Here is a 57,671-nt window from a genome sequence, read left to right on the forward strand (position 1 = left end):
GGCGAAACACCTGAAGTCAGACGCAGTCTGAAGTCAGTACAGAATCGGTGGAGCGGTAGTTCAGTTGGTTAGAATACCTGCCTGTCACGCAGGGGGTCGCGGGTTCGAGCCCCGTCCGTTCCGCCACCCTTTTAGGGGCGTAGTTCAATTGGTAGAGCACCGGTCTCCAAAACCGGGTGTTGGGAGTTCGAGTCTCTCCGCCCCTGCCAAATAAAAACAATCCTTTGCTTCGGCAAAGGATTTTTTTTGTCTAAAATTCCTGTCTTTTATCCTCTTTATCTTCCTGAAAGTATAAAAAAGGACCAGCAAGCCGGTCCAGTTTGATGTTTATTTCACCGTATTACGCTCTGATATTCACCGGAAACTTAATTAATTGCCGGATATGTGCCTGCTGATCGCCGTTTTGTAACCACACCGCATACAGGGGTCTGGAGGCGACGGCAGTGTCAGGGATCACTAAAAGATCGCTGTATTCTTTACCCCAGACGTCAGGTAAAAAAGCACAGGCTCCGGTGGTATGCAGCAGCTGACGGGTTAAATGTGCTGAGGTTGTCGTCAGCACGGGAACGTCATCTGCCCCCGCCAGATAGCTTTCATGCTGGTGAAAATCAGCGCCCCACTCCAGCTTAATGTAGTCATATTTCTCCTTTTTCTCCGATTTTCGCGATCGGAATAGCGTCAGGGAAATATGACCAATTTGCTGACTGGTCAGCTCGTCCATTTTGGGGGCTTCCGTGGTAATCAGCAGGTCAAGCTGACGCTCATGCAGCTGCTTTACCAGCGAATGACGCTGTGCAATACGTGCTTCAAGATGCAGGCTCTCACGGTTCTCATACAGCGTCTGTAGCCACGGAGTCAGGTACGCCTCCCAAAGGGATGCACTGGCCCCAATCGACAGCTCATGATGCTGCTGAGTGTGTGCCACCTCTTTCTTCGCCATCAGCCACGTGCTCATCAGGCTCTCTGCATAGGGTAGCAGGCGCTCCCCGGCAGACGTCAGCCTGATGTTATTACGGTGGCGGGTAAACAGATTCACACCTAACTGCGTTTCAAGCTGTCTGATGCGAAAACTAACAGCAGATTGCGTGAGATAGAGTGCTTCCGCGGCACGTCCAAAGTGGCGGGTTCTGCTCACTTCAAGAAAGGTTTTCAGTAATTCCGTATCCACATCCATCTCCTAAAAAACATTTGTCGTTATGATTTAAATGTTTTGTTTTACACTCTGTCAAGCCTATCTAATACTCCGCGCCATAAATAGCACGGCCATAAAAGAGTTAGGAGCGTGTAAAATGGCGGAAAGCTTCGCAACAACGAATCGTTTTTTTGATAACAAACATTACCCTCGCGGGTTCTCCCGTCACGGTGATTTCACCATCAAAGAAGCCCAACTTCTTGAGCGTTATGGTTACGCTTTCAACGAGCTGGATCTGGCAAAGCGTGAGCCTGGCACGGAAGAAGAGCGTTTGTTCATTGAGGTGTGCCGCGGCGTGCGTGAACCGCAAACCGAGGCAGAAAAAGTCTGGTCAAAATACATGACCCGGATTAAACGTCCTAAGCGTTTTCATACCCTTTCCGGCGGCAAGCCGCAGATGGAAGGTGTTGAAGACTATACGGACAGTGAAGATTAAGAAAAAGGGGCTTCGGCCCCTTTCTCATTTGCACTAATCCAGGCTGTTATGCAGATGAATCAGCAGGCGGTCAATCCCACGGTAACTTACCGCTTCAGTCAAATGTTCCCGACCCACTGATGTTTCCCCCGCCAGATCGGCAATGGTACGCGCAACTTTGAGTATGCGTTGCCATGCACGCACTGACAGACCCAGTTTCAGCAGTACCTGTTCCAGCCATTCAGCATCCCCTGACGTTAGTGTACAGCATGCCTGGATTTCATGGTTGTTCATTCCGGCATTCACTTTCCCACAGCGCGCGAGCTGGCGCTCACGCGCGGCCAGTACGCGGGCACGTACCTGTTCACTTGACTCGCCGGTGCGCAACTGACCGCTTAGCATACCGGGAGGCAGCAACGGCACCTCAAGAGAAAGATCAAAGCGGTCGAGGAACGGGCCTGATAAACGGCTGAGATAGCGCAGTGTCTGCTGAGGCGAACTGCGGTTATGCGGCCCCTGGTAATGTCCTGTTGGACTGGGATTCATGGCGGCTATCAACTGGAAGCGCGCCGGATAGGTTATTTTCGCACGCGCACGGGAAATGCTGATTTCACCTGATTCAAGCGGTTCCCGCAGTGAGTCCAGCGCGCGGCGTTCAAATTCCGGCAGCTCATCAAGAAACAGTATCCCATTGTGCGCCAGCGAAATTTCTCCGGGCTTAGGTATCGAGCCGCCACCGACCAGTGCATATAGCGATGCGCTGTGATGAGGGGAACGAAACGGCCTCTGACGCCACTGACGGTGCAGATCGCCGCTACCCACCAGACTGGCTACGCTGGCGCTTTCCAGGGCCTCACGATCGCTTAGGGGAGGCATCAGACCACACAACCGCGATGCCAGCATCGTTTTCCCCGTTCCCGGCGGGCCGATCAGTAACAGGTTGTGCCCACCGGCTGCTGTAACCTCCAGCGCACGTTTAGCCTGCAGCTGGCCAATAATCTCGTTTAAATCTCCTGAAGCAGGGGGAATAGCCTGTTGCTGACACCGCCCTGTCGCCAGCTCTGCGGAACCGTGTAAGAAAGCACATACCTCCAGAAGCGTGGTGGCGACTAAACTTTCTCCGTGCAGCACAAGGCCGACGTCATTTTGATTATCGACAGAGAGAATCAGCTGCCGTCCGGCATCCAGCGCGGCGATGGCAGCAGGAATTGCGCCCTGGACGCTGCGTAGCGCGCCGGTCAGGGCCAACTCACCGAGGAATTCATACACCGGGAGTTTTCCCGCCGGGATCTGCTCTGAAGCGGCGAGAATGGCTACCGCGATAGGTAAGTCATACCTGCCGCCTTCTTTAGGCAGGTCAGCCGGGGCGAGGTTGACGGTAATACGCTTCGCGGGAAAAGTGAAACCACTATTGATAATGGCGCTGCGTACACGGTCGCGCGCCTCTTTAACGGTGGTCTCCGGAAGCCCGACCAGCGATAACGCAGGCAGGCCATTACTGATATGAACCTCAACGGACACCAGAGGTGCCTGCACGCCAAGTGCGGCGCGGGTGAAGGCGACAGATAGCGACATAAGACACTCCTTGTGACCACTACTCTGCGCTGGCGGTTTGAGGATAGCGAGTCAGCATCGGGAGATTTGCGTACTGCGCTGACAAGTTTTTCACCCGCTCAACAGTCAGCGACACCCTGTTGCGATCCGCCTCACTAAATTATGCTACATGGAAATAAATACTCACGGACCGTGATTGATGAAAAACATTCAATTTTTCCTTATTCACTGAATAACAATAATTTTTCCCAATATCGTGTACGCGCTCATAAAATAAAATGATGAAAAAAGTTGAATATAAACGGCTAACTGTGATAACTCTGTAGGCATTACTTCGAACAAGCGAATTATAAAGAATCCAGATGAAAGCCCTTCTACGAGTCATTAGCCTAATCGTCATTAACGTCGTCGTGATTATTATCACGCCGTGCGGGGCTACGCTCGGAGAAAGAAAGGCTTAAAAATCAAGCCTGATTTCGAAAGAACCCCCGCACCGAAAGGTCCGGGGGTTTTTTTTTGGCAAGGCATCAACGACAGAGGAACAGAATATGAACAGTAGCATAAAATGCTGTTGTTCCCAGCGAGAGGCGGGGGAATAACTATGAATGGTGCTCAGTGGGTGGTTCAAGCTTTGCGTGCACAGGGAGTTGAAACAGTTTTCGGCTACCCGGGTGGTGCAATCATGCCGGTCTATGACGCGCTCTACGACGGCGGTGTCGAACATCTACTGTGCCGCCACGAGCAGGGTGCCGCAATGGCCGCTATCGGCTTCGCCCGCGCCACCGGAAAAGTCGGTGTCTGTATTGCCACTTCCGGGCCGGGTGCCACTAACCTGATCACCGGGCTGGCCGATGCCATGCTCGACTCTGTCCCCATTGTTGCCATCACCGGCCAGGTCTCTTCAGCGGTGATGGGTACCGATGCCTTCCAGGAGATCGACGTCCTTGGTTTATCCCTGGCCTGCACCAAACATAGTTTCCTCGTTGAGTCCCTCGAAGAGTTACCGGTGGTGATGGCGGAAGCCTTCGCTATCGCCAAATCTGGTCGCCCCGGCCCGGTGCTGGTTGATATCCCTAAGGATATCCAGCTTGCCTGCGGCGATCTGGTGGCTCATCTGCTGCCGGTTGAACAGGAAGTGGCTCATCCACACGCTGAACTGCAACAGGCGCGCAGTCTGTTGGCACAGGCGAAGAAACCCATTCTCTACGTTGGCGGTGGTGTAGGCATGGCGGATGCCGTCCATGCGCTGCGGGCCTTTGCTAAGGAGACCGGGATCCCGACGGTTGCCACCCTGAAAGGGCTGGGAACGCCGGATGCCGAAGACGCCTGTTACCTCGGTATGCTGGGTATGCACGGCACAAAAGCCGCCAACCTGGCCGTACAGCAGTGTGACCTGCTGATTGCCGTGGGTGCCCGTTTTGACGATCGCGTTACCGGGAAGCTGGACACCTTCGCTCCCCATGCCAGCGTTATCCATCTTGATATCGACCCGGCCGAACTGCACAAACTGCGCCGTGCGCATGTGGGCCTGCAGGGCGAGCTTAACAAACTGCTGCCCGACCTGTACCAGCCGGTAGAGATTCAGGCCTGGCGTGAAGAAGTGAAAGCGCTGAAAGCCGCGGGCAGCTGGCGCTATGACCACCCCGGCGACGCCATCTTTGCCCCACTGTTCCTGAAACAGCTGTCAGACCGTAAACCGCAAAGTGCCGTGGTCACCACCGATGTTGGCCAGCACCAGATGTGGGCAGCCCAGCATATGAGCTTTAATCGTCCGGAAAACTTTATCACCTCCAGCGGGCTGGGCACGATGGGCTTCGGCCTGCCAGCCGCAGTGGGGGCACAGGTGGCCCGCCCGGATGACACGGTGATCTGCGTATCCGGCGATGGCTCGTTCATGATGAACGTGCAGGAGCTTGGCACCATCAAGCGTAAACAGCTGCCGGTCAAAATCGTTCTGCTGGATAACCAGCGTCTCGGCATGGTGCGCCAGTGGCAGCAGCTGTTCTTCGCCGAGCGTTACAGCGAAACCAATCTGTCCGATAACCCTGATTTCCTGATGCTGGCCCGTGCGTTTGATATCCCAGGCCAGCGCATTACCCGTAAAGACCAGGTCGACGCCGCATTAGACGCTTTGCTGCACAGTGAAGGGCCATACATGCTCCACGTCGCCATTGACGAGCTTGAGAACGTATGGCCTCTGGTGCCACCGGGTGCCAGCAACGAAAATATGATGGAGAAGACCTCATGAAACAGCATCAATTGTCTATCGAAGCACGCTTTCGCCCGGAAATACTGGAACGCATTTTACGCGTCGTGCGCCATCGTGGCTTCCAGGTGTGCGCGATGAACATGGCGTCCCTGGTGAACAGCGACAATATTAATATTGAGATGACCGTTGCCAGCCAGCGCTCCGTCGATTTACTGTCAACGCAGTTGAGTAAATTGATGGACGTGGCATGCGTTCAGATCCAACAACAAACAACACAACAAATCCGCGCATAAGCGCGCAAGGAAACAAGAATGACGAAGAAAGCAGACTTTATCTGGTTCAATGGCGAGATGGTTAAATGGGAAGACGCTAAGGTCAGCGTGATGTCCCATGCACTGCACTACGGTACTTCAGTCTTTGAAGGCGTACGCTGCTATGACTCGCATAAAGGACCAGTAGTCTTCCGCCATCGTGAACATATGCAGCGCCTGCGCGATTCTGCAAAAATCTACCGTTTCCCGGTCAGCCTGAGTGTTGATGAGTTGATGGAAGCCTGCCGCGCCACCCTGCGCAAAAACAACCTGAAAAGTGCCTATATCCGTCCATTAGTGTTCGTGGGTGATGTGGGCCTGGGTGTGAACCCGCCGGACGGCTACGAAACTGACGTGATCATTGCGGCCTTCCCGTGGGGCGCTTACCTCGGTGCTGAAGCGCTGGAGCAGGGGATTGATGCAATGGTCTCTTCATGGAATCGTGTTGCGCCAAACACCCTGCCAACCGCGGCGAAAGCGGGCGGTAACTACCTTTCTTCTCTGCTGGTCGGTAGCGAAGCGCGCCGCCACGGCTACCAGGAAGGTATCGCTCTGGATACCCAGGGTTACATCTCTGAAGGTGCCGGTGAGAACCTGTTTGAAGTGAAAGACGGCATTCTGTTCACACCGCCGTTCACCTCTTCCGCTCTGCCGGGGATTACCCGTGACGCCATCATCAAACTGGCGCAGGATATGGGGATTGAAGTGCGTGAGCAGGTGCTCTCGCGTGAGTCACTGTATCTGGCTGATGAAGTCTTCATGTCCGGTACTGCTGCTGAGATCACCCCGGTGCGTAGCGTTGACGGTATTCAGGTCGGTGCGGGCAAACGTGGCCCGGTTACCGAGCGCATTCAGTCTGCCTTCTTCGGCCTGTTCACCGGCGAGACGGAAGACAAATGGGGCTGGTTAGATCCGGTCAACCCATAACAAAATGACTTTTCGCGGGCGTCAGTTGACGCCCGCGCACTATCTGATTTCTGGAGTATAGAGTATGCCTAAGTACCGTTCCGCTACCACCACCCACGGGCGCAATATGGCCGGTGCCCGTGCCCTGTGGCGCGCCACAGGAATGACCGATGATGATTTCGGTAAGCCGATTATCGCCGTGGTTAACTCCTTTACCCAATTCGTGCCGGGCCACGTTCACCTGCGTGACCTGGGAAAGCTGGTTGCAGAAGAGATTGAAGCCTCAGGCGGCGTGGCAAAAGAGTTCAACACCATCGCTGTTGATGATGGCATCGCCATGGGCCACGGCGGGATGCTCTATTCTTTGCCGTCGCGTGAGCTGATCGCGGACTCCGTAGAGTACATGGTCAACGCACACTGTGCCGATGCGATGGTCTGTATCTCTAACTGTGACAAAATCACCCCAGGGATGCTGATGGCTGCGCTGCGCCTGAACATTCCGGTGATCTTCGTTTCCGGCGGCCCGATGGAAGCCGGTAAAACCAAGCTGTCCGACAAAATCATCAAGCTCGACCTGGTGGATGCGATGATCCAGGGGGCTAACCCCAACGTCAGCGATGCTGAGAGCGACCAGATTGAACGTTCAGCCTGCCCGACCTGTGGTTCCTGTTCCGGGATGTTCACCGCCAACTCGATGAACTGTCTGACCGAAGCTCTGGGTCTGTCGCAGCCGGGCAACGGCTCGCTGCTGGCCACCCACGCTGACCGTAAAGAGCTGTTCCTCAATGCGGGTCGTCGCATCGTTACCCTGACCAAGCGTTACTACGAGCAGGATGATGAAACGGCACTGCCGCGCAGCATCGCCAGTAAAGCCGCGTTTGAAAATGCCATTACGCTGGATATCGCGATGGGCGGCTCCACTAACACTGTTCTGCACCTGCTGGCTGCCGCTCAGGAAGGTGAAATCGATTTCGATATCTCCGACATTGATCGCCTGTCGCGCCTGGTTCCCCACCTGTGCAAAGTGGCGCCAAGCACGCAGAAATACCACATGGAAGACGTTCACCGTGCCGGTGGCGTGCTCGGGATCCTCGGCGAGCTGGATCGCGCCGGGCTGCTGGACAACAGCGTGCGCAACATCCTTGGCCTGAGTCTGCGTGAAACGCTGGACCAGTACGACATCATGCTGACCAAAGATGAAGCGGTGAAGAAGATGTTCCGCGCTGGCCCGGCAGGTATCCGTACCACTCAGGCGTTCTCACAGGATACCCGCTGGGACACGCTGGATGATGACCGTCAGGAAGGCTGCATTCGTTCACGCGAATTCGCCTTCAGTCAGGACGGCGGTCTGGCAGTGCTGTACGGCAACATTGCTGAAAACGGCTGTATCGTTAAAACGGCAGGCGTCGATGAAGGCAGCCTGGTGTTCAGCGGCCCGGCGAAAGTCTATGAAAGCCAGGACGATGCGGTCACCGCGATCCTCGGCGGCAAAGTGGTTGCCGGTGACGTGGTTGTCATCCGCTACGAAGGGCCTAAAGGCGGTCCCGGCATGCAGGAAATGCTTTATCCGACCACTTATCTGAAATCAATGGGCCTCGGCAAGGCCTGTGCGCTGATCACTGACGGGCGTTTCTCTGGTGGCACATCCGGGCTGTCAATCGGCCATGCTTCGCCGGAAGCGGCCAGCGGCGGCACCATCGCGCTGGTGAAAGATGGCGATATCATCAACATCGATATCCCGAAGCGTGGCATCCAGCTTGACGTGCCGGAAAATGAACTGGCTGCACGTCGCCTGGAAGAGGATGCACGCGGCGATCAGGCGTATACGCCGCACGGGCGTGAGCGTCAGGTGTCCTTTGCCCTGCGCGCTTATGCCACCCTGGCAACCAGCGCCGATAAAGGCGCCGTCCGTGATAAGAGTAAGCTGGGAGGCTAACAACTATGGCTGAGTCTCAACCGCTATCCGACCAACCAAGTGGTGCAGAGTATCTGCGCGCGGTGCTGCGCGCACCGGTATACGAGGCCGCACAGGTTACCCCGTTGCAGAAGATGGAGAAGATCTCTGCGCGTCTCGGCAATACTATTCTGGTGAAGCGCGAAGATCGCCAGCCGGTACACAGCTTTAAGCTGCGTGGAGCGTACGCGATGATTGCCGGGCTGAATACCGAACAGCGCGCGCGCGGCGTCGTCACCGCTTCGGCGGGGAACCATGCGCAGGGCGTGGCGCTGTCGGCCAGCAAGTTAGGGATTAAATCCCTGATTGTGATGCCGGTGGCAACGGCCGATATCAAGGTTGATGCGGTACGGGCGTTTGGTGGTGAGGCTTTGCTGTTTGGCGCTAACTTTGACGAAGCGAAAGCGAAAGCGCTCGAGCTGTCCGAGCAGCAGGGCTATACCTTCGTGCCGCCGTTCGACCACCCGATGGTGATCGCCGGGCAGGGTACGCTGGCGATGGAGCTGTTGCAGCAGGATGCGCATCTTGACCGCGTGTTCGTACCGGTGGGCGGCGGTGGGCTGGCGGCGGGGGTCGCGGTGCTGATCAAGCAGCTGATGCCGCAAATCAAAGTGATTGCGGTGGAAGCAGAAGACTCAGCCTGCCTGAAAGCGGCGCTGGATGCCGGCCATCCGGTCGATCTGGCGCGCGTCGGCGGGTTTGCTGAAGGCGTGGCGGTGAAGCGGATCGGTAGTGAAACTTTCCGCCTGTGCCAGGAGTACCTTGACGATATCGTCACTGTTGACAGTGATGCGATCTGTGCCGCGATGAAGGACCTGTTCGATGACGTGCGGGCGGTGGCGGAACCCTCCGGGGCACTGGCGCTGGCCGGGATGAAGAAGTATATCCAGCAGCACCAGATCCAGGGGGAGCGTCTGGCGCACGTGTTGTCGGGGGCTAACGTCAACTTCCACGGCCTGCGCTATGTCTCTGAGCGCTGCGAACTGGGTGAACAGCGTGAAGCGCTGCTGGCCGTCACGATCCCTGAGCAGCCGGGCAGCTTCCTGCGTTTCTGCCAGCTACTGGGCGGGCGTTCGGTCACCGAGTTTAATTACCGTTACGCCAACGCGGATGAAGCCTGCATTTTCGTCGGCGTACGCCTGACGCGCGGAATTGAAGAGCGCCACGAGATCCTGCAACTGCTGTCAGAAGGCGGTTATAAGGTGGTGGATCTTTCCGATGACGAAATGGCCAAGCTGCATGTGCGTTATATGGTCGGCGGGCGGCCGTCAAAACCGCTGCGTGAGCGCCTGTTCAGCTTTGAATTCCCGGAGGCTCCCGGCGCGCTGCTGCGTTTCCTGCAGACGCTGGGGACCCACTGGAATATCTCGCTGTTCCACTATCGCAGCCATGGTACAGACTACGGCCGCGTTCTCGCCGCGTTTGAACTGAGCGACAGTGAGCCGCAGTTCGAAGAGCATCTGACGGCGCTGGGTTATGATTTCCATGATGAAACCAAAAACCCGGCTTTTCGTTTCTTCCTCGCGGGTTAGAGTAACTTCCAGAACGCATCTATCAGCGGCTCAGTGAGCCGCTTTTTTTGTACGCAGACACCGAGTTCGAACGGTGCCACCATCTCAACATCTTCCAGTTCCAGAATACGGTTGCGGATTGGCTCCGGGCTGTTCTCCAGCACCACATCCGGCAGCAGGGCGATGCCACAGCCCAGCGCGACCATGGAGACAATCGCCTCGTGGCCGGAAACCGTGGCATAAATCTGCGGGTTAGCAATGTGACGATGACGGAACCAGAGGTCAATACGCCGCCGCGATGGCCCCTGAGCAGGCAGAATAAACGGGATCTGTGCCCAGTCCGGCTGCGGCTCTGTCGCCTGAGTCCGTACCGGGCAGGGCAATGCCGGGGCAATCAGTACCAGCGGAATCAACCCCAGCGGGGTGAAACCAATGGTGCCAGGCAGTGTTTCCGGCCGCCCGGCAATGGCAATATCGACCTCATTAGTCTGAACTTTTTCCACCGCGTCGGCGGCGTCACCGGTGGTTAATTTGATTTCGACCAGCGGATGTTCGGCGCGAAAGCGGTCGAGAATGGGCGGCAGGTGGCTGTAGGCAGCGGTCACCGAGCAGAACAGTTTCAGTTCTCCGCTGAGAGACGGGCCATTTTGCCCGATGGCGTGGCGCATCTGCTGGTACTGCAACAGCGTCTGCTGGGCGAACTGCCGCAGGCGTTCTCCGGCATCGGTCAGCGTGACGGTGCGGTTATCACGCAGAAACAGCGTCTGGCCGAGATCTTCTTCAAGCCGCTGGATCTGCCGCGAGAGCGTGGACGGGCTGACGTGCATCGCCCGTGCGCTGCGCCCGAAATGGCGGCTTTCAGCCAGATGGAGAAACAATTTCAGGTCACGCAGATCCATCAGAGTCGGGCCTCGTCAGTACGTTGCAAAAAGTGCAATGTCACGTTGTTAATATATCAATTTCAGCAACGCATTTCCTGTCATATGATAAGGTCTATTCAGGGGCTGGAAAGCATCCCCCCGGACAACAAACAATAATGCGAACACAACCTCATACGGAGTACCCCATGGCTAACTATTTCAACACTTTGAACCTGCGCAATCAGCTGGCGCAATTAGGCAAATGTCGCTTTATGGCTCGCGAAGAATTCGCCGATGAAGCCAGCTTCCTGAAAGGTAAAAAAGTCGTCATCGTTGGTTGTGGTGCTCAGGGCCTGAACCAGGGTCTGAACATGCGCGATTCTGGTCTGGACATTGCCTACGCTCTGCGCGCTGAAGCGATTGCCGAGAAACGTGCTTCATGGCGTAAAGCGACCGAAAATGGCTTCAAAGTGGGCACTTACGAAGAACTGATCCCGCAGGCTGACCTGGTGGTTAACCTGACGCCAGACAAGCAGCACACTTCAGTTGTACAGGCCGTTCAGCCGCTGATGAAAGACGGCGCGGCGCTGGGTTACTCTCACGGTTTCAACATTGTTGAAGTGGGCGAGCAGGTACGTAAAGACATCACCGTAGTGATGGTGGCACCGAAGTGTCCTGGTACTGAAGTGCGTGAAGAGTACAAACGCGGCTTCGGCGTACCAACGCTGATCGCAGTACACCCGGAAAACGACCCGAAAGGCGAGGGTATGGCGATTGCTAAAGCCTGGGCTGCGGCGACCGGCGGTCACCGTGCGGGCGTGCTGGAATCTTCCTTCGTTGCTGAAGTGAAATCTGACCTGATGGGTGAGCAGACTATCCTGTGCGGTATGTTACAGGCCGGCTCTCTGCTGTGTTTCGATAAGCTGGTGGCTGAAGGCACAGACGCGCCTTACGCAGAAAAACTGATTCAGTTCGGCTGGGAAACCATCACCGAAGCGCTGAAGCAGGGCGGCATCACTCTGATGATGGATCGCCTGTCTAACCCGGCTAAACTGCGTGCTTTCGCCCTGTCCGAGCAGCTGAAAACCATCATGGCGCCGCTGTTCCAGAAGCACATGGACGACATCATCTCCGGCGAGTTCTCTTCCGGTATGATGGCTGACTGGGCAAACGACGATAAAAAACTGCTGGGCTGGCGTGAAGAGACCGGTAAAACCGCGTTCGAAACTGCCGCACAGTTCGAAGGTAAAATTGCCGAGCAGGATTACTTTGACCAGGGCGTGGTGATGATCGCCATGGTAAAAGCGGGCGTTGAGCTGGCATTCGAAACCATGGTAGCGGCGGGCATTATTGAAGAGTCTGCTTACTACGAATCACTGCACGAGCTGCCGCTGATTGCCAACACCATCGCCCGTAAGCGTCTGTATGAAATGAACGTGGTGATCTCTGATACCGCTGAATACGGTAACTATCTGTTCTCTTACGCGGCAGTACCGCTGCTGAAAGAGTTCATGACCACGCTGCAGGCAGGCGATCTGGGCAAAGCGGTTAACACCGCAACGACCGTTGATAACGCGCAGCTGCGTGACGTGAACGAAGCGATTCGTCATCACGACATCGAAACGGTTGGCCGCAAACTGCGTGGCTACATGACCGATATGAAACGTATCGCTGTAGCGGGTTAATTTTCCATCAATCACGTAGGGGCGGATCAACGATCCGCCCGAATAAAGCGCCCTCAGGCGCTTTTTTTAATTACGGTATAACACCTTGATGATGTGGTAACCGAACTGGGTGTGCAGCGGACCCTGTGGCTCGATCAGCGGGCAGGAGAACACCACTTTATCGAATGCCGGTACCATTGCACCCTGTTTGAACTCGCCTAAATGGCCGCCTTTCTTGCCTGAAGGGCAGGTTGAGTGCTTCTTTGCCAGCTTCTCAAAATCTGCGCCCTGCTTCAGCTGCTCTAACAGATCGTTAGCCAGCGCTTCTTCTTTTACCAGAATGTGCAGTGCTGCTGCCATCTTCGCCATGTTGCTCTCCAAAATTGTTGTCAGTCAGGCCTGAGCCCGGATGGCGCCTACTATACCTGCTCATCGCGCCCGGTGCGAGACTGTCATTGGATGCTTTCCGGCGCGTTAACGCGGATTTTAGCCTGCGACATCACGTTCCTCTTTCTGCCTGTTTTACAGACCCGGCAACGTTCAGAAATGAGATGAAGAGAGTAAGCGTGATTACATCTTCTACGTGGCCGACAGCCGCTGTTGTGCCCAGACAATTGCTCAGGTGGTCGATCGTTTTGGTGGGCTGGCCACGCTGGTGATAGACGGCGGTGCGCATATTGTCGATTTACCTACGCTGAGCTTTTCCCCGCCACAGGAGGCGAAACTTTAGTTATACTGCCCGCCTGTTTCACTCCCGGAATCTTTTATATGCGTCTTAATCCTGGTCAGCAACACGCCGTCGAATTTGTTACCGGGCCATGCCTGGTACTGGCTGGTGCCGGTTCGGGTAAAACACGCGTGATCACCAACAAAATCGCTCACCTGATCCGCGAGTGCGGCTATCAGGCGCGCCATATCGCTGCGGTTACCTTTACCAATAAAGCATCGCGTGAGATGAAAGAGCGTGTGGCGCAAACGCTGGGGCGTAAAGAGGCGCGTGGGCTGATGATTTCAACCTTCCACACCCTGGGGCTGGAGATCATCAAGCGCGAGTACGCGGCGCTGGGAATGAAAGCGAAGTTTTCGCTGTTTGACGATCAGGATCAGCTGGCACTGTTGAAAGACCTGACCGAAGAGTGGCTGGAGAACGATAAAACCCTGCTGCAACAGCTGATCTCAACGATCTCCAACTGGAAGAACGATCTGATGGATCCGTCGCGTGCAGCGGCCGGGGCGTTGTCCGAACGCGATAAGCTGTTTGCCCACTGTTACGGGCTGTATGACAGGCATCTGAAGTCCTGCAACGTGCTGGATTTTGATGATTTAATCCTGCTGCCGACGCTGCTGTTCCAGCGCAATCTGGAAGTGCGCGAGCGCTGGCAGCAGAAAATCCGCTACCTGCTGGTGGACGAATATCAGGATACCAACACCAGCCAGTACGAGCTGGTCAAGCTGCTGGTAGGCAATCGCGCGCGTTTCACCGTTGTGGGGGATGACGATCAGTCCATCTACTCCTGGCGCGGAGCACGGCCGCAAAACCTGGTGCTGTTGCAGGAAGATTTTCCGGCGCTTCAGGTGATTAAGCTGGAGCAGAATTATCGCTCTTCGGAACGTATCCTGAAAGCGGCGAATATTTTAATCGCCAATAATCCACATGTGTTTGAAAAGCGTCTGTTCTCCGAGCTGGGCTACGGTGCTGAGCTGAAAGTGGTCACCGCAAACCATGAAGATCACGAGGCGGAGCGCGTCACCGGCGAGCTGATTGCCCATCACTTTATTAATAAAACGGGCTACAAAGATTACGCCATTCTCTATCGCGGTAACCATCAGTCGCGGGTGTTTGAAAAGATGCTGATGCAGAACCGCATCCCGTATCGTATCTCCGGCGGTACCTCATTTTTCTCACGCCCGGAGATCAAAGATCTGCTGGCTTACCTGCGTGTGCTGACCAATGCCGACGACGACAGCGCTTTTATGCGTATCGTCAATACGCCACGGCGTGAGATCGGTTCTGCCACGCTGCAGAAACTGGGCGACTGGGCCATGCAGCGCAATAAGAGTCTGTTCAACGCCAGTTTCGATATGGGACTGGAGCAGACGCTGACCGGGCGCGGGCTGGAGTCGCTCCAGCGCTTTACCACCTGGTTACAGGAGATTTCCCGGCTGGCCGAACGTGAACCGATAGCGGCGGTGCGTGATTTGATCCGCGGTATTGACTATGAGAGCTGGCTGTTTGAAACCTCGGCCAGCCCGAAAGCGGCAGAAATGCGCATGAAAAACGTCAATACCCTGTTCCAGTGGATGACGGAAATGCTGGAAGGCAGTGATATCGACGAGGCGATGACGCTTACCCAGGTCGTGACGCGTTTTACCCTGCGCGACATGATGGAGCGCGGCGAAAGTGATGAGGATTCAGACCAGGTGCAGTTGATGACGCTGCACGCTTCGAAAGGCCTGGAGTTCCCTTACGTCTTCCTGGTAGGAATGGAAGAAGGGCTGTTGCCGCATCAGAGCAGCATTGATGAAAACAACGTTGAGGAAGAGCGCCGTCTGGCCTACGTGGGCATTACGCGTGCGCAAAAAGAACTGACCTTTACCCTGTGCCGTGAGCGCCGTCAGTACGGTGAACTGATCCGCCCGGAACCGAGCCGTTTTCTGCTGGAGCTGCCGCAGGACGATTTAAAGTGGGAAAGCGAACGCAAGGTCGTTAGTGCGGAAGAGCGTATGCAAACCGGGCAAAGTCGCGTGGCCGGGCTGCGCGCCATGCTGGATAAAGCGAAGAAATAGAGTCGCGATGACTCGGTTAAAAATTGTAGCGAGCGACGGTCAGGCAAGGCAAAAATTTCACGGCAAAGCGGAGTTTACACTGAGTAAATGAGCATTTGACGTGAAATTTTTAACGCAGCATCACCGGGCGTAGTAGATTTTAATTTATGACTAAAGACCAGTGTACATAGCTCTGCCAGTGCGCTTCCTGCTCCAGCAGTTCGGCGCGCAGCGGATGGGTTTCCATCCAGCCTTGTGGCAGCGTCAGCGTCAGGTTGTCCTCATTCGCCAGTAAACGGACCGCAGGCAACTTGTCATCACGGCGGCGGCTGGCGAAAATAATCGCCAGGCGCAACAGGCGACACAGGCGCTCAGCCACGCGTGGAGGTACGGCATTTTGCTGGCTTAACAGCGCCAGATCGATGCCGTTCACCTGATTTTGCAGCAGCGTAGCCAGTAACTTTTTCTGTGCCGGGGTGAACCCCGGAAGATCAAGATGACGCACGAGATAGGCTGCATGCTGCGGTGCCTGACGGAAATCCACACTCAGGCCAATTTCGTGAATCAGACAGGCGCTTTCCAGCAGTTCGCGGCTGCGCTCGTCCAGTTTCCATACCTGGCTCACCTGGCGGGCGAAACTGTCTGCCAGCTGACAAACACGATCGGCCTGCTCAGGATCGATGGCGAAGCGCCGCTGGATGTTATGCAAGGTGCGGTTACGGATATCGCGATCCACCGGCAGGTGCAGCATGCCGTACACCAGACCTTCGCGCAGAGCGCCACCGGCCAGCGTCATGCTGGTGATATTCAGCTCGGTGAAAATAGCGATCAGAATCGACAGCCCGCTGGGGAACACTAACGCGCGTTCAAGAGTCAGCCCCTCGATTTCCAGCTCTTCCAGTTTACCGCACTGAATGGCGCGCTGTTTTAGCTGCTCAAGCTTGCTGAGCGTGATGCGCTCATCCATGCCCTGCGCCATCATGATTTCCTGCAGTGCCTGTACCGTGCCAGACGCCCCGACGCACACCTGCCAGCCCTGCTCACGTAATGTCCCGGCCACCGGACGGATCATCGCGCGTGCAGCCTGTTCAGCCTGCTCGAAGTTGGTTTTACCCAGATGACGGTCGGTGAAGTAGCGTTCCAGCCAGGTGACACAGCCCATCGACAGGCTGAACAGCGTGGTGGTTTGCGATCCCTTGCCGGTCACCAGCTCGGTGCTGCCGCCGCCGATATCCACCACCAGTCGCTTGTCAGAACCCCCGGTGGTGTGCGCAACACCCTGATAGATCAGGCGAGCTTCATCCTCACCGCTGATGACGTTCACCGGACAGCCGAGGATCTCCTGCGCTTTAATCAGGAAGTCACCGGCATTTGACGCAATGCGCAGGGTGGCGGTTGCCACCACACGGATCTGTTCGGGGGGGATATCCTGCAGCTGCTCGGAAAACAGCCGCAGACACTGCCAGCCTCGTTCCATTGCCTCATCGGAGAGATGATTATCGGCATCGAGACCGGCAGCAAGACGCACTTTCCGCTTGATGCGGGCAATGGTCTGAATACTGCCAGCCACTTCGCGCACCACCAACATATGAAAGCTGTTCGACCCTAAATCGATGGCAGCATAAAGTGATGATGCACTCAGCATGGCGGTTTAACCTGAACGTTTACGGTTAGGATTACGCGGCGCGCTGCTGCGGCGGTTATTATTTCCACCACGGCGCGGACCACTGCCAGAGCGGTTACGGGTCAAACGTTTCGGCGGTGGCAGATCGCTCATCAGCGCATCGCTGTTATAGCGGCTGACGGCAATACTGTGACCGATATACTCTTCGATGCCCGGCAGGTTCAGCGCGTACTCTTCACAGGCGAGGCTGATAGAGTGACCATTAGCGCCTGCACGACCGGTACGACCAATACGGTGAACGTAATCTTCGCAGTCATCCGGCAGGTCATAGTTGAACACGTGGGTCACTGCCGGAATGTGCAGTCCGCGTGCTGCGACGTCGGTTGCCACCAGGATATCAATATCACCCTTGGTGAAGTCATCGAGGATACGCAGGCGTTTTTTCTGAGCAACATCGCCAGTCAGCAAGCCGACACGGTGACCGTCTGCTGCCAGGTGACCCCATACATCTTCACAGCGGTGCTTGGTATTGGCGAAAATAATCGCGCGGTCAGGCCACTCTTCTTCCAGCAACGTTTGCAGCAAACGCATTTTTTCTTCGTTGGAAGGGTAGAACAGCTCTTCCTTAATACGGTGCCCGGTTTTTTGCTCCGGCTCGACTTCAACGTATTCGGCGTTGTTCATGTTCTCAAACGCCAGTTCACGTACGCGGAATGAAAGGGTGGCAGAGAACAGCATATTCAGGCGCTGGTTGGCGGCAGGCATGCGACGGAACAACCAGCGAATGTCTTTAATGAAGCCGAGATCGAACATACGGTCAGCTTCGTCGAGTACCACCACCTGGATGGCGCCTAAGTTGACGTGATTCTGTTTAGCGTAATCGATTAAACGGCCTGTGGTGCCGATCAGAACATCGACGCCGCTTTCAAGCACTTTCAGCTGTTTATCATAGCCATCGCCGCCATACGCCAGACCGAGTTTCAGTCCGGTGACCTGCGCCAGTGGTTCTGCATCAGCATGAATCTGCACCGCCAGTTCGCGCGTTGGCGCCAGGATCAGCGCGCGCGGTTGGTTAACCTGGCGACCTTCCGGTGCGGGGTGAGAAAGAAGATGATGGAACGTTGACGTCAGAAACGCCATCGTTTTGCCGGTACCGGTTTGCGCCTGACCTGCTACATCACGCCCGGAGAGCGTAAACGGTAATGCCAGCGCCTGGATAGGCGTGCAATTATGAAACCCTTTAGTTTCAAGGGCTTCAACAACCTGAGGGTGCAGGGCGAAGTCGGAAAACTTCTGTTCGGTTAAGTGTGTTTTGCTCATAGTGTGGTAGAATATCAGCTTACTATTGCTTTACGAAAGCTTATCCGGTGAAATAAAAGCAGTGAAATAAACTCAGCCTGATGCTGCTTAATGCAACAGCACAGGTAAAGATAATCCCCTGGAGTAAACATGAGCGATAAAATTGTTCACCTGACCGATGACAGCTTCGAAACCGACGTCCTGAAAGCAGAAGGTTTAACGCTGGTTGACTTCTGGGCAGAGTGGTGTGGTCCTTGTAAAATGATTGCGCCTATTCTTGATGAAGTCGCGACCGAATACGAAGGCAAACTGACCATTGCTAAACTGAACATTGATGAGAACCCGGCGACCGCACCAAAGTACGGTATTCGTGGTATTCCAACCCTTCTGTTGTTCAAAAATGGTGAAGTGGCCGCGACAAAAGTCGGCGCGCTCTCTAAAGGCCAGCTCAAAGAGTTCCTGAACGCGAACCTGGGCTAATCATGCCATGCCGTCGTCTTGCGGTTCGAATTTTTCGTTGACTGCTAGACGACCGGCATTAAGCGTGCTAAGTTGAATCTACTGCACGACGAACTTACCTGTAGTTTGAATCTTTAGAATTACTCCTTGTTGAACACAGTATTCATCTTAGTCTTACAGACGTTCAGCAATCTGACGGTTAGTATCAACTGATTTTCGGCTTCCTGTCCTTACCGTCTCCTCGTCTCAGATTTGCGTTATCTTGCACGTGATCATCGAGTTGACTTCGGAACCAGGAACCAATTAAACAGGCATGGATCTTTCGCCATACCATTCACGACAAACAGTTCAAGTTATACCCCGAGTTTAAGAACCCACCATTATGAATCTTACCGAATTAAAAAATACGCCGGTTTCTGACCTGATTACTCTCGGCGAAAATATGGGGCTGGAAAACCTGGCGCGCTTGCGCAAACAGGACATTATCTTCGCCATCCTCAAACAACACGCAAAAAGTGGCGAAGACATCTTCGGCGACGGCGTACTCGAGATATTGCAGGATGGATTTGGTTTCCTCCGCTCCGGAGACAGCTCCTACCTTGCCGGTCCCGATGATATCTACGTCTCTCCAAGCCAAATCCGCCGCTTCAACCTCCGCACAGGTGACTCCATCTCTGGCAAGATTCGACCGCCAAAAGAGGGTGAGCGTTACTTTGCGCTGTTAAAAGTTAACGAAGTTAACTACGACAAACCGGAAAATGCCCGTAATAAAATCCTGTTTGAAAACTTAACCCCACTGCATGCCAACTCACGTCTGCGCATGGAGCGTGGTAACGGTTCTACCGAAGATTTGACCGCCCGCGTGCTGGATCTGGCTTCGCCGATCGGTCGTGGCCAGCGTGGTCTGATCGTGGCTCCACCGAAAGCCGGTAAAACCATGCTGCTGCAAAATATCGCGCAGAGCATTGCTTACAACCATCCTGACTGTGTGCTGATGGTGCTGCTGATTGACGAGCGTCCGGAAGAAGTAACCGAGATGCAGCGTCTGGTTAAAGGTGAAGTGATTGCTTCCACCTTTGACGAACCGGCATCCCGCCACGTTCAGGTTGCTGAGATGGTGATCGAAAAAGCCAAGCGTCTGGTTGAACACAAGAAAGATGTGATCATCCTGCTGGACTCCATCACCCGTCTGGCGCGCGCCTACAACACCGTCGTACCTGCTTCTGGCAAGGTACTGACCGGTGGTGTGGATGCCAATGCCCTTCATCGTCCGAAGCGTTTCTTCGGTGCTGCGCGTAATGTGGAAGAGGGCGGAAGCCTGACCATTATCGCTACCGCACTGGTTGATACCGGTTCGAAGATGGATGAAGTGATCTACGAAGAGTTTAAAGGTACGGGTAACATGGAACTGCACCTGGCGCGTAAAATCGCTGAGAAACGTGTGTTCCCTGCTATTGACTACAACCGTTCCGGTACGCGTAAAGAAGAGCTGCTTACCACCTCGGAAGAGCTGCAGAAGATGTGGATCCTGCGCAAGATTATTCACCCAATGGGCGAAATCGACGCAATGGAATTCCTCATCAATAAACTGGCGATGACGAAAACCAATGATGAATTCTTCGACATGATGAAGCGTTCATAACGGAGTCATGGTTACAGTAAGACGATGATCTTACAGTTTTATGGCGTAACTTCCGTCAATAAACAGTACAAAACTCGGGTAACGCCACGCATAGTCGTGGCGTTTTTTGTTTCTGGCCTATAGGCTATCCTGATCTGGGAGAATGAACCTAAAGATCGGCACAGGGCAGGTAACAGGGAACCTGGTTTTGCTCGTCCTGATGAATAGAATCAGAATTATGTAATGTTATTGGCACAAAAATTGCTAATAAAATTACGCAATTCTTAGCAGAGAGCTGGATAATGTGAATTTACTCAATATGAGTACGGAACTTGGCCTGACTTTTTTATTTTCGTTAGTGTTTCTTTTCTTTGCACGTAAAGCGGCTAAAAAAGTTGGGCTGGTTGATAAACCCAACTATCGCAAACGCCATCAGGGGGCTATCCCGCTGGTAGGCGGTATCTCTGTTTTTGCTGGTAGCTGCTTTGCTTTTGCCCTAACGAATTTCTACATTCCCCATGCCTCGCTTTATCTGGGCTGCGCGGGCTGTCTGGTGCTGGTGGGGGCGCTCGATGACCGCTACGACATCAGCGTAAAATTGCGCGCCGTGGTTCAGGCGGGCGTTGCCGTTGTCATGATGGTCAAAGCAAAACTCTATTTACTCAGCCTCGGTTATATCTTTGGTCCGTGGGAACTGGTGGTGGGGCCATTTGGCTATGTCCTGACGCTGTTTGCCGTCTGGGCAGCGATCAATGCCTTTAATATGGTGGATGGTATTGACGGCCTGCTGGGGGGGTTATCCTGTGTGACGTTCATGGCTATGGGCGTAATTCTGCTGTTTGACGGGCAGAATAGCCTCGCCATGTGGTGCTTCACCATGATTGCCGTGATTGTGCCCTACATTCTGTTAAATCTTGGGGTCTTCGGTCGTCGCTATAAAGTCTTTATGGGCGATGCCGGCAGTACGCTAATTGGTTTTACCATTATCTGGATCCTGCTGGAAGCCACTCAGGGGCCAAGCCATCCGATCACGCCTGTCACGGCGCTGTGGCTGATTGCTATTCCGCTGATGGATATGGTTGCCATTATGTACCGCCGCCTTAGCAAGGGCATGAGCCCGTTCTCGGCTGACCGTCAGCATATCCACCATCTGATCATGCGTGCGGGCTTTACCTCGCGGCAGGCGTTTGTCCTGATTACTGCCGCGGCGGCCCTGCTGGCGATGGTCGGTGTGCTGGGTGAATACCTTTCATTTGTCCCTGAATGGGTGATGTTGTTCCTGTTCCTGCTGGCTTTCGTGCTGTACGGCTACTGCATTAAACGTGCCTGGCGTGTGGCTCGTATGATTAAACGGTTTAAACGCCGTCTGCGAAATAACAAAAATGACCGCAAATCTTCCACTGACTGATCGATGCCCTGACGACAAGGAAACAGATGTATGACCCATCCTGACGCCGCAGATAACGAGCTGGATATTCGTGGCCTTTGCTGCGCACTCTGGCGCGGTAAACTATGGATTATCTCTGGCGGTGCCCTTTTTGCACTGCTGGCCTGGATCTATTCGCTACTGGTGACGCCACAATGGAGCACGACAGCGATTGTCGACAGGCCGACAGTAAACATGCTGTCCGGTTTTTATTCCCAACAGCAGTTTCTCAATAATCTGGATATTCGTGCCGGTAGTCTGACGGTTGCCCCGCCGACGGTGATGGATGAAGCCTATCAGGAATTCATGATGCAGCTGTTTGCCTGGGATACGCGGCGGGATTTCTGGTTACAGACCGGTTATTACCAGCAGCGGAAAAGTGGCAATGCGGCTGAAGATGCGGCGCTACTGGATGAAATGATTGCCAACATCCAGTTTCAGCCCGCTGACAGCGCGAAAAATATTAATGATACCGTCAAGCTGGTGGCGGAAACCGCAGCCGATGCCAATGCCCTGCTGCGTCAGTATGTGGCGTTTGCTAACGCACGTGCGACCACCCATTTGAACGAAGAGCTTACCGCGGCCTGGGCGGCGCGCAGTATTCAATTGAAGGCGCAAATTAAGCGTCAGGAAGCCGTAGCCAAAGCGATTTACGATCGTCAAATCAACAGTATTGAGCAGGCGCTGAAAATTGCCCGGCAGCAGGGGTTTGAGCAGACGAAAACCCAGGTCCCTTCTGAACAGTTGCCTGACTCAGAGCTTTTCCTGTTAGGCAGGCCAATGCTGCAGGCGCGTCTGGAAACGCTGCGCGCTACCGGGCCAACTTACGATCTGGAATATGACCAGAACCGTGCGATGCAAACCACATTAAATGTTGGTCCGACGCTGGTGAAATCTTTCCAGACCTGGCGTTACCTGCGTACGCCGGAAGAACCGGTAAAACGTGACAGTCCGCGCCGTGTACTACTGATGATTATGTGGGGCACGATTGGCGTGCTGCTGGGTGCAGGGATAGCGCTGGTGCGACGATCCCGCCGATAAATCTGCGGTTAAACTATTTGAATTAAAGAGAGCCACGGTGAAAGTATTAACGGTTTTTGGCACGCGCCCTGAAGCGATAAAAATGGCACCTCTGGTGCATGCGCTGGCGCTGGATGACGGGATAGAGTCACGCTTATGCGTGACCGCGCAGCATCGGGAAATGCTCGATCAGGTCCTGCATCTTTTTTCCATCGTACCGGACTACGATCTTAACATTATGCAGCCTGGACAGGGACTCACCGAGATCACCAGCCGTATTCTGGAAGGGCTGAAAACGGTATTTACCGATTTTACCCCAGACGTGGTGCTGGTACACGGTGACACCACCACCACGCTGGCTGCCAGCCTGGCCGCCTTTTACCACCGCATTCCTGTCGGGCACGTGGAGGCCGGATTACGCACCGGGGATCTCTGGTCTCCGTGGCCGGAAGAGGCGAACCGGACGTTAACCGGCCATCTCGCCAGCTACCATTTCACTCCTACGGCCAGTTCACAGCAAAACCTGCTGCGTGAGAACCTGCCCGCCGAACGCATTTTCGTCACCGGTAATACCGTCATTGATGCTCTGTTCTGGGTACGCGACCGCGTACTTAGCGACGCTGAGCTGAAAAACAGTCTCGCGGCGCGCTATCCGTTCCTTGATGCGAATAAAAAACTGATTCTGGTCACCGGGCACCGTCGCGAAAGTTTCGGCGGTGGCTTCGAACGTATCTGTAATGCCCTGGCGGAGATTGCTCGCCTGCACCCGGAAACGCAGATTGTCTATCCGGTGCACCTGAATCCTAACGTCAGCGAACCGGTGAACCGCATTCTGCGGGGTATCGACAATATCATCCTGATTGAGCCGCAGGAGTACCTGCCATTTGTCTGGCTGATGGACCGCGCCTGGCTAATCCTTACGGATTCTGGCGGGATTCAGGAAGAGGCTCCGTCGCTGGGTAAACCGGTGCTGGTGATGCGTGATGCCACAGAACGCCCGGAGGCGGTGGCTGCGGGAACGGTCAAACTGGTGGGGACTGACGGTGCAAAGATCGTCAGCGAAGTGACCCGTCTGCTTACCGACGAGGACGCATGGCATACCATGAGCCGCGCCCACAATCCCTACGGTGACGGACTCGCCTGTCAGCGCATTGTCCAGGCACTTAAAAACAACCGGATAACATTATGAGTTTCAACACCATTTCAGTCATCGGGCTGGGCTACATTGGCCTGCCTACCGCCGCTGCTTTTGCTTCGCGTCAGAAGCACGTGATTGGCATTGATATTAATGCGCAGGCGGTGGAAACCATCAATCGCGGCGAAATCCACATTGTTGAACCGGATCTTGACCGGGTGGTGAAAACCGCGGTTGAGGGCGGCTGGTTACGTGCGGCAACACAGCCCCAGGCCGCTGATGCCTGGCTGATCGCCGTGCCGACGCCGTTCAAAGACGGGCATCAGCCGGATATGACCTGGGTGCAGGCGGCAGCAGAGTCGATTGCTCCGCACCTGAAGAAAGGCGATCTGGTGATCCTGGAGTCCACTTCACCGGTCGGCGCCACCGAACAGATGGCGGCGTGGCTGGCCGCATCGCGCACGGACCTCAGTTTCCCACAGCAGGCCGGTGAACATGCAGACATTCAGGTGGCTTACTGTCCGGAGCGCGTCCTGCCCGGAAAGGTGATGGTCGAACTGTTTAAAAATGATCGGGTGATTGGTGGCATGACACCCCGCTGTTCACAGCGCGCGTGCGATCTCTACAACATCTTCCTGGAAGGCGAGTGCGTGGTGACAAATGCCCGCACCGCCGAAATGTGCAAACTCACGGAAAACAGCTTCCGCGATGTCAATATTGCCTTTGCCAACGAGCTGTCGCTGATCGCGGCTGACCAGGGGATCAATGTCTGGGAACTGATCCGGCTGGCCAATCGTCATCCACGCGTCAATATCCTGCAGCCAGGTCCGGGAGTGGGCGGCCACTGTATCGCGGTTGACCCATGGTTTATCGTGGCGCAAAACCCGGTACAGGCGCGTTTGATCCGCACCGCGCGCGAAGTGAACGACAGCAAGCCGCACTGGGTGCTGGAGCAGGTGCAGCGCCAGGTAGCGGACTGTCTGATGAACAGTGACAAACGCGCCAGCGAGCTGAAAATTGCCTGTTTTGGCCTGGCGTTTAAGCCTGATATTGATGACTTACGTGAAAGCCCTGCCGTGCAGGTGACCCGCATGATTGCCGACTGGCATCAGGGTACTACGCTGGTGGTAGAGCCAAACGTACAGCAGCTCCCGGTAAAATTACAGGCGAGCGTGACGCTGGTTCCACTGCAGGAGGCACTTCAGCAGGCCGACGTGCTGGTGATGCTGGTGGATCACCGCCAGTTCAAAGCCATTGAACCGGCAGCCGTCAGTCAGCCATGGATTGTGGATACCAAAGGTGTCTGGCGTTAGTGAACGCGACGCTTAAACCTCTGGCGTGGGAAAACGCCTTCTTTGGTTGCCACAGCGCGCTGCTTGAACTGCAGGGCGATACGGCGCTGGATCTCGCCCAGCTCGACAGCTACGGGCTGGTCCAGGTCAAAGTGCTGGCTCAGCAAAGCGCCGAACTTGATGCTCTGAGCGCCATGGGTTTTCGCCTGGTGGAAGGGGAAGCGGACTGTGTGCTGGGGATCACCCCGGTAGAACGTCCGACGGGCATTCGTATTGCCCGTGCGGAGCACATCCCCGCGCTGCGTCAGGCGGCAGAAGAGGCCTTTATTTACAGCCGTTTTCGTGCGCCCTGGTACGCGCCGGGTGACAGCGGACGTTTTTATGCCCAGTGGGTGGAAAATGCCGTGCGCGGCACCTTTGACCATCAGTGCCTGCTGGCGGTGGACGAGCAAGGGGCGATGCAGGGCTTTGCCTCGCTGCGTGAACTGGGCGACGGTACGGCACGTATTGGCCTGCTGGCGGTGTTACCCGCAGCCCAGGGGCTGGGTATAGGTCAGCGGCTGATGAATGCGGCTAACGACTGGTGCCGGGCACGCCGACTGACACGGCTACATGTCGCAACGCAGCTGGGCAATGTTGCCGCGTTACGACTCTATCTTCGCTGCGGTGGCGTGATTGAACGCACCGCCTACTGGTTATACAGGGAAACCCCATGATTCCGTTTAATGCGCCACCGGTGGTGGGAACTGAACTCGAATATATGCAGTCGGCAATGAGCAGCGGAAAGTTGTGCGGCGATGGGGGTTTTACCCGTCGCTGCCAGCAGTGGATGGAACAGCGCTTCGGCAGCCGTAAAGTCCTGCTGACCCCTTCCTGCACGGCGTCGCTGGAGATGGCGGCCATCCTGATCGACATTCAGCCCGGCGATGAAGTGATTATGCCGAGCTACACTTTTGTCTCAACGGCCAACGCTTTTGTGCTGCGCGGCGCGACCATCGTGTTTGTCGATGTTCGCCCGGATACGATGAATATTGATGAGCACCTGATTGAAGCGGCGATCACCGAAAAAACCAAAGCCATTGTGCCGGTACATTATGCGGGTGTGGCCTGCGAAATGGACACCATCATGGCACTGGCGAAAAAGCACCAGCTGTGGGTGGTGGAAGATGCTGCACAGGGTGTGATGTCCACCTACAAAGGGCGTGCTCTCGGCAGCATCGGTCATATCGGTTGCTTCAGCTTCCATGAAACGAAAAACTACACCGCCGGTGGTGAAGGTGGCGCGACGCTGGTGAATGACGCCACGCTGGTTGAGCGCGCGGAGATCATCCGTGAGAAAGGCACCAACCGCAGCCAGTTCTTCCGTGGCCAGGTCGATAAATACACCTGGCGTGATATCGGCTCCAGTTACCTGATGGCCGATCTACAGGCGGCGTATCTCTGGGCACAGCTGGAGGCGGCAGAGCGCATTAACCAGCAGCGTTTACGCTTGTGGCAGAACTACCGGGAAGCGCTGCAGCCGCTGGCCAACCGTGGGCGCATTGAACTGGCCAGCATTCCTGCTGACTGTGAGCACAATGCCCACATGTTTTACCTGAAGCTGCGTGACCATGACGATCGCAGTGCGCTGATTGGCTGGCTGAAAGAAGCCGAGATCCTGGCGGTGTTCCACTATATTCCGCTGCACAGCTCGCCTGCCGGTCAGCGTTTTGGCCGCTTCCACGGAGAAGACCGCTTCACCCAGGCAGAGAGCGATCGACTGCTGCGTCTGCCGCTGTTCTATAACCTCTCTGATAATAATCAGAAAACGGTGATCGGTTCCTTATTGAGCTATTTCTCCTGATATGTCACTGGCAAAAGCCTCGGTGTGGACAGCGGTTTCCACATTAGTAAAAATTGCCGCCGGTTTACTGGTAGTAAAGCTGCTGGCGGTCTCCTACGGACCGGCTGGCGTCGGGCAGGCGGGCAATTTCCGTCAGTTGATTACCGTGCTCGGCGTGCTGGCGGGGGCCGGGATTTTTAACGGCGTTACCAAGTATGTGGCGCAGTATCAGCAGCAGCCAGAACAGCTGCGTGCCGTCACGGGTACGGCATCCTCCATGGTACTGGGTTTCTCGCTGCTGCTGGCACTGGTGTTTCTGCTGTTTGCCGCGCCAATCAGTCACGCGCTGTTTGGCCACGACCGCTATCAGCAGGTGATCCGCATCGTTGCTTTCCTGCAAATGGGGATTGCCTGGGCTAACCTGTCGCTGGCTATTATGAAAGGCTTCCGTGATGCGGCAGGTAATGCGCTGTCGCTGATTATCGGCAGCCTGGTGGGCGTTGCTGCGTGGGTGGTCTGCTATAAGCTGGGAGGCTACAGCGGAGCGCTGGTGGGCCTGGCTATGGTCCCCGCCCTGGTGGTGGTGCCCGCAATGGTCCTGCTGGCGCGGCGCGATTGCCTGCCGATGCGCTATCTGTTACCGGCATGGCGGCCAGAGTTTGTCACCCTGCTGGGTAAGTTTACGGTGATGGCGCTGATCACCGCCGTCACGCTGCCGGTGGCATGGATGATGATGCGTAATCTGCTGGCGCAGCATGCAGGATGGGAGCAGGTAGGTTTGTGGCAGGGGGTGAGCAGTATTTCAGATGCCTACCTGCAATTTATCACCGCCTCGTTCAGCGTTTATTTGCTGCCCACGCTGTCACGCCTGCAGCAAAAAGCGGAGATTTCCCGTGAAATTCTCAAGGCGCTGCGCTTTGTGCTGCCCGTGGTGGCTGCGGTCAGTTTTACCGTCTGGCTGCTGCGTGATGTGGCGATCTGGCTGCTGTTTTCCCACGAATTTGCCGCCATGCGCGACCTGTTTGTCTGGCAGTTGATTGGCGACGTGCTCAAAGTCGGCTGCTACGTGTTTGGCTATCTGGTCATTGCGAAGGCGTCGTTACGCTTTTATGTACTGACTGAGGTGAGCCAGTTTGTCTTGCTTACCGGATTTTCCCGCTGGCTGATCCCGCTGCATGGTGCAGCCGGTGCGGCTCAGGCGTATATGGCGACCTATATCGCTTATTTTGCACTCTGTGCAGGTGTCTTTATTATTTACCGTAGACGAGTATGAGCAGAGTAATTCATCTTTTAGGCTCAGACATTCCGCATCATAACGCGACGGTGTTGGGCTTTTTTAACCAGGTTTTACATGAAGTTGTTCCGTCATCTTCCCGCCGTGAGTTCTGGGTGGTGAGCGGGCAGGCTGCGCTGGCTGTACAGTATCCGATGCTGGATATCCGGCTATTTGCCACTAAAGCTGAGCTGGCGCAGGCGGTCATAGCGACCGGCGCAGCACAGCGCAGCACGCGCTTTTTCTTTCACGGACAGTTCAATCCACGCCTGTGGCTGGCACTGCTGGCGGGTAAACTCAAACGTCAGCAGTTTTACTGGCACATCTGGGGCGCTGACCTTTATGAAGAGGCGACCAGCCTGAAATTTCGTGCGTTCTATCTGCTGCGGCGCCTGGCGCAAAAGCGGGTCGGCCATGTGTTTGCCACGCGGGGTGATATCACCCATTTTCATCAGCGTCATCCAGAGGTTCCAGCTTCGCTGCTCTATTTCCCTACGCGACTGGCAGAGAATGTGCGGCCCGGCGATGAGCCTCAGGGGCCGTTAACCATTCTGCTCGGCAACTCCGGGGATGCCAGCAATCGCCATGTTCAGGCACTTCAGGCCATCCACCGGCAGTTTGGTCATGATGTGCAGGTTGTCGTACCTCTCGGCTATCCGGCCAATAATGAGGCCTATATTCAGCATGTGCGTGAGGCTGCCGCAGCACTGTTTGCGCCGGGAGTGGTCGATCTTGTTACCGAAAAACTCGCCTTCAGTGACTATCTGGCATTGATTGCCCGCTGCCATCTTGGCTACTTTATTTTCGAACGCCAGCAGGGCATCGGAACGTTATGTCTGCTGATGCAGGCCAATGTGCCCTTTGTGCTTAACCGCAAAAACCCGTTCTGGCAGGATCTGGCGGAACAGCAGGTGCCGGTGCTGTTCGACGGTGATGCACTGGATGCGGCCACGGTCAGCGAAGCGCGGCGTCAGATGATGTTGCTAGATAAATCAAAGATTGCCTTTTTTGACCCGGGCTATCTGCACGGCTGGCAGCAGGCACTGCGTCTGGTCGAGGAGGAAAGCCCATGACGCTATTACAGTTTGCCGGGCTGCTGGTGGTGTATCTGTGCTGCTGTGGCTTTATTCTCACGCTGACCTGGCGGGAGTTTCGCCGCGTGCGTTTTAACTTTAATGTTTTCTTCTCACTGCTGTTTCTGCTGACCTTCTTTTTCGGCTTCCCTTTAACCTGCCTGCTGGTGTTTGGGTTTGATGTGGAGGTGGTGCCAGCGGAGTATCTGTTGCAGGCGCTGCTGTCGGCGGGCTGTTTTTATGCTATTTACTACGTCAGCTATAAAACCCGGCTGCGCGCGCGCGACCGTGCCCCGTCACGCCCGGTGTTTACCATTAACCGCATCGAGGCTCATCTTACCTGGGGCATTCTGGCGCTGGTGGCGCTGGGAACGGTCAGCGTGTTCTTCCTGCACAATGGCTTCCTGCTGTTTAAACTGCACAGCTACAGCCAGATATTCTCCGCAGATGTCTCCGGCGTGGCGCTGAAACGCTTTTTCTATTTCTTCATCCCGGCGATGCTGGTGATCTACTTCCTTAAACAGGACAAACGCCGCTGGCTGCTGTTCCTTGCCAGCACCGTGGCATTTGGACTGCTGACCTATGTGATTGTCGGCGGTACGCGCGCTAACATTATTATCGCCTTCGCTCTGTTCCTGTTTATCGGCATCATTCGTGGCTGGATCACGCTGTGGATGCTGGTGCTGGCGGGTATCGGCGGTATTGTCGGCATGTTCTGGCTGGCGCTCAAGCGCTACAACCTGGATGTGAGCGGATCGGAAGCGTTTTATACCTTCCTCTATCTGACCCGCGATACCTTTTCTCCGTGGGAGAACCTGGGCCTGCTGCTGCAAAACTACGACAAAATTGACTTCCAGGGGCTGGCCCCAATCTGGCGCGATTTCTATGTGTTCATTCCCAGCTGGCTATGGCACGAGCGGCCTTCTGTGGTACTGAATAGCGCCAACTACTTCACATGGGATGTGCTGGATAACCACTCCGGGCTGGCGATATCGCCCACGCTCATCGGTTCGCTGGTGGTGATGGGAGGCGCGCTGTTTATCCCCCTGGGAGCGGTGGCCGTTGGCTTAATTATTAAATGGTTCGACTGGCTGTATGAAAAAGGCCAGCAGGAGCAGAACCGCTATAAGGCCGCTATTCTGCAAAGTTTCTGTTTTGGTGCGGTGTTTAACATGATTGTCCTGGCACGCGAAGGGCTGGATTCGTTTGTTTCGCGCGTGGTGTTTTTCTGTGTGATCTTTGCTGTCTGTGTGGTGGTGGCGAAGCTGCTTTACTGGCTGCTGGATAGCGCCGGGCTGGTTCGTGCCCGTACGTCTGCCCGCTCACTGTCAACTCACCCTAACGGTTGATGTACGTTTTTGTTCTGAAGGAATTTTCATGACTGTCTCTGTAACCGTGCCGCAATATCAGATTCGTGGATTAACGCTGTCAGGCTTTAGTGATATGGCGCAGTTTGTTGATTATCTGAATCAGCAGGGTGAGCTGAAAACCGGCACGCTGGTGGCGATCAATGCGGAGAAGGTGTTGACGGCGGAAGCCGATGCGGCGGTTTATCAGTTAATTGATGCCGCTGAATACAAATACGCTGATGGCATCAGCATTGTGCGCTCTATCCGTAAAAAGTACCCGCAGGCTCAGGTTTCGCGCATTGCCGGGGCCGACCTGTGGGAAGCCCTGATGGAACGTGCCGGACGTGAGGGGACCCCGGTTTTCCTTGTCGGGGGGCAGCCAGGTGTTCTGGCGCAAACGATAGATAAACTGCGCCGCCAGTGGAATGTGAACATTGTCGGGTCGCAGGATGGGTTTTTCACACCGGACCAGCGTGATTCTCTGTTTATCCGCATCAGAGAGAGCGGCGCGAAGCTGGTGACGGTGGCGATGGGGTCTCCGCGCCAGGAAATTCTGATGCGCGACTGTAAAGCCAGCTACCCGGATGCGTTGTATATGGGAGTAGGCGGCACCTACGACGTGTTTACCGGCCAGGTAAAGCGCGCGCCAAAGATATGGCAGCGAATGGGCCTGGAGTGGCTTTATCGCCTTATTTCTCAACCTTCACGCCTTAAGCGTCAGCTCAGATTGCTGAAATACCTTAAATATCACTGGCGCGGCGATCTTTAATCAGCTCGTTCTTTTTATCTGTTAAGGCCGTTTTGTGCGATTTCCTGAGGCGAAAAGGGCGAAAAACGCTGCGACTTTAGACGGAATGCACAAAGCGTAATCAAACGCGTTTTTTTGTGCAAAAAGCACTGGACAGTCAGGGCTGTCCTCCGTAGTATGCACATCCGCAACGGCGCTACGCGCCCGTAGCTCAGCTGGATAGAGCGCTGCCCTCCGGAGGCAGAGGTCTCAGGTTCGAATCCTGTCGGGCGCACCATGAATTTTGTGCGCATGAGCGGCGGTGGTAACATTTACCGCGTTAGTAAGAAGTAGATAGAAGCAGTAAAGAAGTCAGGAATGGTGGCTATAGCTCAGTTGGTAGAGCCCTGGATTGTGATTCCAGTTGTCGTGGGTTCGAGTCCCATTAGCCACCCCAGACTTTGAGTAAAAGATTTTGTTGTATGCGAAGGTGGCGGAATTGGTAGACGCGCTAGCTTCAGGTGTTAGTGTCTTAACGGACGTGAGGGTTCAAGTCCCTCTCTTCGCACCACAAAGTCTGAGCAGTAAAGCAGTATTCGGCGAGTAGCGCAGCTTGGTAGCGCAACTGGTTTGGGACCAGTGGGTCGGAGGTTCGAATCCTCTCTCGCCGACCAATTTAGAAAACCCTGCTGTTGCGGGGTTTTTGCTTAAAACCTGAGAGTTTTGAGCGACAGAAAAATAAAGAAAAGTAGTGGCATTTAAAGAAGTATTCGGCGAGTAGCGCAGCTTGGTAGCGCAACTGGTTTGGGACCAGTGGGTCGGAGGTTCGAATCCTCTCTCGCCGACCAATTTAAGAAACCTGCTTGAAAAAGCAGGTTTTTTTTCGCCTGTATGAAATGAGGATGAGAACCTCCGAAGGAGGTTTGAGCCGAGCGCAGCGAGACAACGTTGCGTCAGCAACGGCCCGCAGGGCGGCTTGAAGAGCCGTAATCCTCTCTCGCCGACCAATTTAAGAAACCTGCTTGAAAAAGCAGGTTTTTTTTCGCCTGTATGAAATGAGGATGAGAACCTCCGAAGGAGGTTTGAGCCGAGCGCAGCGAGACAACGTTGCTTCAGCAACGGCCCGCAGGCGGCTTTTGTAGGGGGCGACCTTTTTTTGCGGTCGCCCCGTGTCGAAGCGTTACATTCTCCTCATGATCAGTTGCTTCACATTTTGCACCTCTGCACTCAATGCTTCTCCTGGCGTTTGCAGCAGCAGCTCAGAAGTGACAACCTCCGCACCGCAGAAATCGAAGATGCCGTGATCGATCTGCGTCCTCATCGCGGCAAAGTAGCCGTGGCGGGCATAGGTACGCATATCGCCAGCGCCAATCGCGACCAGGTGGACTTTCAGACGCTGTAATTTTTTCACCAGACGTCCCTCATCATCTTCATACGCCCAGCCGTGGGTAAATACGCGGTCAATCCATCCTTTTAACTGTGCAGGCATTGACCACCAGTAAATCGGGTAAACCAGTACCAGTGTATCTGCACCATCAATCCTCTTCTGTTCCGCGATAATGTCCGGCGTAACCGGTTCCTGCTGACGGAAGGCCGCAACGTCATTCAGAGTAAAACGGGGATCGAAACCTTCTGCGGCCAGGTCGGCAATATCGACACTGCCGCCAGCGGCCGTGATGCCCTCTGCCAGCTGCCCGGCAACCATGTGGGTGAGTGACTGACTGTCAGGATGGGAAACAACAATAAGGGTGTGCATGGGAAGCCTCCGGCTTGCAGGTTAAACAGAGAAACGTTACGCTAATATACTATTGGTAAGTTACCTTTGGTATATAAGCATGTCAACGGACAAAAATGTCTCACCGCTTCCGCGTCGGCGTTTATCGCGTGAAGCTCGCTATCAGCAGCTGATTGAAGAGGCCTGGAATCTCATCCGCAGCGAAGGGACTGAAGCCTTAACCCTGGGCCGCCTCGCTGACCAGTCAGGTGTCACCAAGCCGGTGGTCTACGACCATTTCGGTACACGAGCCGGGCTTTTTGCGGTGCTTTATCAGGAGTTCGACGCGCGGCAGAACGCGCTGTTTGATGCGGCACTGGCGGAGAGTGAGCCAACGCTGGCGGCAAGGGCTGAGGTGATCGCCCACTCCTATGTAAACTGCGTACAGCAGCAGGGAAGGGAGATCCCCGGTATCATTGCCGCGCTGGTCGGTTCGCCGGAGCTGGAGCAGATCAAACGTGCCTACGAAATGGCCTTTATTGAGAAGTGTCGGGAGATACTGGCCCCCTTTACCCAGGGCGGGGAACTGCCGGATGCCGGGCTATGGGCAATGCTGGGGGCGGCGGAGTCTGTGTCTTATGCGGTGACACGCAATGAGATCACCGTTCAGCAGGCGCAGTGCGAACTGTTTGCCGTCATTACCGCTCTGGTAGAGCGTAGCCAGCGAAGCTGAAGTCGGATTGTCTCCTCAGGGAGACATTTAATTTATTGTTTAATAAACCATTTACCTAACTATGCATTATCTGTCTCTGTCAGGAGACGGCTATGGCGCCATGATGTTGGGTCAAGGCGACAAAATGGCCACAGGTTAATAGACTGTAGTGAATATTATTTCCTCTTAAAATGAGAGGGATAGGGTTTTTTGATGCGGTGAGTTGTTATTCTGGCACGCAGTATGCAAGAATAATGCTGTAGATGCTCATTCCACCTCTTATGTTTGCGAAAGCTTCATAAACCTGGGAATGATGCAGAGCCATTTAACGGTACCTGTTGTCCACCCGCCAGCATCGCTAACGCCTTGCTGGAGATATCGGACAATACGTTGAGTCGGGTACCAATCGGTTGTCTTAACCGACCTGATAATTTACACCTGCCAGCAAACTGCTGGCAGGTGTTTTTTTTATCCTTAATATTTAAGGATTATTCTTCAGCGTCAGCAGCAGACCGTCACGGCGCATAGAGGCCGCTTCTTCCGGTTTGTGCTGGCGGTCCAGCGTATCGGCCAGCCAGGCATAGTCAAAGGCATCCGGGCGTTGCTGTAATGCTGCACGGAACGCTTCTTCTGCCTGCTCCCATTCACCATGCTGCATTAGCAGCTGCCCCAGGGTACTGTGTAACAGCGGCGTGGCACCGTGCTGCTTGATTTGCTGACGCAACGCTTTTTCCAGCTGTTCCGGGTTACCGGTTTTCAGTCGGGGCATCAGCAGCACCAGCCGCTCATCATACTGACGTTTCAGACCTTCCAGCACGATTTGCTGTGCGGTGTCATGATCGTTGCAGACGATAAGGTGATCCGCCATTGCCACCTGTAAAGCCGGTTCATGACGGGTTTTACGGCTTTGATTCTGCCACCAGCGTTTCAGTCCATCACTGCCCTGTTCGGCCATTGCCTGATTCATCAGACCCAGCCAGGCCTGCTGCTGCAGATCGAGACGATGTGCTTCATCACCCAGCCTGATTTTTTCCATCGCAGGCAGAATATCCAGCAGTGCTCCCCAGGCATGAGTGCGCAGGTAGGCTTGTTCAGCCAGGCGCAACACTTCAGGATGGCGTGGCGCAATCTCCAGCAAACGGTCGATGCCATGGCGGGCAGCGTGATCTTCATTACGCGCCAGCTGAATACGCACGCGGGTAATCTCCACCGGAATGGGATCGCCGCTGTTTAGCTCGGTCGCACGCTCCAGATGTTGATTAGCGCGGATTTCATCACCGCGCTGCTGTGCAGCTTCCGCAGCCAGCAGATAGTTCACGACAGGTTGTTCAGCATGGTCTGCATGGCGTGACAGCAGTTTTTCGACCTGCTGATAATCGCCTTCTGCCAGTTTGAGCAGCGCGGCATTGGTCTGCTTATGTGCGCTGCGGCGTTTACGGCCGCTGAACCAGCCACGGGTGCGGGCACCGGTACGGAAAAGACGGCGTAGCAGCCACTCAAGCGCCAGAATGGCGATCAGCGCCAGCACCAGCATGATCACCATTGCCGTGACGCTGGTTTTAATATCCCAGTTATCCGTCTGGATCAGCACGTAGCCCTGATGACCCGCCAGCAGCGGACCCAAAACGATACCGGCAATCAGTACCAGAAACAGCAAAAGAACTTTAAGCATCACTATTCTCCCTGCTGCTGGGACGGAACTGACGGCGCTGATGGCTGAGCCAGCAGGTTACGCACGCGCGTTTCCATCAGCTTATCCAGCAGCGGTTGGCTTTGCAGCGCTTCGGGTACATCCATCGATACGCTCTGCTGGCTGAGGTCATCCAGTTGATTCAGAAACGCTTTGGTGTTCGCATCATTACTGTCAAACCAGGCGCGCGTCCACGCGGATACCGTGTCGATAGACTGTTTATAGATTTCATCCTGATGACGTGGAACCGCCTGAGCCGCAATCAGCAGACGCGAACGGATGTTTTCACGCAGATAAATATCCTGGTCCGGTGCCATCAAAGGTTCTGCCGTGGCATCACGGCGACGGATCGTGATGAAATCATCCATAAAGTTATGCCAGCTTTTGACCAGGTTCTGACGCCATTCACGCAGTGATGAAGAGAGCTCACCGCTGTCAGAATCCATCGGCTCACTATCGCTGTCGTTATTGGCAAGACGCAGATTATCCACATCGTTGGATAACTGATTCAGTTTCAGAATGACCCCGTCATAGTCGACCTGACTGAGGGCAGACAAGGTGCTGATGTCCTGCGTAAGCGCCCTGCGGGCATCGATCAGACTGGGATCGTTCATATCGGCGAGGCTGGCATCAGCGCTTTTCAGCAAGGCGGCAGCGGTGGTGACGTCCTGATCGCTCCAGAGCTTACGCCCGGCCATTTTCACCAGGTAGTCAGCCTGCGCCAGCATCCAGGTCTGAGCATCACTGCCCGAAATGGCCGCGACTTTGTGTTTCAGTTCATCCAGCTGCTGACTCATTGCCGCCTGCTGCTGGCGGGAGGTGTCCAGCGCGCTGGTCTGAGCTGCCAGCTGTTTGACCAGCGACTGGTTGTCGCTCACCGCTGACTGTTGCAGATCGGCCAGCTGTGCCGCCAGCGCCTGACTGGCCGCTGCCTGCTGTTGTGCCTGATGTTTTCCATACATATAGAGGCCTGCACCCACGGCCAGCGCAATTGCGATGGCCACAACGCTCAGTACCGTACCGTTATTTTTCGCGTTACGCGGCGGCTGTGGTTCTGGCGTTGAGGTATCAACCACTGGGGTGGTCTCTTCAACCATGGCGGAGGAATCTTTGTGTTCCGTCATAATGGTTCATCCCATATTAAAGTGCGCGTAGTAACGCGTCATTATCGGCACCCCCGGCGACACAAATGTCCGCCCAGCCCAGTTCCTGGGCCAGAGTAGCCAAACGTTGACTGACGACAACCAGCCGACAGTGTAAGAGCCATTCATCCCGATCGACATCGGGGAACAACCTGTAAAGCTGTTGCAGCATTTCACCGCTGGTCACGACAAGGGTTTTAATACCGCAGTTACGCCAGCGCCGCCCCTCTTCCGCACCGTGATAATTCTTTTCACAGCGTTGATAGCACTCAATGAACTCTACCTGAGCACCACGGGCAAGCAAAGTTTCTGCCAGCAATTCCCGACCACCGTTGCCGCGCAAAATGAGGGCCTGCTTGCCTGATACGGCCTGAAGCGCGGGGATCTGGATCAGAATTTCACTGGTTTCCTGCTCGTGGGGCCAGACAACGTCATGACCACTGACGGCGTGCAGCGCCAGTGCCGTGCTGCGACCTATAGCATAATAGTTCAGGCTGGCAGGCCATGTCATACCCACGCGAGATAATGCTGGCTGGGCATAGTGGATTGCCTGTTGTGACAGGATAAAAACCAGGTCGCCGGCCTTCAGCCCACCGAGGCGAGCTGGCAAAATATCCAGCTGGATCCCCGGCGTAAATTCAATCAGCGGGAACGACCAGGCAACCTGTCCACGCGTGCGCAGGCGGCTGACCAGCTCGTCTGCGGCCGGTGATGGACGGGTTACGAGGATGCTCACGCTGGCGGATTCCCCTGGTAGACTTCTGCAAGTATCTGACGAGCACCGTTATCCAGCAGTTCTTCCGCCAGTGAAATACCCATTTTTACAGCATCGGCACGTGGGCCACGGCGTTCACCGCGCACCATCTCGCTGCCGTCCGGTGAACCAACCAGACCCCGTAGCCAGAGCTGATCGCCTTCCAGCACGGCATAGCTGCCGATGGGCACCTGGCAACCCCCTTCCAGTCGGGTGTTCATCGCACGTTCTGCGCGAACCCGGCAGGCAGTATCTTCGTCGTTTAACGCTGACAGTAATCCGGTGACCCAACTGTCGTCGAGACGGCACTCAATGCCCACTGCACCCTGGCCGACGGCGGGGAGCGACTCTTCTGCCGGCATGATCTGGCGAATACGTTCAGCCAGACCCAGCCGCTTCAATCCGGCAACGGCCAGAATGATGGCGTCATACTCCCCCGCGTCCAGCTTTCCTAAACGGGTGCCAACGTTACCGCGCAGTGAACGGATCACCAGGTCCGGGCGGCGGGCGCTGATCTGACACTGGCGGCGCAGGCTGGAGGTGCCAACAATGGCTCCCTGCGGCAGCGCGTCGACGGAATCGTAATGGTGAGAAACAAACGCATCGTGCGGATCTTCGCGTTCACATATTGTGACCAGCCCCAGCCCATCAGGGAAGGCTACCGGCACATCTTTCATCGAGTGCACGGCGATATCGGCGCGATCCGACAGCATCGCCTGTTCCAGCTCTTTGACGAACAGGCCCTTACCGCCGACTTTCGCCAGCGGCGTATCGAGGATCACATCTCCGCGCGTCACCATCGGCACCAGCGCAACACGCAGGCCCGGATGACTGGCGATTAAACGCTGTTGTACATACTCCGCCTGCCACATGGCCAGTGGACTTTGACGGGTGGCAATTCTTAAAATTTTGTCTGACATGCTTAATACCGTTTTGATCGTTCACGGATTATCCTATCATTGAACCGGGAAGGCTGTCAGTTAAACGGCGGCACAGGGAGGTATTGCAGTGGGTTGGTTGTAAAATGTGCTAAACTGTTATGTAGCGCAACTTTCTTTACGGTCAATCTGCCAGGTGTTAGATTGATCACGTTTCCAGCAATAATCTGCACGACTATTTTTAAATCAAGCGGCAGATTTCGGAAACCGAACTTTTATATACCCTTGTCAGTCATATAAGGGTGTAGGCACTGGGATAATCAGGCGAGACGTCTTGTACCTCTACATTGAGACACTGAAACAGAGACTGGATGCCATTAACCAGCTGCGCGTTGACCGCGCACTGGCCGCGATGGGACCTTCCTTCCAACAGGTATACAGTCTGCTGCCGACCTTATTACATTATCATCATCCGCTGATGCCGGGTTACTTCGAAGGTAACGTTCCACATGGCATCAGCTTCTACACGCCTGATGAAAGTCAGATAGGCTATCTGAATGATCTGGAAGGAAAATCTGGTTCTGCTGCGGCGATTCCGCCACAGGGCGAAATGCCGATCACCGGCGTGTATTCGATGGGCAGTACCTCCTCTGTAGGACAAAACTTCACCTCTGATCTGGATATCTGGGTTTGCCACCAGTCATGGCTGGACAATGATGAGCGCCTCAGCCTGCAGAAGAAATGCACTCTGTTGCAAAAGTGGTGTGCCGCGATGGGCGTTGAGGTGAGTTTCTTCCTGATTGATGAAAACCGCTTCCGGCACAACGAAAGTGGCAGTCTTGGTGGGGAAGACTGTGGCTCCACTCAGCATATTTTGCTGCTTGATGAATTTTATCGCACTGCCGTTCGCATGGCCGGAAAACGTATTCTGTGGAATATGGTGCCGCGTGAAGAAGAAGAACATTACGATGATTACGTGATGTCGCTGTATCAGCAGGGCGTACTGACGCCAAACGAATGGCTGGATCTCGGTGGCCTGGGCACGCTGTCTGCCGAGGAGTATTTCGGTGCCAGTCTGTGGCAGCTGTATAAAAGTATCGACTCACCGTATAAAGCCGTATTGAAAACGCTGCTGCTGGAAGCGTACTCGTGGGAGTACCCGGCCACGCGCCTGCTGGCGATGGACATTAAGCAACGGCTGCATGATGGTGAAATTGTCTCTTATGGCCTCGACCCTTACTGCATGATGCTGGAGCGCGTCACGCACTATCTGACCAGTATTGACGATCATGCGCGTCTCGATCTGGTGCGCCGCTGCTTTTATCTCAAGGTCTGTGAAAAACTGTCCGTCAATACTGACGAGGCCGGCTGGCGTCGGGAAATTCTCAGCCAGCAGGTGAAAGAGTGGGGCTGGGACGTTGAGCGTCTTACCATGCTCGACAGTCGTGCAGACTGGAAAATCAGTCAGGTCCGCGAGGCACATAATGAGCTGCTGGATGCGATGATGCAGAGCTACCGCAACCTGATCCGCTTTGCCCGTCGTAACAATTTAAGCGTGAGTGCCAGCCCGCAGGATATCGGCGTATTGACGCGTAAACTGTATGCTGCCTTTGAGGCGCTGCCGGGTAAGGTGACGCTGCTTAACCCGCAGATCTCGCCCGACCTCTCTGAGTCACATCTTACCTTTATCCATGTCCCTAACGGCCGTGCTAACCGCGCTGGCTGGTATCTGTATAACCAGTCGCCAGACATGAGCTCGATTATCAGCCATCAGCCGCTGGAATATAACCGCTATCTGAATAAGCTGGTGGCCTGGGCATGGTTTAACGGGTTACTGACCAGCAAAACGCGATTGCACATTAAAGGGAATGAGATCTGCGATCTGGCACGCCTGCAGGAGCTGGTGGCGGATGTTTCGCACCACTTCCCGCTGCGTCTGCCTGCGCCGACGCCGAAGGCGCTCTACAGCCCGTGCGAAATTCGCCATCTGGCGATTATCGTTAATCTGGAATATGACCCGACGGCGGCATTCCGCAATCAGGTGGTGCATTTCGACTTCCGCAAGCTCGACGTATTCAGCTTTGGCCAGCAGCAGCAGTGCCTGGTCGGCAGTGTCGACCTGCTGTATCGCAACTCGTGGAATGAAGTGCGAACCCTGCATTTTAACGGCGAGCAGGCGATGATCGAGGCGCTGAAAACTATTCTGGGCAAAATGCATCAGGATGCTTCACCGCCAGATTCTGTCGAAGTATTCTGCTACAGCCAGCACCTGCGTGGATTGATCCGTACGCGTGTGCAGCAGCTGGTATCTGAGTGTGTTGAGCTGCGTCTTTCCAGTACCCGTCAGGAACCCGGCCGTTTTAAAGCAGTACGCGTAGCGGGCCAGACCTGGGGACTGTTCTTTGAACGTCTGAGCGTGTCCGTGCAGAAGTTGGAAAATGCCGTTGAGTTTTACGGGGCGATCTCCAATAACAAACTGCACGGCCTGTCGCTCAAAGTTGAAACCGACCAGGTACGCCTGCCTGCCGTGGTGAACGGCTATGCCAGCGAAGGGATAATCCAGTTCTTCTTTGAAGACACGCTTGACGATCACGGCTTCAATATTTATATCCTGGATGAAACCAATCGCGTTGAGGTTTATCACCACTGTGAAGGCAGTAAAGAGGAGCTGGTGCGTGATGTCAGCCGCTTTTACTCTTCCTCGCACGACCGTTTCACCTACGGTTCCAGCTTTATTAACTTCAACCTGCCGCAGTTCTACCAGATTGTTAAGGTCGATGAGCGTTTCCAGGTCATCCCGTTCCGCAGCCAGACGCTGACCCAGCTCTGTGCCACGCTGCCGGAAAGCGGTTCCAGCGAAGATTATTCCCAGCGTTACCAGATGCACTAAGTGCATCGTCGTGGCTTCTACTCCCTGTTTCGCTTTTCCTGTTGCTTTTCGACCTTCACCTGCGATGATAGACAGCAAATAAAATCTTTCGCGAGCAGATAGAGAATGAAGAAAACGATTTGCCAGCTGGCACTGTTGCTTACAGTTGCCAGCCTGTCGGGATGTGGGCTGAAAGGCCCGCTCTATTTCCCTCAAAATGAGCCGCCGAAATCACAAGTGACTCAGCCAGCCCCGGCAACCCCATCCGCTGATGCCCGGCAGACAACAACTCCTGCCACCACCAACGGCCAGAGTGCGCAACCGGCCCAGTAACCTATGACGCACCCGGCGGAGCAGAAAATGCAGTTCTCAAAAATGCACGGTCTCGGCAACGACTTCATGGTTGTTGATGCCGTGACGCAAAACGTTTATTTCTCTCCAGAGCTGATCCGCCGCCTGGCCGATCGTCACCTGGGGATCGGCTTTGATCAGCTACTGATCGTTGAGCCGCCTTACGATCCCGATCTCGACTTCCACTACCGTATCTTCAACGCCGACGGTAGTGAAGTGGCGCAGTGCGGCAACGGTGCCCGCTGTTTTGCCCGTTTCGTGCGGCTAAAAGGGCTGACCAACAAAAACGATATTCGTGTCAGTACGCAAACCGGCCGCATGATACTCAGCGTTAACCAGGATGAACTGGTTTGCGTGAATATGGGTGAACCTAATTTTGAACCGCAGCAGGTACCGTTCCGCGCGAACAAAGCGGAAAACATTTATCTGATGCGTGCCGCTGAACAAACCGTAATGTGTGGTGTAGTTTCGATGGGCAACCCCCACTGCGTGTTACAGGTTGAGAGCGTCAAAACGGCCACGGTCGAATCGCTTGGCCCGGTGCTGGAAAGCCACGAGCGATTCCCTGAGCGGGTTAACGTTGGTTTTATGGAAGTGGTCAGCCGCGAACACATTCGTCTGCGCGTTTATGAACGTGGCGCGGGTGAGACCCAGGCCTGTGGCAGCGGCGCGTGTGCCGCCGTGGCGGTGGGTATTCAGCAGCTGTTGCTCAGCGATAAAGTGCGGGTTGACCTGCCCGGCGGCACGTTAAACATCGCCTGGAAAGGACCGGGAAATCCTCTGTATATGACCGGCCCAGCCACTCACGTTTATGACGGGTTTATTCACTTATGAAAAATGTCGGAGAACAGCAGGACGCTGGCGAAATATTGCTGGACGATCGCACGGTGAGCGAGTTTCTGCTGCAAAATCCAGACTTCTTTATTCGTAACGCTCGCCAGGTCGAGCAGATGATCGTGCCACATCCGGTACGCGGGTCGGTGTCACTGGTGGAGTGGCAGCTGGCGCGCCAGCGCAATCATATTCAGCAGCTGGAAGAAGATATTACATTGCTGATGGAACAGGCCAGTGCTAACCAGCAGCTTTTCGATCGGCTCTTCGCCCTGCAGGGACGGCTGGCGGCGGCGACCAGTCTGCATGACATGCTTAACCGCCTGCACCGCTGGGCCCGTGAGTTTGGTCTGGCGGGTGCCAATATTCGTCTGTTCAGCGAGAAATGGCGCATTGGTGCTCCTTCTGACTTTACCCAACTCGCCTTACCGCGTCAGGCATTTGAATCGGTAAGGATCCAGCGTCTCGGCAAACAGAATCACTATCTCGGTAGCCTCAACGGCCCTGAGCTGTTGTTATTACTGCCGCAGGCAAAAGCTATTGGTTCGGTCGCGATGTCGCTGTTGGGGGAAGAGGGGGATCTCGGCGTGTTGATTTTCAGCAGCCGTGATAACCAGCATTATCAGTCGGGTATGGGTACGGTGCTTTTGCAGCACCTGTCGCTCATGCTGCCGCAGCTTCTCTCACGCTGGGTTGAACGGGTGTGAGCAACGAATCGCCTCTGCTTCCCGCCGTAGAGGGCTTCCTGCGTTATCTGAAAGTTGAGCGTCAGCTCAGTCCCCTGACCCAGACCAGCTATCATCGCCAGCTCAGCGCCGTGATTGCTTTGCTGGATGAACTTAACGTCAGTGACTGGCCACGGCTGGATGCGGCGCTGGTGCGTTCGCTGGCGGCCCGCAGCAGCCGGAGCGGGCTGAAACCTGCCAGCCTGGCGTTACGTCTTTCCGCGTTACGCAGCTTCCTCGACTGGCTGATTAGCCAGGGAGTCATCAACGCGAATCCGGCGAAAGGCGTTGCCACGCCGCGTGCGGGAAGACATCTCCCGAAAAATATTGATGTGGATGAAGTGAACCAGCTGCTGGATATCGACCTGAACGATCCGCTGGCGGTGCGAGACCGTGCCATGCTGGAAGTGATGTACGGTGCAGGGCTACGTCTGTCAGAGCTGGTGGGCATCGACCTGCGTCATCTCGACCTTGCTTCCGGTGAAGTCTGGGTGGTTGGCAAGGGCAGCAAAGAGCGCCGTCTGCCGATTGGCCGCACCGCAGTGCACTGGATTGAACACTGGCTGGTGCTGCGCGAGCTGTTTGCCCCGCAGGACGATGCGCTATTCCTGTCGAAACTGGGTAAGCGCATCTCAGCGCGTAACGTGCAAAAGCGGTTCGCTGAGTGGGGGGTTAAGCAGGGGCTGTCCAGCCATGTTCACCCGCATAAACTACGGCACTCTTTCGCCACGCATATGCTTGAATCCAGCGGTGATCTGCGCGCGGTACAGGAACTGCTGGGGCATGCCAATCTGACCACCACGCAGATCTATACCCATCTCGACTTTCAACACCTGGCGTCGGTTTACGATGCTGCTCATCCCCGTGCGAAACGAGGAAAATCCTGATGCACTTTTACCGACCACTGCGCCCGATCGCGGCGATGACCTTCGACCTTGATGACACCCTGTATGACAACTATCCGGTGATATGCCGGACGACCGAGGAGTCCCATGCGGCGCTGCAGGCGTACCATCCTTTACTGAAAGAATACACCGTTATGCAGTATCAGCAGGTCCGTGACCGCCTGCTGGCTGCCGAACCGGAAATCTATCACGACGTCAGCGAGTGGCGTCGTCGCGCTGTAGAGCAGGCGATGCTTGATGTCGGTATCGCCGCCTCGCAGGCCGCCAGTGGTTCGTGTGAGGTGATGGCGGTGTTTGCCCACTGGCGCAGCCAGATTGACGTGCCGCAGGAAACGCATAAGACGCTGGCCGCGCTGGCGCAGCGCATGCCGCTGGTCGCCATCACCAATGGCAATGCAGAACCGCATCTGTGCGGACTGGACCCGTATTTTCAGTTCGTGCTGCGCGCGGGGCCGGACGGCCGGGCTAAACCGTATCAGGATATGTACCATGCCGCCGCTGAAAAGCTGAATCTGCGGCCTGAGCAAATCCTGCACGTTGGTGACGATCTCACTACTGATGTGGCCGGAGCGGTTCGCTGTGGGATGCAGGCGTGCTGGATAAATGCGCACAACGGCAATCTGATGGACATCAACGATGCCCGCCTGCTTCCGACGCTGGCAATTTCGCAGTTGGCATCGCTGACTGCGCTGGTATAATAAGCTGGTTAAATATCCAGTGGGCGGCCTGATGCTGCCCCCGATCCCCGACGGTGCCTATGGACGTTTCTGACCTGCTCGACAGCTTGAATGACAAACAACGCGAAGCCGTGGCCGCGCCGCGCAGCAACCTGCTGGTGCTGGCGGGGGCGGGCAGTGGTAAAACCCGTGTGCTGGTTCATCGTATTGCCTGGCTGATGGCGGTAGAAAACTGTTCCCCCCATTCGATTATGGCGGTGACCTTTACCAATAAAGCGGCAGCAGAGATGCGTCACCGCATTGAGCAGCTGATTGGCACCAGTCAGGGCGGGATGTGGATCGGGACGTTCCACGGGCTCGCTCACCGTCTGCTGCGCGCGCATCACCTGGATGCCAACCTGCCGCAGGACTTCCAGATCCTCGACAGTGAAGACCAGCTGCGGCTGTTAAAGCGGCTGATCAAGGCGATGAACCTTGACGACAAGCAGTGGCCGGCTCGCCAGGGGATGTGGTACATCAACGGCAAAAAAGACGAAGGGCTGCGCCCGAAACATATCGAAAGCTACGGTAACCCGATTGAACAGACCTGGCTGCGTATCTATCAGGCCTATCAGGAAGCCTGCGATCGTGCCGGGCTGGTGGACTTTGCCGAGCTGCTGCTGCGCGCCCATGAGCTGTGGCTGAATAAGCCACATATTCTCAATCACTATCGTGAACGCTTCAGCAATATCCTCGTCGACGAATTCCAGGATACCAACAACATTCAATACGCGTGGATCCGTATGCTGGCGGGTGACACCGGTAAAGTCATCATCGTTGGTGATGATGACCAGTCTATCTACGGCTGGCGCGGGGCGCAGGTGGAAAACATTCAGCGCTTCCTGAAGGATTTTCCCGGTGCAGAAACTATCCGTCTGGAACAGAACTACCGCTCAACCAACAATATCCTGAAGGCGGCGAATGCGCTGATCGCCAATAACAGCGGCCGTCTTGGTAAAGAGCTGTGGACCGAGGACAGCGACGGTGAGCAGATCGCCCTCTACTGTGCTTTCAACGAGCTGGATGAAGCCCGCTTTGTCGTTAACCGCATTAAAGTGTGGATGGAGAACGGCGGAGCGCTGAACGACTGCGCCATTCTCTATCGCAGTAACGCCCAGTCGCGCGTGCTGGAAGAAGCCCTGCTGCAAACCAGTATGCCTTACCGTATCTATGGCGGGATGCGCTTCTTCGAACGTCAGGAAATCAAAGATGCGCTGGCTTATCTGCGCCTGATCTCCAACCGTAACGACGATGCCGCCTTCGAACGCGTGATCAACACGCCGACCAGAGGGATTGGCGACCGGACGCTCGACGTGGTGCGCCAGACCGCACGTGAGCGCCAGCTGACGCTGTGGCAAACCACGCGGGCGCTGTTGCAGGAAAAAGCGCTGGCGGGTCGTGCAGCATCGGCGCTGCAACGTTTCACCGAGCTGGTCGATTCGCTCGCGCATGAAACGGCCGAGATGCCGCTGCATGTGCAGACTGACCGGGTGATCAAAGATTCGGGCCTGTGGCTGATGTACGAGCAGGAAAAAGGCGAGAAGGGTCAGGCGCGTATCGAAAACCTTGAAGAGCTGGTCAACGCCACGCGGCAGTACGCTTATCAGGATGAAGATGAAGACCTGATGCCGCTGCAGGCGTTTCTTTCCCACGCGGCGCTGGAGGCGGGTGAAGGGCAGGCTGACAAATGGCAGGATGCCGTGCAGCTGATGACCATGCATGCGGCCAAAGGGCTGGAGTTTATGCAGGTGTTTATTGTCGGCATGGAAGAGGGGATGTTCCCCAGCCAGATGTCACTGGATGAAGGCGGCCGACTGGAAGAGGAGCGTCGTCTGGCCTATGTCGGCGTGACGCGTGCCATGCAGAAGCTGACCCTGACCTACGCAGAAACGCGTCGGCTTTATGGTAAGGAAGTGTATCACCGTCCGTCGCGCTTTATCGGTGAGCTGCCGGAAGAGTGTGTGGAAGAAGTACGACTGCGCGCCAGCGTCAGCCGTCCGGTTAACCATCAGCGCATGGGAACGCCGGTCGCGAAAAATGACAGTGGATTCGCTCTGGGCCAGCGTGTTCACCATGCCAAGTTTGGTGAGGGAACCATCGTCAACCTGGAGGGGAGCGGTGAGCACAGCCGTTTGCAGGTGGCATTCCAGGGGCAGGGCATTAAGTGGCTGGTTGCCGCTTATGCCAAACTTGAAGCCATGTGACAGCGGCAGGGCGTATGGCCCCGCTTGACGCCTTTTTCGTCTCAGCGTAACATGCGCCCACCATTACCCTAAGAGGACATTCGCCTTGGACACACCCAGTACATACTGGCTCATTGACCTGTTTTCCAGGTACAACTCCTAAGGCTATCCTCTTCTGCCGATAGCCTTCGTGGTTGTTGGCGACCTGCATTTCCCGTCGCTCTGAGTCAGTGGTGATCGCTGACAGAAACATCTGTTTCCCGTGTTCAAGCGCTCTGTCCCATTTTGTTACTGTGAATTGGGAGTACAGCTTATGTTGAGCGCATTTAAACTCGACCAAAACCGTCTGACCCGCCTTGAACTGGATGAAAGTGAAGCCAGGGACGAGCTGATCGGTTCCGTCTGGGTCGATTTGATCGAACCGGAAGAAGCTGAGCGCGATCGGGTACAAAACGAGCTGGGCCAGAGTCTGGCGACACGCCCTGAACTGGAAGATATCGAGGCCTCGGCACGTTTCTTTGAAGATGAAGATGGCCTGCATATTCACTCATTTTTCTTTTATGAAGATGCAGACGACCATGCAGGCAACTCGACGGTGGCCTTCACCATTCGCGAAGGGCGACTGTATACCCTGCGTGAACGCGAACTCCCTGCTTTTCGTCTTTACCGCATGCGGGCACGTAACCAGGTTCTGACCGACGGGAACGCATACGAGCTGCTGCTGGACCTGTTTGAGACCAAAATCGAACAGCTGGCGGACGAGATCGAGAATATCTACAGTGACCTGGAGAAACTGAGTCGCGTCATTATGGAAGGGCAGCAGGGCGATGCGTTTGATGAGGCGCTGTCGACGCTGGCCGAACTGGAAGATATTGGCTGGAAGGTCCGTCTTTGTCTGATGGATACCCAGCGCGCGCTCAACTTCCTGGTGCGCAAGGCACGTCTGCCGGGGAATCAGCTGGAGCAGGCGCGCGAGATCCTGCGCGATATCGAGTCCCTGCTGCCGCACAATGAATCCCTGTTCCAGAAGGTGAACTTCCTGATGCAGGCGGCAATGGGTTTCATCAATATCGAGCAGAACCGCATCATCAAAATCTTCTCGGTGGTGTCGGTGGTGTTCCTGCCGCCAACGCTGGTGGCCTCCAGCTACGGGATGAACTTCGAGTTCATGCCGGAACTGAAATGGAGCTTCGGCTATCCGGGGGCCATTGGCCTGATGATTCTCGCCGGGCTGGCACCTTACGCCTACTTTAAGCGCAAGAACTGGCTGTAAAGCGTCGAAAGTGAGGGATCCCGTCGCCCTGGCGTGAGATCCCTCACTGATTTTTCCGGCACCGGCTTGAGAAACGTATCAAGCCCCGCCCCAGCGGTTTTTTTCTGTCGCCATGCCCGAATCACCCTTCCTGAACTGGCGCATCATTGCCCGAACGCGTACTCTTTAACCTCTTCTTTCAATAGATAAAGTTTCACTATATGGAACGAATTTCTCTGCGCGGGCAGTGGGCGGTTCTTGTTGTCGTCTCGCTACTGTCTGGATTTGCACTTCAGGCTTTCCATGTCCCGGCGGCGCTGCTGCTTGGTCCGATGATTGTCGGCGTGGTGATGGGGCTGTGCGGGGCGCAGATTCGCATTGATAAACGTATCTTTGTGCTGTGCCAGGCGGTACTGGGCTGCATGATTGCGCAAAGCCTGTCACCGTCGATCCTGCGACCGCTGATCGCTGACTGGCCGGTGGTGCTGGCGGTACTGGTCCTCACGCTGGCAGCCAGTGCGCTGTCGGGCTATTTACTGGTGCGTTTTAGTAGCCTGCCGGGCCCCACCGGAGCGTGGGGATCGTCACCGGGTGGGGCATCCGCAATGGTTGCGATGGCGGGAGACTTCGGGGCCGACACCCGGCTGGTGGCATTTATGCAGTATCTGCGGGTGCTGTTTGTCGCTACCGCTGCCGCAATTGTGGCGCGTATTGGTCTGGGCGAACAAACACAGGCTGTCGATATCGTGTGGTTTCCCGCACCTGACACCGGCTTTGCCGCAACAATTTGCGTGATGCTGCTGGGCGCGTTTCTTGGCCAAAAATTCAGAATTCCTTCCGGCGCGCTGCTGCTGCCGGCCATTATGGGGGCGACGCTGCACACCAGCGGAGCGGTAAGTCTACAGGTGCCGGAGTGGCTGCTGGCGCTGGCTTATGCGCTGATCGGCTGGACCGTCGGGCTGCGCTTCACCCGCCCGGTGTTTCTGCTGGCGCTGCGCACGCTGCCGCAGATGGTGATATCCATTATTGGCCTGATGCTGCTCTGCGCGGCAATGGCGTGGATGCTGACCAAAACGTTGGATATCGATCTGCTGACTGCTTATCTGGCAACCAGCCCCGGCGGGCTGGATACCGTAGCGATCATTGCCGCCGGCAGCCGGGTAGATATGGCATTTGTAATGGCGATGCAGACGCTGCGTCTGTTCACCATCCTGTTTACCGGCCCGGCGCTGGCGCGCTTTCTCTCGCGCTATGCGCGCAACTGATTCAGCCAATCAGATAGGTCGCCGTGGCGCTGGCAATATGCATTCCGGCGTCATTGTGGAGTTCAACGCGCGCCACGGACACTTTGTTCCCCCCGCGCAGCAGGCTGCTGCTGGCGGTGAAGCGTTCGCCCCGTCCGGGACGTAAATAATCGACCCGCAGGTCAATCGTCCCCATGCGCGATAAGCGCTGGCGCAGCTCTTCGTCGGTAATGGTTTCCTGGCGGGTCAACGCGCTGGTGACGCACACCAGTCCGGCAGCTACGTCCAGCACTGAAGCAATCACACCACCATGCAGGATCTTCTGCGCAGAGTTACCCACCAGCATGGTCTGGTTTGCCAGGCTCAGCTCGGCATAGTCTGACTCCAGCCGGTCAAGTTCCAGCCCCAGCGCACGATTGAAGGGCATGTGGTAGACAAAAATCTCACCGATCAGGCGGCGGGCGGCAGCCTGATCCAAAGGTACTGCTGACATGAGCGGCTTTCCTGTAATGCGTTCTGAGTAAAATCAGGTTAATAGGATGTATATATTATGCTTCGTTGTTAGTGCTTTCCACTTTCAGAAATGAGCACTAATCCCCTAGGAATTTTCTGTGTAGAATGGCGTGCTTTTTATCCACTTATCGGCCTCTCTGGGAGAACTCTATGGCTCTGCTGAAAGGATTGCTGGCGTCAGCAATTCTGTTTCCGACATTAGTGCTGGCTCAGGAAGCCACGGTTAAAGTAATCCATGACCGTCCTGCGGTGAAGGGCAGTATTATTGCCAACATGCTGGAGAAACATGACAACCCGTTTGTTTTGTTACCTTATGAAAGCAACTATCTGTTGTATACCGATACCAGCAACATTAATAAGGAAGCGATCGAGTCTTACAACTGGGACAAAACGAAACACGATGAAGTGAAGTTTCAGCTGAGCCTCGCTTTCCCGCTGTGGCGTGGCATTCTCGGTGACAACTCGGTGCTTGGCGCATCCTATACTCAGAAATCCTGGTGGCAGCTCTCTAACCGCAGTGCCTCTTCGCCGTTCCGCGAAACCAACTACGAGCCGCAGATTTTCCTCGGTTTTGCTACCGACTACAGCTTTGCTGGCTGGACGCTGCGTGATGTTGAAACCGGCGTGAACCATCAGTCTAACGGCCGCTCTGATCCGACCTCGCGCAGCTGGAACCGCGTTTATGCACGTCTGATGGCAGAAAACGGTAACTGGCTGGTGGAAGTGAAACCCTGGTACCGTCTTCCAGAAAGTGAAAATAATGACGATAACCCGGATATCACCAAATACATGGGGTATTATCGCCTGACGGTGGGTTATCAGTGGGGCGAGAGCATCTTCAGCGTGAAGAGCCAGTACAACTGGAACAGCGGCTACGGCGGCGCCGAGCTGGGCTGGAGCTATCCAATAACCGAGCATGTGCGTTTTTACACGCAGGTATACAGCGGTTATGGTGAATCCCTGATTGACTACAACCATCGTCAAACGCGCGTCGGTGCCGGCGTGACGCTTAACGACCTGTTCTAAGGTCGCCGCTTACCGGGCTGGTTTTGCCGCCCGGTTGAAAATTCAGTCACTACAGATTTTGGGGACGATGTGTCTACGGCAGCAGTGATCAATACAGAAACGCTGGCAGAACAGGTATTACGCGAGACCTTCGGCTATCAGCAGTTTCGCCCTGGACAACAGACGATCATTCAGGCCTCGCTTAACGGGCGTGATTGTCTGGTTGTGATGCCAACAGGTGGTGGAAAATCGCTCTGCTATCAGGTCCCGGCTCTGGTGCGTGAGGGGCTGACGCTGGTGGTATCGCCGCTGATCTCTCTGATGAAAGATCAGGTCGATCAACTGCTGGCGAACGGCGTATCCGCTGCGTGTCTTAACTCGACGCAGAACCGTGAAGAGCAGCAGGAAGTGATGGCCGGCTGTCGTACCGGCAAAATCCGCCTGCTCTACATCGCCCCTGAACGTCTGATGATGGACAACTTCCTTGAGCAGCTAACGCACTGGAACCCGGCCATGCTGGCGGTGGATGAAGCCCACTGTATTTCCCAGTGGGGCCACGATTTCCGCCCTGAATACGGTGCCCTGGGCCAGCTGCGTCAGCGGCTGCCGCACGTGCCGGTCATGGCGTTGACCGCCACCGCAGATGAAACCACCCGTAACGATATTGCCCGCCTGCTTCAGCTTGACGATCCGCTCATCCAGGTCAGCAGCTTCGACCGGCCGAATATTCGCTATACGCTGGTGGAAAAATTTAAACCGACGGAACAGCTGCTGCGCTATGTGCAGGATCAGCGCGGCAAGTGCGGCATCATTTACTGTAACAGCCGGGCGAAAGTGGAAGACACTGCCGCCCGCCTGCAAAGCCGTGGCCTGAGCGTCGGGGCTTATCATGCCGGTATGGATAACGCTCATCGCGCACAGGTTCAGGAAGCCTTCCAGCGTGACGATCTGCAAATTGTTGTGGCGACCGTTGCCTTTGGCATGGGCATCAACAAACCCAATGTCCGTTTTGTTGTGCACTTTGATATCCCGCGCAATATCGAATCCTACTATCAGGAAACCGGGCGCGCCGGGCGTGATGGTCTGCCTGCTGAAGCACTGCTGCTGTACGATCCGGCCGATATGGCCTGGCTGCGCCGCTGTCTGGAAGAGAAAGCACCGGGGCCACTCCAGGATATTGAGCGCCATAAGCTGAATGCCATGGGGGCGTTTGCCGAAGCACAGACCTGCCGCCGCCTGGTCCTGCTCAATTACTTTGGCGAAGGGCGGCAGCAGCCGTGTGACAACTGCGACATTTGCCTGGATCCGCCACGCCGCTATGACGGCCTGGTTGAAGCGCAAAAAGCGCTCTCCTGCATCTATCGCGTCGGCCAGCGCTTCGGCATGGGCTATATCGTGGAGATCCTGCGCGGGGCGAATAATCAGCGTATCCGCGATATGCAGCACGATAAATTACCCGTTTACGGCATCGGTCGCGAGCAAAGCCACGAGCACTGGACCAGCGTACTGCGTCAGCTGATTCACCTCGGGCTGGTAACGCAAAATATTGCCATGCACTCAGCGTTGCAGCTGACGGAGGCCGCACGGCCGACCCTGCGCGGCGAAGTCCCGCTGATGCTGGCTGTGCCGCGTCTGGTGAGCGTTAAACCGCGTAACAGCAATCAGAAATCTTATGCTGGAAGCTACGATCGCAAGCTGTTTGCCAAACTGCGCAAGCTGCGTAAGTCGATCGCCGATGAGGTGAATGTTCCGCCATACGTGGTATTCAACGATGCCACGCTGATTGAAATGGCCGAACAGATGCCGCTGACGGCGTCAGAGATGCTGAGTGTGAATGGGGTCGGGCATAAGAAGCTGGAACGCTTTGGCAAGCCATTCCTGGTAATGATCAAAGAGCACGTTGACGGTGACGACGGCGAATAATTTTTAACGCGGGCCGATCGAAAAACGGTCGGCCTCCTGCAGTTGTAGGGGCGACCTTTTTTTCCGGTCGACCCGATTATTCAGGCAATCCTGCGCGCCGATGCCAGCAGGGCACCTACCGCAATAAACAAGCCCCCGAAAATCCGGTTAAGCAGTTTCATCTGATGCGGGCCTTTGATCCACGCGGAGATGCGCGTTGCCAGCGTCGCGTAACCAATCATCACGATGATATCGACCACCACCGTGGTGACACCAAGCACCAGGTACTGCATCGCCTGTGGCTGGTGCGGCAGGATAAACTGCGGGAAAAGTGCCGCCAGAAACACAATACTTTTCGGGTTGGTCATATTGACCAGTACCGCGCGTTTAAACAGTTTACGGCGTGGCATCGCTTTTGCGACGGCATTCAGGTCGATAGCGCCGGCAGAGCGCCACTGCTGAATACCCAGCCAGACCAGGTAAGCCGCCCCCGCCCATTTCAGAATTTCAAAGGCCAGCAGTGACTGGGAAAATAATGCCCCCAGCCCGATGCCAACCAGCACAATATGCAGCGACAGCCCAACCTGAAGCCCGGAAATTGACGCGACGGCACCGCGATAGCCGTGGCTGATACCGGTACTCATCGTATTGATGGCACCAGAGCCCGGCGACAGACTTAAAATGCTGGTTGTTAACAGATAGGTCAGCCACCACTCGATGGTCATGGGTAAAACTCCCGGAAAACGCTCATTTGTGACACAATACGTTATTGTTGAATGCTGCGCTACGGGCAACCTCGCCCCTTTGAGAGCGGATTGCCCTTTCTGGAAAGAAACCTGATGGAACATCGCAAACACAGCTGGTTAACGCGGGAAAAAGCCTTTGCGGCATTTGCCACCGGGCCGCTGCTGGATTTCTGGAAATTGCGTGAAGAGGACGAATTTGTCGGGGTTGAGAACGTGCCGATTCGCTACGTCCGCTTCATTTCACCGCAACACGACAAAGTTATTCTGCTCTGCCCCGGGCGCATAGAAAGCTACGTGAAATACCCCGAAGTCGCCTACGACCTGTTCCTGAACGGTTATGATGTGATCATTATCGATCACCGTGGCCAGGGGCGATCCGGCCGCCTGTTGCAGGATTCGCACCGGGGACATGTGGTCGAGTTTGAAGACTATGTTGACGATCTCGAAACGCTATATCTTAAAGAGGTTGTTTCCCGTCACTACCGGCGTCGCTATGCGCTGGCGCATTCGATGGGCGGGGCGATACTGGCGCTGATGCTGGCGCGCCAGCCGACGGCCTTTGATGCGGTCGTGCTGGCCTCGCCGATGTTCGGTATTTACCTGCCGATGCCGCTGTGGATGGCCCATCAGATCCTCAACTGGGCGGAAAAACGTCCGGCGGTGCGCGAGGGGTACGCGCTCGGCACCGGGAAATGGCATGCGCGCCCGTTTGCCATTAATGAACTGACCCACAGCCGCGAGCGCTATCGCCGCAACCTGCGTTTTTATGCCGATGACCCCGGCTTGCGCGTAGGGGGGCCCACTTATCACTGGGTGCGGGAAGGGGTACGTGCCGGGCAGAGTATTTTAAGCCAGGCGGCCCGGATTACGACACCGCTGCTGCTGCTGCAGGCCTCTGACGATAAAGTCGTCGATAACCGTGCTCAGGATCTGTTTTGTCAGACGATGATGTCCGCCGGCCAGCCCTGTGAGGGGGGGAAACCCAGAGTGATCGACGGTGCCCGCCACGAGATCCTGTTCGAAAAAGACAGCATGCGAGCAGAGGCCTTAGAGGCCATCTTCGCCTTTTTTGAACGTCACTCGTAAGTCGCAAAAATTAAGTTACCGGCAGGCACTGCAGTCTGCCAGAAAATATTAATCAGAGGTGTTATGTACCGTATTGTTGCTTCAGATCTGGATGGCACGCTGCTGTCACCAGACCATACGCTTTCCCCTTATGCCCGCGAAACGCTGCAGTTGCTGACCCGTAAAGGTGTGCACTTTGTCTTTGCCACCGGTCGTCACTATATTGATGTGGCACAAATGCGCGACAGCCTGGGTATCGACGCCTATATGATTACCTCCAACGGCGCACGCGTGCACAACACCGCCGGTGAGCTGGTGTTCAGCCACAACCTGGATGAAGACATCGCGCTTGAGCTGTTTACGATGCAGCACGCGAACCCGGATATTTTCACCAACGTGTATCGCGATGAAGAGTGGTTCCTCAACCGCCATCGCCCCGAAGAGGTGGATTTCTTTCGTGAGTCGGACTTCAATTACCAGCTCTATCAGCCAGGCCAGCTGCAGACAGATGGCATCAGCAAGGTATTTTTCACCTGTGCGATTCCTGAACTACTGGTCCCGCTGGAACTGGCACTGATAGCGCGCTGGGGCGATCGGGTCAACGTCAGCTTCTCGCTGCCAACCTGCCTGGAAGTGATGGCCGGTGGGGTATCGAAAGGGCATGCACTGGATGCCGTATCAAAATCACTCGGTTACTCGTTGCAGGAGTGCATCGCCTTTGGCGACGGTATGAATGATAAAGAGATGCTGAGTATGGCGGGCAAAGGCTGCATTATGAGTAACTCCCATCAGCGCCTGAAAGATATCCTGCCGGAGCTGGAAGTGATTGGCTCTAATGCCGACCAGGCCGTGCCCAACTATTTGCGTAAGCTGTTTAACGTTTAAGGTTAGGACGTCCAGGGGCCGATCGTCGGTTTCGATCGGCCCTTTACCATGATGATTATTTCATCGCTCTAAAAAATGCACCGCTTTATCCGGGAAGTCGGTAAATAATCCGTCGACATCGGCCTTGTGGTAAAGCAGGTCGTAGAGCTGATCGACGTTGCTGACATACGGCGGCAGCTGGTCAGCGCGTACGGTATAAGGGTGTACCACCATCTTATTCAGATGAGCTTCTTTCACCATATTGGTCAGATGCACATCGCCGCGTTTTGAACCATCCGCTATCAGCATATGGTAATCCGGCCCGATCCCGTCGGCATACTGCGCAATGGTTTTCATCGCGCCCGGCTTGAACATCCAGTCATAGCTGTAGTTCACCCACTTGCCGTCACGCTGCTCCTGGGTTTCATCCCATTTGGTGTAGGCGATCAGCTGTACCAGCTTCAGGTTCATCCCGCGCTGTGGTTCCAGCTCGGTTTTGATGCGCTTCACTTCGTTGTAGTCAAAGCACTGTAAATAGACCTTATCGTTCTTACCGCTGTAGCCATACTGCTTCAGAACATCCAGCACCTTCGCAGAGATATCCTTGCCTTCTTTACGGTGGAACCACGGGGCTTTAATCTCGGTATAAATACCGATGTTTTTACCCGTGGAGTGGTTCAGACCCTGGATAAACTCCAGTTCTTCTTCAAAGGTATGCACACGGAAGTCGGACTTACCCATCGGGAAACGTCCGGGGAATGTCTGGACCTTTTTACCGTTTTTAATTTCAAAGCCTTCGGTGAACGCCAGGCTTTTGATCTCGGCCAGCGTAAAGTCGATGGCGTAATAGCGCCCGTCGGCGCGCGCGCGCTGGGGGAAGCGCGTGGCGACATCGGTGACGCGATCGAGATAATGGTCATGCAGCACCACCAGCCGATCGTCTTTAGTCATCACCAGATCCTGCTCAAGGTAGTCAGCGCCCTGAGCATAGGCCATCGCTTTAGCTGGCAGGCTATGTTCCGGCAGGTAACCGCTGGCCCCGCGATGCGCAATGACAATCGGTGAGGTACTCGCGGCTGTCGCCGCGAGAGAGGTGGTCAGTAATAAGGTGGCGATAATATTTTTCAACATAATAACCCTTCCTGATTAGAGCGCGCTCAGCCGCTGCTTATGTTTTTTCTCGCTTAACATGGTCATGGTCAGCAGAATAACCGCCAGCACACAGCCGCCAATCATGATGATGAAGCCGCCATCCCAGCCGAAGTAATCCACGGTGTAACCGACGATAGCGCTGGCGGCAACAGAACCCCCAAGATAGCCAAACAGACCGGTAAAGCCTGCTGCAGTTCCCGCCGCTTTCTTCGGCGCCAGCTCCAGGGCATGCAGACCAATCAGCATCACCGGGCCGTAAATCAGGAAGCCAATCGTCATCATACAGGCCATATCCACGCCAGGATTCCCTGCCGGATTCATCCAGTACACCACAGTGGCGATGGTGACCAGCACCATAAAGAACACACCGGTCGCGCCGCGATTACCTTTGAATACTTTGTCCGACATCCATCCGCACAGCAGCGTGCCTGGAATACCGGCATATTCGTAGAAGAAATAGGCCCACGACGACTTATCCAGCGTGAAGTGTTTCACTTCTTTCAGGTAGGTCGGTGACCAGTCGAGAATGCCGTAACGCAGCAGGTAAACAAACACGTTGGCCAGGGCGATATACCACAGCAGTTTGTTGGGCAGAATGTACTGCATAAAGATCTGCTTAGCGGTCAGCTCTTCTTCATGCTTTTCATCGTAGTTCGGCGGGTAGTCGTTCTTATATTCTTCAATCGGCGGCAGCCCGCACGACTGCGGCGTGTCGCGCATCAGAGCAAACGCAATAATTGCGATGAGAATGGCGCCAAAAGCAGGCATATATAGCGCGGCTTTCCAGTCATTAAACCAGGCCATTCCCAGCAGGAACAGCAGCGGGGGAATACCGCCGCCGACGTTGTGCGCACAGTTCCACACGGAAACAATACCGCCACGCTCTTTCTGTGACCACCAGTGCACCATGGTTCGACCGCACGGTGGCCAGCCCATACCCTGGAACCATCCACACAGGAACAGCAGAACAAACATCACCATAATGCTGGACGTTGC

Annotated in this window: 51 protein-coding genes, 7 tRNA genes and 2 other RNA genes (1 of these 60 running past the window's edge); 45 read left to right on the plus strand and 15 right to left on the minus strand. The window is 55.4% G+C overall.

Going from position 1 to position 57,671, the window contains the following annotated elements; translation table 11 throughout:
• Positions 1-49 precede the first annotated feature (49 nt).
• Both ABEH87_RS20085 and ABEH87_RS20090 read left to right on the plus strand, forming a co-directional pair.
• Positions 50-126, plus strand: a tRNA-Asp gene (locus ABEH87_RS20085).
• A gap of 7 nt (positions 127-133) precedes the next feature.
• Positions 134-209, plus strand: a tRNA-Trp gene (locus ABEH87_RS20090).
• Positions 210-340: 131 nt separating this feature from the next.
• On the opposite strand, the gene hdfR is transcribed toward ABEH87_RS20090, so the two are convergent.
• Positions 341-1,168: an HTH-type transcriptional regulator HdfR gene (gene hdfR, locus ABEH87_RS20095; protein WP_346578999.1), complete on the minus strand. Its 828-nt coding sequence runs from the start codon at positions 1,166-1,168 to the stop codon at positions 341-343.
• Positions 1,169-1,289: 121 nt separating this feature from the next.
• Here hdfR and ABEH87_RS20100 point away from each other — a divergent pair, with 121 nt between their 5' ends.
• The gene (locus ABEH87_RS20100; protein ID WP_346579001.1) at positions 1,290-1,628 is read left to right on the plus strand and encodes a DUF413 domain-containing protein; all 339 of its coding nucleotides are present in this window, start codon (positions 1,290-1,292) and stop codon (positions 1,626-1,628) included.
• Between the two features lie 33 nt (positions 1,629-1,661).
• Here ABEH87_RS20100 and ABEH87_RS20105 read toward each other — a convergent pair whose 3' ends face one another.
• Positions 1,662-3,182 carry a YifB family Mg chelatase-like AAA ATPase gene (locus tag ABEH87_RS20105; protein WP_346579002.1) on the minus strand — a complete coding sequence of 507 codons (1,521 nt, stop codon included), beginning with the start codon at positions 3,180-3,182 and terminating at the stop codon, positions 1,662-1,664.
• A gap of 341 nt (positions 3,183-3,523) precedes the next feature.
• Here ABEH87_RS20105 and ilvL point away from each other — a divergent pair, with 341 nt between their 5' ends.
• The 6 genes from ilvL to ilvA all read left to right on the plus strand — a co-directional run bounded on the left by ilvL (position 3,524) and on the right by ilvA (position 10,073).
• Positions 3,524-3,622: an ilv operon leader peptide gene (gene ilvL / locus ABEH87_RS20110; RefSeq protein ID WP_346579003.1), complete on the plus strand. Its 99-nt coding sequence runs from the start codon at positions 3,524-3,526 to the stop codon at positions 3,620-3,622.
• Positions 3,623-3,762: 140 nt separating this feature from the next.
• Positions 3,763-5,409, plus strand: coding sequence for an acetolactate synthase 2 catalytic subunit (gene ilvG / locus ABEH87_RS20115; protein ID WP_346579005.1), 1,647 nt, complete (start codon positions 3,763-3,765; stop codon positions 5,407-5,409).
• On the plus strand, positions 5,406-5,663 hold the full coding sequence (gene ilvM, locus ABEH87_RS20120) for an acetolactate synthase 2 small subunit (protein WP_346579006.1): 258 nt from the start codon (positions 5,406-5,408) through the stop codon (positions 5,661-5,663). The genes ilvG and ilvM overlap by 4 nt, the downstream gene beginning before the upstream one ends.
• An 18-nt stretch (positions 5,664-5,681) precedes the next feature.
• Entirely contained in the window at positions 5,682-6,608 is a 927-nt protein-coding gene (locus ABEH87_RS20125; protein WP_048914336.1) for a branched-chain amino acid transaminase, read from the plus strand.
• Between the two features lie 64 nt (positions 6,609-6,672).
• Complete coding sequence (gene ilvD / locus ABEH87_RS20130) at positions 6,673-8,523, plus strand: dihydroxy-acid dehydratase (protein WP_346579008.1); 1,851 nt, start codon at positions 6,673-6,675, stop codon at positions 8,521-8,523.
• A gap of 5 nt (positions 8,524-8,528) precedes the next feature.
• On the plus strand, positions 8,529-10,073 hold the full coding sequence (gene ilvA, locus ABEH87_RS20135) for a threonine ammonia-lyase, biosynthetic (RefSeq protein ID WP_346579009.1): 1,545 nt from the start codon (positions 8,529-8,531) through the stop codon (positions 10,071-10,073).
• On the opposite strand, the gene ilvY is transcribed toward ilvA, so the two are convergent.
• The gene (gene ilvY, locus ABEH87_RS20140) at positions 10,070-10,951 is read right to left on the minus strand and encodes an HTH-type transcriptional activator IlvY (protein ID WP_346579011.1); all 882 of its coding nucleotides are present in this window, start codon (positions 10,949-10,951) and stop codon (positions 10,070-10,072) included. The genes ilvA and ilvY overlap by 4 nt on opposite strands.
• 167 nt (positions 10,952-11,118) lie before the next feature.
• On the opposite strand from ilvY, the gene ilvC reads away from it, so the two are divergent.
• Entirely contained in the window at positions 11,119-12,597 is a 1,479-nt protein-coding gene (ilvC, locus tag ABEH87_RS20145) for a ketol-acid reductoisomerase (RefSeq protein WP_346579013.1), read from the plus strand.
• 66 nt (positions 12,598-12,663) lie between these two features.
• Here ilvC and ppiC read toward each other — a convergent pair whose 3' ends face one another.
• Positions 12,664-12,945, minus strand: coding sequence for a peptidylprolyl isomerase PpiC (gene ppiC / locus ABEH87_RS20150; protein ID WP_346579015.1), 282 nt, complete (start codon positions 12,943-12,945; stop codon positions 12,664-12,666).
• 214 nt (positions 12,946-13,159) lie between these two features.
• Between ppiC and ABEH87_RS20155 the strand changes: the two genes are divergently transcribed.
• Together ABEH87_RS20155 and rep are read left to right on the plus strand one after the other, a co-directional pair.
• Entirely contained in the window at positions 13,160-13,306 is a 147-nt protein-coding gene (locus ABEH87_RS20155; protein WP_346579017.1) for a hypothetical protein, read from the plus strand.
• Between the two features lie 38 nt (positions 13,307-13,344).
• A complete protein-coding gene (gene rep, locus ABEH87_RS20160; protein ID WP_346579019.1) occupies positions 13,345-15,363 on the plus strand; it encodes a DNA helicase Rep in 2,019 nt (672 codons plus the stop codon).
• Between the two features lie 139 nt (positions 15,364-15,502).
• Here rep and gppA read toward each other — a convergent pair whose 3' ends face one another.
• Positions 15,503-16,987: a guanosine-5'-triphosphate,3'-diphosphate diphosphatase gene (gene gppA / locus ABEH87_RS20165; RefSeq protein ID WP_346579021.1), complete on the minus strand. Its 1,485-nt coding sequence runs from the start codon at positions 16,985-16,987 to the stop codon at positions 15,503-15,505.
• A 6-nt stretch (positions 16,988-16,993) separates the two neighbouring features.
• Entirely contained in the window at positions 16,994-18,286 is a 1,293-nt protein-coding gene (rhlB, locus tag ABEH87_RS20170; RefSeq protein WP_346579023.1) for an ATP-dependent RNA helicase RhlB, read from the minus strand.
• A 129-nt stretch (positions 18,287-18,415) separates the two neighbouring features.
• Between rhlB and trxA the strand changes: the two genes are divergently transcribed.
• From trxA to ABEH87_RS20265, 19 genes are all read left to right on the plus strand, one after another.
• Complete coding sequence (trxA, locus tag ABEH87_RS20175; RefSeq protein WP_346579024.1) at positions 18,416-18,745, plus strand: thioredoxin TrxA; 330 nt, start codon at positions 18,416-18,418, stop codon at positions 18,743-18,745.
• Positions 18,746-19,106: 361 nt separating this feature from the next.
• Positions 19,107-20,366, plus strand: a complete 1,260-nt coding sequence (gene rho / locus ABEH87_RS20180) for a transcription termination factor Rho (protein ID WP_048914348.1) — start codon at positions 19,107-19,109, stop codon at positions 20,364-20,366.
• 283 nt (positions 20,367-20,649) lie between these two features.
• A complete protein-coding gene (gene wecA, locus ABEH87_RS20185; RefSeq protein ID WP_346579026.1) occupies positions 20,650-21,753 on the plus strand; it encodes a UDP-N-acetylglucosamine--undecaprenyl-phosphate N-acetylglucosaminephosphotransferase in 1,104 nt (367 codons plus the stop codon).
• A 30-nt stretch (positions 21,754-21,783) separates the two neighbouring features.
• Positions 21,784-22,812, plus strand: a complete 1,029-nt coding sequence (gene wzzE / locus ABEH87_RS20190; protein ID WP_346579027.1) for an ECA polysaccharide chain length modulation protein — start codon at positions 21,784-21,786, stop codon at positions 22,810-22,812.
• A gap of 37 nt (positions 22,813-22,849) precedes the next feature.
• Positions 22,850-23,980, plus strand: a complete 1,131-nt coding sequence (gene wecB, locus ABEH87_RS20195; protein ID WP_346579029.1) for a UDP-N-acetylglucosamine 2-epimerase (non-hydrolyzing) — start codon at positions 22,850-22,852, stop codon at positions 23,978-23,980.
• Positions 23,977-25,239, plus strand: coding sequence for a UDP-N-acetyl-D-mannosamine dehydrogenase (wecC, locus tag ABEH87_RS20200; protein WP_346579031.1), 1,263 nt, complete (start codon positions 23,977-23,979; stop codon positions 25,237-25,239). Before wecB ends, wecC begins: the two co-directional genes overlap by 4 nt.
• A complete protein-coding gene (gene rffC, locus ABEH87_RS20205; protein ID WP_346579032.1) occupies positions 25,239-25,934 on the plus strand; it encodes a dTDP-4-amino-4,6-dideoxy-D-galactose acyltransferase in 696 nt (231 codons plus the stop codon). Before wecC ends, rffC begins: the two co-directional genes overlap by 1 nt.
• A complete protein-coding gene (gene rffA, locus ABEH87_RS20210; protein ID WP_346579034.1) occupies positions 25,931-27,061 on the plus strand; it encodes a dTDP-4-amino-4,6-dideoxygalactose transaminase in 1,131 nt (376 codons plus the stop codon). Before rffC ends, rffA begins: the two co-directional genes overlap by 4 nt.
• Position 27,062: 1 nt before the next feature.
• Positions 27,063-28,313, plus strand: a complete 1,251-nt coding sequence (gene wzxE / locus ABEH87_RS20215) for a lipid III flippase WzxE (protein ID WP_346579036.1) — start codon at positions 27,063-27,065, stop codon at positions 28,311-28,313.
• Positions 28,310-29,386, plus strand: a complete 1,077-nt coding sequence (locus ABEH87_RS20220; protein ID WP_346579037.1) for a TDP-N-acetylfucosamine:lipid II N-acetylfucosaminyltransferase — start codon at positions 28,310-28,312, stop codon at positions 29,384-29,386. The genes wzxE and ABEH87_RS20220 overlap by 4 nt, the downstream gene beginning before the upstream one ends.
• Positions 29,383-30,735 carry an ECA oligosaccharide polymerase gene (gene wzyE, locus ABEH87_RS20225; protein WP_346579039.1) on the plus strand — a complete coding sequence of 451 codons (1,353 nt, stop codon included), beginning with the start codon at positions 29,383-29,385 and terminating at the stop codon, positions 30,733-30,735. Before ABEH87_RS20220 ends, wzyE begins: the two co-directional genes overlap by 4 nt.
• Positions 30,736-30,763: 28 nt before the next feature.
• Positions 30,764-31,504 (plus strand): lipopolysaccharide N-acetylmannosaminouronosyltransferase, encoded by a 741-nt coding sequence (gene wecG / locus ABEH87_RS20230; protein WP_346579040.1) that lies wholly within the window; start codon positions 30,764-30,766, stop codon positions 31,502-31,504.
• Between the two features lie 179 nt (positions 31,505-31,683).
• Positions 31,684-31,760: transfer RNA gene (locus ABEH87_RS20235), tRNA-Arg, on the plus strand.
• Between the two features lie 83 nt (positions 31,761-31,843).
• Positions 31,844-31,919 (plus strand) — tRNA-His (locus ABEH87_RS20240).
• A 27-nt stretch (positions 31,920-31,946) separates the two neighbouring features.
• Positions 31,947-32,033: transfer RNA gene (locus ABEH87_RS20245), tRNA-Leu, on the plus strand.
• Positions 32,034-32,059: 26 nt separating this feature from the next.
• Positions 32,060-32,136, plus strand: a tRNA-Pro gene (locus ABEH87_RS20250).
• Positions 32,137-32,233: 97 nt separating this feature from the next.
• A tRNA-Pro gene (locus ABEH87_RS20255) sits at positions 32,234-32,310 on the plus strand.
• A 32-nt stretch (positions 32,311-32,342) separates the two neighbouring features.
• Positions 32,343-32,469: non-coding RNA, RtT sRNA (locus ABEH87_RS20260), on the plus strand.
• Between the two features lie 32 nt (positions 32,470-32,501).
• A non-coding RNA gene (locus ABEH87_RS20265) (RtT sRNA) lies at positions 32,502-32,627 on the plus strand.
• Between the two features lie 15 nt (positions 32,628-32,642).
• On the opposite strand, the gene ABEH87_RS20270 is transcribed toward ABEH87_RS20265, so the two are convergent.
• Positions 32,643-33,218, minus strand: coding sequence for an NAD(P)H-dependent oxidoreductase (locus tag ABEH87_RS20270; RefSeq protein WP_346579042.1), 576 nt, complete (start codon positions 33,216-33,218; stop codon positions 32,643-32,645).
• A gap of 79 nt (positions 33,219-33,297) precedes the next feature.
• Here ABEH87_RS20270 and ABEH87_RS20275 point away from each other — a divergent pair, with 79 nt between their 5' ends.
• Complete coding sequence (locus ABEH87_RS20275; RefSeq protein ID WP_346579043.1) at positions 33,298-33,909, plus strand: TetR/AcrR family transcriptional regulator; 612 nt, start codon at positions 33,298-33,300, stop codon at positions 33,907-33,909.
• 460 nt (positions 33,910-34,369) lie between these two features.
• Here the strand turns inward: ABEH87_RS20275 and hemY are convergent, their stop codons facing one another.
• From hemY to hemC, 4 genes are read right to left on the minus strand one after another with little or no spacing between them, the layout of a single operon-like run.
• Positions 34,370-35,560 (minus strand): protoheme IX biogenesis protein HemY, encoded by a 1,191-nt coding sequence (gene hemY / locus ABEH87_RS20280; protein WP_346579045.1) that lies wholly within the window; start codon positions 35,558-35,560, stop codon positions 34,370-34,372.
• Positions 35,561-35,562: 2 nt separating this feature from the next.
• Entirely contained in the window at positions 35,563-36,702 is a 1,140-nt protein-coding gene (hemX, locus tag ABEH87_RS20285) for a uroporphyrinogen-III C-methyltransferase (RefSeq protein WP_346579047.1), read from the minus strand.
• A gap of 16 nt (positions 36,703-36,718) precedes the next feature.
• The gene (gene hemD / locus ABEH87_RS20290; protein WP_346579049.1) at positions 36,719-37,456 is read right to left on the minus strand and encodes a uroporphyrinogen-III synthase; all 738 of its coding nucleotides are present in this window, start codon (positions 37,454-37,456) and stop codon (positions 36,719-36,721) included.
• Positions 37,453-38,394 (minus strand): hydroxymethylbilane synthase, encoded by a 942-nt coding sequence (gene hemC / locus ABEH87_RS20295; RefSeq protein WP_346579051.1) that lies wholly within the window; start codon positions 38,392-38,394, stop codon positions 37,453-37,455. Before hemC ends, hemD begins: the two co-directional genes overlap by 4 nt.
• 292 nt (positions 38,395-38,686) lie before the next feature.
• On the opposite strand from hemC, the gene ABEH87_RS20300 reads away from it, so the two are divergent.
• The 9 genes from ABEH87_RS20300 to ABEH87_RS20340 all read left to right on the plus strand — a co-directional run bounded on the left by ABEH87_RS20300 (position 38,687) and on the right by ABEH87_RS20340 (position 49,449).
• Positions 38,687-41,242 carry a class I adenylate cyclase gene (locus tag ABEH87_RS20300; protein WP_346579053.1) on the plus strand — a complete coding sequence of 852 codons (2,556 nt, stop codon included), beginning with the start codon at positions 38,687-38,689 and terminating at the stop codon, positions 41,240-41,242.
• Positions 41,243-41,347: 105 nt separating this feature from the next.
• Entirely contained in the window at positions 41,348-41,554 is a 207-nt protein-coding gene (locus ABEH87_RS20305) for a lipoprotein (protein ID WP_346579055.1), read from the plus strand.
• A 27-nt stretch (positions 41,555-41,581) separates the two neighbouring features.
• Positions 41,582-42,406 (plus strand): diaminopimelate epimerase, encoded by an 825-nt coding sequence (gene dapF / locus ABEH87_RS20310; RefSeq protein WP_346579056.1) that lies wholly within the window; start codon positions 41,582-41,584, stop codon positions 42,404-42,406.
• Positions 42,403-43,110, plus strand: a complete 708-nt coding sequence (locus tag ABEH87_RS20315; RefSeq protein ID WP_346579058.1) for a DUF484 domain-containing protein — start codon at positions 42,403-42,405, stop codon at positions 43,108-43,110. Before dapF ends, ABEH87_RS20315 begins: the two co-directional genes overlap by 4 nt.
• Positions 43,107-44,015, plus strand: coding sequence for a tyrosine recombinase XerC (gene xerC, locus ABEH87_RS20320; protein WP_346579060.1), 909 nt, complete (start codon positions 43,107-43,109; stop codon positions 44,013-44,015). Before ABEH87_RS20315 ends, xerC begins: the two co-directional genes overlap by 4 nt.
• Entirely contained in the window at positions 44,015-44,731 is a 717-nt protein-coding gene (gene yigB, locus ABEH87_RS20325) for a 5-amino-6-(5-phospho-D-ribitylamino)uracil phosphatase YigB (protein ID WP_346579062.1), read from the plus strand. The genes xerC and yigB overlap by 1 nt, the downstream gene beginning before the upstream one ends.
• Positions 44,732-44,790: 59 nt before the next feature.
• Complete coding sequence (gene uvrD / locus ABEH87_RS20330) at positions 44,791-46,953, plus strand: DNA helicase II (protein WP_346579064.1); 2,163 nt, start codon at positions 44,791-44,793, stop codon at positions 46,951-46,953.
• A gap of 292 nt (positions 46,954-47,245) precedes the next feature.
• On the plus strand, positions 47,246-48,205 hold the full coding sequence (gene corA / locus ABEH87_RS20335; protein ID WP_346579066.1) for a magnesium/cobalt transporter CorA: 960 nt from the start codon (positions 47,246-47,248) through the stop codon (positions 48,203-48,205).
• Between the two features lie 200 nt (positions 48,206-48,405).
• Positions 48,406-49,449 carry an AbrB family transcriptional regulator gene (locus ABEH87_RS20340; protein ID WP_346579068.1) on the plus strand — a complete coding sequence of 348 codons (1,044 nt, stop codon included), beginning with the start codon at positions 48,406-48,408 and terminating at the stop codon, positions 49,447-49,449.
• 1 nt (position 49,450) lies between these two features.
• On the opposite strand, the gene ABEH87_RS20345 is transcribed toward ABEH87_RS20340, so the two are convergent.
• Positions 49,451-49,921 carry a thioesterase family protein gene (locus tag ABEH87_RS20345; protein ID WP_346579070.1) on the minus strand — a complete coding sequence of 157 codons (471 nt, stop codon included), beginning with the start codon at positions 49,919-49,921 and terminating at the stop codon, positions 49,451-49,453.
• 170 nt (positions 49,922-50,091) lie between these two features.
• Here ABEH87_RS20345 and pldA point away from each other — a divergent pair, with 170 nt between their 5' ends.
• Entirely contained in the window at positions 50,092-50,967 is an 876-nt protein-coding gene (gene pldA, locus ABEH87_RS20350) for a phospholipase A (protein WP_346579072.1), read from the plus strand.
• A gap of 69 nt (positions 50,968-51,036) precedes the next feature.
• Positions 51,037-52,869 (plus strand): ATP-dependent DNA helicase RecQ, encoded by a 1,833-nt coding sequence (gene recQ / locus ABEH87_RS20355; protein WP_346579074.1) that lies wholly within the window; start codon positions 51,037-51,039, stop codon positions 52,867-52,869.
• Positions 52,870-52,949: 80 nt separating this feature from the next.
• On the opposite strand, the gene rhtB is transcribed toward recQ, so the two are convergent.
• The gene (gene rhtB, locus ABEH87_RS20360) at positions 52,950-53,573 is read right to left on the minus strand and encodes a homoserine/homoserine lactone efflux protein (protein WP_346579075.1); all 624 of its coding nucleotides are present in this window, start codon (positions 53,571-53,573) and stop codon (positions 52,950-52,952) included.
• Between the two features lie 114 nt (positions 53,574-53,687).
• Here rhtB and pldB point away from each other — a divergent pair, with 114 nt between their 5' ends.
• Positions 53,688-54,680: a lysophospholipase L2 gene (gene pldB, locus ABEH87_RS20365; protein ID WP_346579077.1), complete on the plus strand. Its 993-nt coding sequence runs from the start codon at positions 53,688-53,690 to the stop codon at positions 54,678-54,680.
• 63 nt (positions 54,681-54,743) lie between these two features.
• Entirely contained in the window at positions 54,744-55,544 is an 801-nt protein-coding gene (gene yigL / locus ABEH87_RS20370) for a sugar/pyridoxal phosphate phosphatase YigL (protein WP_346579079.1), read from the plus strand.
• A 60-nt stretch (positions 55,545-55,604) separates the two neighbouring features.
• Here yigL and glpQ read toward each other — a convergent pair whose 3' ends face one another.
• Together glpQ and glpT are read right to left on the minus strand one after the other, a co-directional pair.
• The gene (glpQ, locus tag ABEH87_RS20375) at positions 55,605-56,651 is read right to left on the minus strand and encodes a glycerophosphodiester phosphodiesterase (protein ID WP_346579114.1); all 1,047 of its coding nucleotides are present in this window, start codon (positions 56,649-56,651) and stop codon (positions 55,605-55,607) included.
• 18 nt (positions 56,652-56,669) lie between these two features.
• Positions 56,670-57,671, minus strand: partial view of a glycerol-3-phosphate transporter gene (gene glpT, locus ABEH87_RS20380; RefSeq protein ID WP_346579081.1) — the 3' portion only. 345 nt of this gene lie beyond the right edge of the window; 1,002 of the gene's 1,347 nt are visible here — the last part of the coding sequence; its start codon lies beyond the right edge, outside the window — the gene reads right to left on this strand; the stop codon is at positions 56,670-56,672.

Source organism: Erwinia sp. Eh17-17 (assembly GCF_039675725.1).
Lineage (GTDB): Bacteria > Pseudomonadota > Gammaproteobacteria > Enterobacterales > Enterobacteriaceae > Erwinia.

Bases quoted from the DNA above. Each gene is read 5' to 3' on its own strand.
- ABEH87_RS20100 (WP_346579001.1), top strand. From the start codon at position 1,290: ATGGCGGAAAGCTTCGCAACAACGAATCGTTTTTTTGATAACAAACAT.
- ABEH87_RS20105 (WP_346579002.1), bottom strand. From the start codon at position 3,182: ATGTCGCTATCTGTCGCCTTCACCCGCGCCGCACTTGGCGTGCAGGCA.
- ilvL (WP_346579003.1), top strand. From the start codon at position 3,524: ATGAAAGCCCTTCTACGAGTCATTAGCCTAATCGTCATTAACGTCGTC.
- ilvG (WP_346579005.1), top strand. From the start codon at position 3,763: ATGAATGGTGCTCAGTGGGTGGTTCAAGCTTTGCGTGCACAGGGAGTT.
- ilvM (WP_346579006.1), top strand. From the start codon at position 5,406: ATGAAACAGCATCAATTGTCTATCGAAGCACGCTTTCGCCCGGAAATA.
- ABEH87_RS20125 (WP_048914336.1), top strand. From the start codon at position 5,682: ATGACGAAGAAAGCAGACTTTATCTGGTTCAATGGCGAGATGGTTAAA.
- ilvD (WP_346579008.1), top strand. From the start codon at position 6,673: ATGCCTAAGTACCGTTCCGCTACCACCACCCACGGGCGCAATATGGCC.
- ilvA (WP_346579009.1), top strand. From the start codon at position 8,529: ATGGCTGAGTCTCAACCGCTATCCGACCAACCAAGTGGTGCAGAGTAT.
- ilvY (WP_346579011.1), bottom strand. From the start codon at position 10,951: ATGGATCTGCGTGACCTGAAATTGTTTCTCCATCTGGCTGAAAGCCGC.
- ilvC (WP_346579013.1), top strand. From the start codon at position 11,119: ATGGCTAACTATTTCAACACTTTGAACCTGCGCAATCAGCTGGCGCAA.
- ppiC (WP_346579015.1), bottom strand. From the start codon at position 12,945: ATGGCGAAGATGGCAGCAGCACTGCACATTCTGGTAAAAGAAGAAGCG.
- rep (WP_346579019.1), top strand. From the start codon at position 13,345: ATGCGTCTTAATCCTGGTCAGCAACACGCCGTCGAATTTGTTACCGGG.
- gppA (WP_346579021.1), bottom strand. From the start codon at position 16,987: ATGCTGAGTGCATCATCACTTTATGCTGCCATCGATTTAGGGTCGAAC.
- rhlB (WP_346579023.1), bottom strand. From the start codon at position 18,286: ATGAGCAAAACACACTTAACCGAACAGAAGTTTTCCGACTTCGCCCTG.
- trxA (WP_346579024.1), top strand. From the start codon at position 18,416: ATGAGCGATAAAATTGTTCACCTGACCGATGACAGCTTCGAAACCGAC.
- rho (WP_048914348.1), top strand. From the start codon at position 19,107: ATGAATCTTACCGAATTAAAAAATACGCCGGTTTCTGACCTGATTACT.
- wzzE (WP_346579027.1), top strand. From the start codon at position 21,784: ATGACCCATCCTGACGCCGCAGATAACGAGCTGGATATTCGTGGCCTT.
- wecC (WP_346579031.1), top strand. From the start codon at position 23,977: ATGAGTTTCAACACCATTTCAGTCATCGGGCTGGGCTACATTGGCCTG.
- rffA (WP_346579034.1), top strand. From the start codon at position 25,931: ATGATTCCGTTTAATGCGCCACCGGTGGTGGGAACTGAACTCGAATAT.
- wzxE (WP_346579036.1), top strand. From the start codon at position 27,063: ATGTCACTGGCAAAAGCCTCGGTGTGGACAGCGGTTTCCACATTAGTA.
- ABEH87_RS20220 (WP_346579037.1), top strand. From the start codon at position 28,310: ATGAGCAGAGTAATTCATCTTTTAGGCTCAGACATTCCGCATCATAAC.
- wzyE (WP_346579039.1), top strand. From the start codon at position 29,383: ATGACGCTATTACAGTTTGCCGGGCTGCTGGTGGTGTATCTGTGCTGC.
- wecG (WP_346579040.1), top strand. From the start codon at position 30,764: ATGACTGTCTCTGTAACCGTGCCGCAATATCAGATTCGTGGATTAACG.
- ABEH87_RS20270 (WP_346579042.1), bottom strand. From the start codon at position 33,218: ATGCACACCCTTATTGTTGTTTCCCATCCTGACAGTCAGTCACTCACC.
- ABEH87_RS20275 (WP_346579043.1), top strand. From the start codon at position 33,298: ATGTCAACGGACAAAAATGTCTCACCGCTTCCGCGTCGGCGTTTATCG.
- hemY (WP_346579045.1), bottom strand. From the start codon at position 35,560: ATGCTTAAAGTTCTTTTGCTGTTTCTGGTACTGATTGCCGGTATCGTT.
- hemX (WP_346579047.1), bottom strand. From the start codon at position 36,702: ATGACGGAACACAAAGATTCCTCCGCCATGGTTGAAGAGACCACCCCA.
- hemC (WP_346579051.1), bottom strand. From the start codon at position 38,394: ATGTCAGACAAAATTTTAAGAATTGCCACCCGTCAAAGTCCACTGGCC.
- ABEH87_RS20305 (WP_346579055.1), top strand. From the start codon at position 41,348: ATGAAGAAAACGATTTGCCAGCTGGCACTGTTGCTTACAGTTGCCAGC.
- dapF (WP_346579056.1), top strand. From the start codon at position 41,582: ATGCAGTTCTCAAAAATGCACGGTCTCGGCAACGACTTCATGGTTGTT.
- ABEH87_RS20315 (WP_346579058.1), top strand. From the start codon at position 42,403: ATGAAAAATGTCGGAGAACAGCAGGACGCTGGCGAAATATTGCTGGAC.
- yigB (WP_346579062.1), top strand. From the start codon at position 44,015: ATGCACTTTTACCGACCACTGCGCCCGATCGCGGCGATGACCTTCGAC.
- uvrD (WP_346579064.1), top strand. From the start codon at position 44,791: ATGGACGTTTCTGACCTGCTCGACAGCTTGAATGACAAACAACGCGAA.
- corA (WP_346579066.1), top strand. From the start codon at position 47,246: ATGTTGAGCGCATTTAAACTCGACCAAAACCGTCTGACCCGCCTTGAA.
- ABEH87_RS20340 (WP_346579068.1), top strand. From the start codon at position 48,406: ATGGAACGAATTTCTCTGCGCGGGCAGTGGGCGGTTCTTGTTGTCGTC.
- ABEH87_RS20345 (WP_346579070.1), bottom strand. From the start codon at position 49,921: ATGTCAGCAGTACCTTTGGATCAGGCTGCCGCCCGCCGCCTGATCGGT.
- pldA (WP_346579072.1), top strand. From the start codon at position 50,092: ATGGCTCTGCTGAAAGGATTGCTGGCGTCAGCAATTCTGTTTCCGACA.
- rhtB (WP_346579075.1), bottom strand. From the start codon at position 53,573: ATGACCATCGAGTGGTGGCTGACCTATCTGTTAACAACCAGCATTTTA.
- pldB (WP_346579077.1), top strand. From the start codon at position 53,688: ATGGAACATCGCAAACACAGCTGGTTAACGCGGGAAAAAGCCTTTGCG.
- yigL (WP_346579079.1), top strand. From the start codon at position 54,744: ATGTACCGTATTGTTGCTTCAGATCTGGATGGCACGCTGCTGTCACCA.